This window comes from Pseudomonas sp. GP01-A4, assembly GCF_058780865.1.
Genome location: NZ_JBYSWF010000001.1, coordinates 224,166 through 279,791, shown reverse-complemented (window position 1 = coordinate 279,791; position 55,626 = coordinate 224,166). Strand labels below are relative to the sequence as shown.

At 61.8% G+C, this 55,626-nt stretch carries 54 protein-coding genes (2 of these 54 running past the window's edge); 23 read left to right on the top strand and 31 right to left on the bottom strand.

The features are described 5' to 3' along the window. Positions 1-18: the 3' portion of a pantetheine-phosphate adenylyltransferase gene (gene coaD / locus AC3WKX_RS01315; RefSeq protein WP_003176711.1), read on the top strand. 462 nt of this gene lie to the left of the window's left edge; the window shows 18 of its 480 coding nt (coding positions 463-480); the start codon falls outside the window, past its left edge; its stop codon occupies positions 16-18. A 263-nt stretch (positions 19-281) separates the two neighbouring features. Beyond that, entirely contained in the window at positions 282-533 is a 252-nt protein-coding gene (locus AC3WKX_RS01310) for a YfhL family 4Fe-4S dicluster ferredoxin (RefSeq protein ID WP_003213796.1), read from the top strand. Positions 534-666: 133 nt separating this feature from the next. Here the strand turns inward: AC3WKX_RS01310 and mutM are convergent, their stop codons facing one another. Continuing rightward, positions 667-1,479, bottom strand: coding sequence for a bifunctional DNA-formamidopyrimidine glycosylase/DNA-(apurinic or apyrimidinic site) lyase (gene mutM, locus AC3WKX_RS01305; RefSeq protein WP_003213797.1), 813 nt, complete (start codon positions 1,477-1,479; stop codon positions 667-669). Between the two features lie 21 nt (positions 1,480-1,500). Then, positions 1,501-2,313 carry an HDOD domain-containing protein gene (locus AC3WKX_RS01300; protein WP_173882995.1) on the bottom strand — a complete coding sequence of 271 codons (813 nt, stop codon included), beginning with the start codon at positions 2,311-2,313 and terminating at the stop codon, positions 1,501-1,503. 209 nt (positions 2,314-2,522) lie between these two features. On the opposite strand from AC3WKX_RS01300, the gene AC3WKX_RS01295 reads away from it, so the two are divergent. The 4 genes from AC3WKX_RS01295 to ilvD all read left to right on the top strand — a co-directional run bounded on the left by AC3WKX_RS01295 (position 2,523) and on the right by ilvD (position 7,997). Beyond that, positions 2,523-3,719: a class I SAM-dependent rRNA methyltransferase gene (locus tag AC3WKX_RS01295; RefSeq protein WP_071485033.1), complete on the top strand. Its 1,197-nt coding sequence runs from the start codon at positions 2,523-2,525 to the stop codon at positions 3,717-3,719. 232 nt (positions 3,720-3,951) lie between these two features. Then, the gene (locus tag AC3WKX_RS01290; protein ID WP_003213800.1) at positions 3,952-5,148 is read left to right on the top strand and encodes an MFS transporter; all 1,197 of its coding nucleotides are present in this window, start codon (positions 3,952-3,954) and stop codon (positions 5,146-5,148) included. Positions 5,149-5,366: 218 nt separating this feature from the next. Beyond that, positions 5,367-5,825, top strand: coding sequence for an REP-associated tyrosine transposase (locus tag AC3WKX_RS01285; RefSeq protein WP_003213801.1), 459 nt, complete (start codon positions 5,367-5,369; stop codon positions 5,823-5,825). A 330-nt stretch (positions 5,826-6,155) separates the two neighbouring features. After that, entirely contained in the window at positions 6,156-7,997 is a 1,842-nt protein-coding gene (gene ilvD, locus AC3WKX_RS01280; RefSeq protein WP_003213802.1) for a dihydroxy-acid dehydratase, read from the top strand. Positions 7,998-8,190: 193 nt separating this feature from the next. On the opposite strand, the gene AC3WKX_RS01275 is transcribed toward ilvD, so the two are convergent. Further along, positions 8,191-9,249 (bottom strand): HAD family hydrolase, encoded by a 1,059-nt coding sequence (locus AC3WKX_RS01275; protein ID WP_003213803.1) that lies wholly within the window; start codon positions 9,247-9,249, stop codon positions 8,191-8,193. A 241-nt stretch (positions 9,250-9,490) separates the two neighbouring features. Between AC3WKX_RS01275 and AC3WKX_RS01270 the strand changes: the two genes are divergently transcribed. Further along, entirely contained in the window at positions 9,491-10,882 is a 1,392-nt protein-coding gene (locus AC3WKX_RS01270; RefSeq protein ID WP_003213804.1) for an L-cystine transporter, read from the top strand. A 94-nt stretch (positions 10,883-10,976) separates the two neighbouring features. Here AC3WKX_RS01270 and AC3WKX_RS01265 read toward each other — a convergent pair whose 3' ends face one another. Further along, the gene (locus AC3WKX_RS01265) at positions 10,977-11,489 is read right to left on the bottom strand and encodes a dihydrofolate reductase (RefSeq protein ID WP_008438965.1); all 513 of its coding nucleotides are present in this window, start codon (positions 11,487-11,489) and stop codon (positions 10,977-10,979) included. Positions 11,490-11,579: 90 nt separating this feature from the next. Here AC3WKX_RS01265 and AC3WKX_RS01260 point away from each other — a divergent pair, with 90 nt between their 5' ends. Further along, complete coding sequence (locus tag AC3WKX_RS01260; RefSeq protein WP_102604115.1) at positions 11,580-12,959, top strand: DUF2868 domain-containing protein; 1,380 nt, start codon at positions 11,580-11,582, stop codon at positions 12,957-12,959. Then, a complete protein-coding gene (locus tag AC3WKX_RS01255) occupies positions 12,952-14,325 on the top strand; it encodes a DUF3482 domain-containing protein (RefSeq protein ID WP_102604114.1) in 1,374 nt (457 codons plus the stop codon). The genes AC3WKX_RS01260 and AC3WKX_RS01255 overlap by 8 nt, the downstream gene beginning before the upstream one ends. Here the strand turns inward: AC3WKX_RS01255 and AC3WKX_RS01250 are convergent. The 7 genes from AC3WKX_RS01250 to AC3WKX_RS01220 all read right to left on the bottom strand — a co-directional run bounded on the left by AC3WKX_RS01250 (position 14,322) and on the right by AC3WKX_RS01220 (position 23,348). Further along, on the bottom strand, positions 14,322-14,876 hold the full coding sequence (locus AC3WKX_RS01250; RefSeq protein ID WP_102604113.1) for a phosphonate degradation HD-domain oxygenase: 555 nt from the start codon (positions 14,874-14,876) through the stop codon (positions 14,322-14,324). The genes AC3WKX_RS01255 and AC3WKX_RS01250 overlap by 4 nt on opposite strands. Further along, positions 14,876-16,000, bottom strand: coding sequence for a TIGR03364 family FAD-dependent oxidoreductase (locus tag AC3WKX_RS01245; RefSeq protein ID WP_102604112.1), 1,125 nt, complete (start codon positions 15,998-16,000; stop codon positions 14,876-14,878). The genes AC3WKX_RS01250 and AC3WKX_RS01245 overlap by 1 nt, the downstream gene beginning before the upstream one ends. A gap of 125 nt (positions 16,001-16,125) precedes the next feature. Beyond that, positions 16,126-17,142, bottom strand: a complete 1,017-nt coding sequence (locus AC3WKX_RS01240; RefSeq protein WP_102604111.1) for a putative 2-aminoethylphosphonate ABC transporter substrate-binding protein — start codon at positions 17,140-17,142, stop codon at positions 16,126-16,128. A 23-nt stretch (positions 17,143-17,165) separates the two neighbouring features. Continuing rightward, entirely contained in the window at positions 17,166-18,890 is a 1,725-nt protein-coding gene (locus AC3WKX_RS01235; protein WP_102604110.1) for a putative 2-aminoethylphosphonate ABC transporter permease subunit, read from the bottom strand. A 1-nt stretch (position 18,891) separates the two neighbouring features. Beyond that, entirely contained in the window at positions 18,892-19,956 is a 1,065-nt protein-coding gene (locus tag AC3WKX_RS01230; RefSeq protein WP_102604109.1) for a putative 2-aminoethylphosphonate ABC transporter ATP-binding protein, read from the bottom strand. Between the two features lie 241 nt (positions 19,957-20,197). Then, positions 20,198-21,061, bottom strand: coding sequence for a LysR family transcriptional regulator (locus AC3WKX_RS01225; protein WP_102604108.1), 864 nt, complete (start codon positions 21,059-21,061; stop codon positions 20,198-20,200). Positions 21,062-21,077: 16 nt separating this feature from the next. Continuing rightward, complete coding sequence (locus tag AC3WKX_RS01220; protein ID WP_102604107.1) at positions 21,078-23,348, bottom strand: heavy metal translocating P-type ATPase; 2,271 nt, start codon at positions 23,346-23,348, stop codon at positions 21,078-21,080. A gap of 85 nt (positions 23,349-23,433) precedes the next feature. Between AC3WKX_RS01220 and cadR the strand changes: the two genes are divergently transcribed. Beyond that, on the top strand, positions 23,434-23,883 hold the full coding sequence (cadR, locus tag AC3WKX_RS01215; RefSeq protein WP_017476559.1) for a Cd(II)/Pb(II)-responsive transcriptional regulator: 450 nt from the start codon (positions 23,434-23,436) through the stop codon (positions 23,881-23,883). Between the two features lie 124 nt (positions 23,884-24,007). On the opposite strand, the gene AC3WKX_RS01210 is transcribed toward cadR, so the two are convergent. The 3 genes from AC3WKX_RS01210 to AC3WKX_RS01200 form a co-directional block, all read right to left on the bottom strand. Continuing rightward, positions 24,008-24,841, bottom strand: a complete 834-nt coding sequence (locus AC3WKX_RS01210) for a thymidylate synthase (protein ID WP_102604106.1) — start codon at positions 24,839-24,841, stop codon at positions 24,008-24,010. A gap of 51 nt (positions 24,842-24,892) precedes the next feature. Beyond that, positions 24,893-25,705 (bottom strand): prolipoprotein diacylglyceryl transferase, encoded by an 813-nt coding sequence (gene lgt, locus AC3WKX_RS01205; RefSeq protein ID WP_003213823.1) that lies wholly within the window; start codon positions 25,703-25,705, stop codon positions 24,893-24,895. A gap of 66 nt (positions 25,706-25,771) precedes the next feature. Then, entirely contained in the window at positions 25,772-26,554 is a 783-nt protein-coding gene (locus AC3WKX_RS01200; protein WP_102604105.1) for a sulfite exporter TauE/SafE family protein, read from the bottom strand. A gap of 89 nt (positions 26,555-26,643) precedes the next feature. Between AC3WKX_RS01200 and AC3WKX_RS01195 the strand changes: the two genes are divergently transcribed. Continuing rightward, entirely contained in the window at positions 26,644-27,390 is a 747-nt protein-coding gene (locus AC3WKX_RS01195; RefSeq protein ID WP_003213826.1) for an NRDE family protein, read from the top strand. 137 nt (positions 27,391-27,527) lie between these two features. On the opposite strand, the gene ptsP is transcribed toward AC3WKX_RS01195, so the two are convergent. Next, entirely contained in the window at positions 27,528-29,807 is a 2,280-nt protein-coding gene (ptsP, locus tag AC3WKX_RS01190; protein WP_003213828.1) for a phosphoenolpyruvate--protein phosphotransferase, read from the bottom strand. A 22-nt stretch (positions 29,808-29,829) separates the two neighbouring features. Beyond that, entirely contained in the window at positions 29,830-30,309 is a 480-nt protein-coding gene (locus tag AC3WKX_RS01185; protein WP_003176750.1) for an RNA pyrophosphohydrolase, read from the bottom strand. A gap of 143 nt (positions 30,310-30,452) precedes the next feature. On the opposite strand from AC3WKX_RS01185, the gene AC3WKX_RS01180 reads away from it, so the two are divergent. Then, positions 30,453-31,109 (top strand): histidinol-phosphatase, encoded by a 657-nt coding sequence (locus AC3WKX_RS01180; protein WP_102604104.1) that lies wholly within the window; start codon positions 30,453-30,455, stop codon positions 31,107-31,109. A 110-nt stretch (positions 31,110-31,219) separates the two neighbouring features. Here AC3WKX_RS01180 and AC3WKX_RS01175 read toward each other — a convergent pair whose 3' ends face one another. Next, positions 31,220-31,633 carry a DUF2269 family protein gene (locus tag AC3WKX_RS01175; RefSeq protein WP_102604103.1) on the bottom strand — a complete coding sequence of 138 codons (414 nt, stop codon included), beginning with the start codon at positions 31,631-31,633 and terminating at the stop codon, positions 31,220-31,222. Between the two features lie 40 nt (positions 31,634-31,673). Continuing rightward, the gene (ilvA, locus tag AC3WKX_RS01170; protein WP_102604102.1) at positions 31,674-33,188 is read right to left on the bottom strand and encodes a threonine ammonia-lyase, biosynthetic; all 1,515 of its coding nucleotides are present in this window, start codon (positions 33,186-33,188) and stop codon (positions 31,674-31,676) included. Between the two features lie 136 nt (positions 33,189-33,324). On the opposite strand from ilvA, the gene rpiA reads away from it, so the two are divergent. Next, positions 33,325-33,996 carry a ribose-5-phosphate isomerase RpiA gene (gene rpiA / locus AC3WKX_RS01165; RefSeq protein WP_008438935.1) on the top strand — a complete coding sequence of 224 codons (672 nt, stop codon included), beginning with the start codon at positions 33,325-33,327 and terminating at the stop codon, positions 33,994-33,996. Positions 33,997-34,114: 118 nt separating this feature from the next. Here rpiA and AC3WKX_RS01160 read toward each other — a convergent pair whose 3' ends face one another. From AC3WKX_RS01160 to AC3WKX_RS01145, 4 genes are all read right to left on the bottom strand, one after another. Continuing rightward, positions 34,115-35,029: an SdiA-regulated domain-containing protein gene (locus AC3WKX_RS01160; RefSeq protein WP_003213837.1), complete on the bottom strand. Its 915-nt coding sequence runs from the start codon at positions 35,027-35,029 to the stop codon at positions 34,115-34,117. Between the two features lie 117 nt (positions 35,030-35,146). After that, on the bottom strand, positions 35,147-36,076 hold the full coding sequence (locus tag AC3WKX_RS01155) for an SdiA-regulated domain-containing protein (protein WP_003213840.1): 930 nt from the start codon (positions 36,074-36,076) through the stop codon (positions 35,147-35,149). Between the two features lie 246 nt (positions 36,077-36,322). Further along, complete coding sequence (locus AC3WKX_RS01150; protein ID WP_003213842.1) at positions 36,323-36,988, bottom strand: fumarylacetoacetate hydrolase family protein; 666 nt, start codon at positions 36,986-36,988, stop codon at positions 36,323-36,325. A gap of 22 nt (positions 36,989-37,010) precedes the next feature. Then, complete coding sequence (locus AC3WKX_RS01145; RefSeq protein ID WP_102604101.1) at positions 37,011-38,405, bottom strand: FAD-binding oxidoreductase; 1,395 nt, start codon at positions 38,403-38,405, stop codon at positions 37,011-37,013. Positions 38,406-38,609: 204 nt separating this feature from the next. On the opposite strand from AC3WKX_RS01145, the gene serA reads away from it, so the two are divergent. Next, positions 38,610-39,839 carry a phosphoglycerate dehydrogenase gene (gene serA, locus AC3WKX_RS01140; protein ID WP_003213846.1) on the top strand — a complete coding sequence of 410 codons (1,230 nt, stop codon included), beginning with the start codon at positions 38,610-38,612 and terminating at the stop codon, positions 39,837-39,839. Between the two features lie 61 nt (positions 39,840-39,900). On the opposite strand, the gene AC3WKX_RS01135 is transcribed toward serA, so the two are convergent. Further along, positions 39,901-40,341 (bottom strand): DUF4399 domain-containing protein, encoded by a 441-nt coding sequence (locus AC3WKX_RS01135; RefSeq protein ID WP_003213848.1) that lies wholly within the window; start codon positions 40,339-40,341, stop codon positions 39,901-39,903. 134 nt (positions 40,342-40,475) lie between these two features. Between AC3WKX_RS01135 and AC3WKX_RS01130 the strand changes: the two genes are divergently transcribed. Next, positions 40,476-41,255, top strand: coding sequence for a transporter substrate-binding domain-containing protein (locus AC3WKX_RS01130; protein WP_003213851.1), 780 nt, complete (start codon positions 40,476-40,478; stop codon positions 41,253-41,255). 110 nt (positions 41,256-41,365) lie between these two features. On the opposite strand, the gene AC3WKX_RS01125 is transcribed toward AC3WKX_RS01130, so the two are convergent. Both AC3WKX_RS01125 and AC3WKX_RS01120 read right to left on the bottom strand, forming a co-directional pair. Beyond that, entirely contained in the window at positions 41,366-41,860 is a 495-nt protein-coding gene (locus AC3WKX_RS01125) for a 2-thiouracil desulfurase family protein (protein WP_063033885.1), read from the bottom strand. Positions 41,861-41,862: 2 nt separating this feature from the next. Then, a complete protein-coding gene (locus AC3WKX_RS01120) occupies positions 41,863-42,495 on the bottom strand; it encodes a 2OG-Fe(II) oxygenase (protein ID WP_003213854.1) in 633 nt (210 codons plus the stop codon). A gap of 131 nt (positions 42,496-42,626) precedes the next feature. Between AC3WKX_RS01120 and AC3WKX_RS01115 the strand changes: the two genes are divergently transcribed. After that, positions 42,627-43,379, top strand: a complete 753-nt coding sequence (locus AC3WKX_RS01115) for a DUF2059 domain-containing protein (protein ID WP_008438922.1) — start codon at positions 42,627-42,629, stop codon at positions 43,377-43,379. A gap of 104 nt (positions 43,380-43,483) precedes the next feature. Here the strand turns inward: AC3WKX_RS01115 and bipL are convergent, their stop codons facing one another. Next, a complete protein-coding gene (gene bipL / locus AC3WKX_RS01110) occupies positions 43,484-44,425 on the bottom strand; it encodes a phospholipase BipL (protein ID WP_102604100.1) in 942 nt (313 codons plus the stop codon). 111 nt (positions 44,426-44,536) lie between these two features. Here bipL and AC3WKX_RS01105 point away from each other — a divergent pair, with 111 nt between their 5' ends. The 4 genes from AC3WKX_RS01105 (at position 44,537) to AC3WKX_RS01090 (ending at position 47,221) form a co-directional block, all read left to right on the top strand. After that, on the top strand, positions 44,537-45,121 hold the full coding sequence (locus AC3WKX_RS01105) for a DUF6436 domain-containing protein (RefSeq protein ID WP_003213861.1): 585 nt from the start codon (positions 44,537-44,539) through the stop codon (positions 45,119-45,121). Positions 45,122-45,228: 107 nt separating this feature from the next. Further along, positions 45,229-45,585: an EamA family transporter gene (locus AC3WKX_RS01100; RefSeq protein ID WP_003213864.1), complete on the top strand. Its 357-nt coding sequence runs from the start codon at positions 45,229-45,231 to the stop codon at positions 45,583-45,585. Next, the gene (locus AC3WKX_RS01095; RefSeq protein ID WP_102604099.1) at positions 45,585-45,998 is read left to right on the top strand and encodes a DMT family transporter; all 414 of its coding nucleotides are present in this window, start codon (positions 45,585-45,587) and stop codon (positions 45,996-45,998) included. The genes AC3WKX_RS01100 and AC3WKX_RS01095 overlap by 1 nt, the downstream gene beginning before the upstream one ends. Next, entirely contained in the window at positions 45,995-47,221 is a 1,227-nt protein-coding gene (locus tag AC3WKX_RS01090) for a DegT/DnrJ/EryC1/StrS family aminotransferase (protein ID WP_102604098.1), read from the top strand. Before AC3WKX_RS01095 ends, AC3WKX_RS01090 begins: the two co-directional genes overlap by 4 nt. On the opposite strand, the gene AC3WKX_RS01085 is transcribed toward AC3WKX_RS01090, so the two are convergent. Next, positions 47,218-48,093, bottom strand: coding sequence for a hypothetical protein (locus AC3WKX_RS01085; RefSeq protein ID WP_102604097.1), 876 nt, complete (start codon positions 48,091-48,093; stop codon positions 47,218-47,220). The genes AC3WKX_RS01090 and AC3WKX_RS01085 overlap by 4 nt on opposite strands. Further along, a complete protein-coding gene (locus AC3WKX_RS01080; RefSeq protein WP_102604096.1) occupies positions 48,090-49,175 on the bottom strand; it encodes a GNAT family N-acetyltransferase in 1,086 nt (361 codons plus the stop codon). Before AC3WKX_RS01080 ends, AC3WKX_RS01085 begins: the two co-directional genes overlap by 4 nt. A 239-nt stretch (positions 49,176-49,414) precedes the next feature. Between AC3WKX_RS01080 and AC3WKX_RS01075 the strand changes: the two genes are divergently transcribed. Beyond that, positions 49,415-51,778 carry a penicillin acylase family protein gene (locus AC3WKX_RS01075; protein WP_102604095.1) on the top strand — a complete coding sequence of 788 codons (2,364 nt, stop codon included), beginning with the start codon at positions 49,415-49,417 and terminating at the stop codon, positions 51,776-51,778. A gap of 131 nt (positions 51,779-51,909) precedes the next feature. Here the strand turns inward: AC3WKX_RS01075 and AC3WKX_RS01070 are convergent, their stop codons facing one another. Continuing rightward, positions 51,910-52,812: an AraC family transcriptional regulator gene (locus tag AC3WKX_RS01070; RefSeq protein WP_102604093.1), complete on the bottom strand. Its 903-nt coding sequence runs from the start codon at positions 52,810-52,812 to the stop codon at positions 51,910-51,912. A gap of 99 nt (positions 52,813-52,911) precedes the next feature. Here AC3WKX_RS01070 and AC3WKX_RS01065 point away from each other — a divergent pair, with 99 nt between their 5' ends. Beyond that, positions 52,912-53,265 (top strand): carboxymuconolactone decarboxylase family protein, encoded by a 354-nt coding sequence (locus AC3WKX_RS01065; RefSeq protein ID WP_008438910.1) that lies wholly within the window; start codon positions 52,912-52,914, stop codon positions 53,263-53,265. Here the strand turns inward: AC3WKX_RS01065 and AC3WKX_RS01060 are convergent. Continuing rightward, the gene (locus AC3WKX_RS01060; protein ID WP_003213876.1) at positions 53,243-54,208 is read right to left on the bottom strand and encodes a GlxA family transcriptional regulator; all 966 of its coding nucleotides are present in this window, start codon (positions 54,206-54,208) and stop codon (positions 53,243-53,245) included. The genes AC3WKX_RS01065 and AC3WKX_RS01060 overlap by 23 nt on opposite strands. 266 nt (positions 54,209-54,474) lie before the next feature. Here AC3WKX_RS01060 and AC3WKX_RS01055 point away from each other — a divergent pair, with 266 nt between their 5' ends. After that, the gene (locus AC3WKX_RS01055) at positions 54,475-55,116 is read left to right on the top strand and encodes an HD domain-containing protein (protein WP_003213877.1); all 642 of its coding nucleotides are present in this window, start codon (positions 54,475-54,477) and stop codon (positions 55,114-55,116) included. 144 nt (positions 55,117-55,260) lie between these two features. Here the strand turns inward: AC3WKX_RS01055 and AC3WKX_RS01050 are convergent, their stop codons facing one another. Then, a protein-coding gene (locus AC3WKX_RS01050; RefSeq protein WP_008438909.1) for an ABC transporter permease subunit crosses the window boundary here: on the bottom strand, positions 55,261-55,626 show its 3' end. It continues 522 nt past the right edge of the window; the window shows 366 of its 888 coding nt (coding positions 523-888); its start codon lies beyond the right edge, outside the window; the stop codon is at positions 55,261-55,263.

Below are 55,626 nucleotides of genomic sequence, written 5' to 3'. Positions count from 1 at the left end.
CTGCGATTCAAGAAATAATCCCGGACTTTGGGCTTATTGTGGCGAGGGGCTTGTCTGTGGCGAGGGGGCTTGTCCCCCGTTGGGCTGCGAAGCAGCCCCAATAAAGACGCCGCGTAGTTTCAGGTAAAACCCGTTCGCCTGATTCGGGGCCGCTTCGCGCCCCAACGGGGGACAAGCCCCCTCACCACAGACAAGCCCCCTCGCCACAGGGGCGCCAATGCGGCACAATTGCGCGCATTAGTTTTCAGATGCCTTGGCTGACAGCCTTGGCAGGAGTTTCCATGTCCCTGATCATCACCGACGATTGCATCAACTGCGACGTCTGCGAACCCGAGTGCCCGAACGCTGCCATTTCCCAGGGTGAAGAGATCTATGTGATCGACCCCAACCTGTGCACCCAGTGTGTCGGCCACTACGACGAACCCCAGTGCCAGCAGGTTTGCCCGGTGGATTGCATTCCGCTGGACGAGGCTCATCCGGAAACGGAAGAGCAACTGATGGAGAAGTACCGGTTGATTACCGGGAAGGCCTAAGTCCCTTGGCGCTTCATTAAGCCCCTTCGCGAGCAAGCCCGCTCCCACATTCGACCGAGTTCCACCTTTGGAATGCAGTCGAATGTGGGAGCAGGCTTGCTCGCGAATAGGCCATCAGCAGCACCACAAATTGTCAGCTCTGACACTTCGGGCAAAACACACTCGCCCGCTGCCCCAGTATTACGTTGCGCAACTCAGCCCCACAGACCTTGCACGCCTCGCCACCACGGCCATAGACGAACAATTCCTGCTGGAAATACCCCGGCTGTCCGTCGCCACCGATAAAGTCCCGCAGCGTGGTGCCGCCGCGCTCGATGGCCGCCGCCAGGATGCGTTTGATCTCGATCGCCAGCTTCAGGTAACGCCCACGGGAAATGCCCTTGGCTTCCCGGCGCGGATCAATCCCGGCGGCAAACAGCGCTTCCGTCGCGTAGATATTGCCCACGCCCACCACCACCGCGTTGTCCATGATGAACGGCTTCACCGCCATCGAGCGTCCACGGGACAGCTGGAATAGCCGCTCGCCGTCGAACAGGTCGGTCAACGGCTCCGGCCCCAGGCGGATCAGCAGCTCGTGGTTCAGCGGGTCGAGGCTCCAGAGCATCGCGCCAAAGCGTCGCGGGTCGGTGTAGCGCAGGGCCAGGCCCGACTCCAGTTCTATATCCACATGCTCATGCTTGGCCGCCGGGCTGCCGGCTTCCACCAGGCGCAGGTTGCCCGACATGCCCAAGTGGCTGATCAGCGTGCCGACCTCGGCATTGATCAACAAATACTTGGCCCGCCGCTCCACCAGCACGATGCGTTGCCCGGACAGCCGCACATCCAGGTCTTCCGGGATCGGCCAGCGCAGGCGCCGCTCACGCACCACCACACGGCTGACCCGCTGGCCTTCCAGGTGCGGCGCAATTCCGCGCCGGGTGGTTTCGACTTCCGGTAACTCGGGCATGTGTACCTCTTGGAAAAAGGGTTAGTGCGCGCCCAGCTCGCGGATCGACAACTTCAAACTCTCGAAGTCGTAGTCCGACAGGCCGATATGGTCCAGCACCAGCGGGCCGATGGCGTTCCACTCATGGTCATCCACCTGGTTGCCCAGCACGCGGTACGACGCACAAATGTGCTCGGCCATCTTCAGGATCGCCAGCAGGTTTTTCAGCTGCGGCTTGTGGTTGGACTCGTCGCTGAAAATCGCCAGGGCATTGTGGTGATTGGCGATGGCATCGGTCACATGTTCCGGCAGGCGCCAGGATTTGGCGGTGTAGTAACCCACCACGGCATGGTTGGTGTTGAACGCCTGGTTCTCGGTGTCGACCACACGGCACTCCGGGCCGGCGTTGGCATAGGCCTCTTCCAGCACACTCATGTAGTTCGGGAAACGCTTGAGCATCAACGGCACGCCACAATCGTGGAACAGCCCCAATGCGTAGGCTTCATCGACCGCCTGGCTGCCGGTGCGCTTGGCCAGGGCCAGGCAGGTCATGGCCACGTCCTGGGCGGTGTCCCAGAAACGGTTGAGGGTGACGATCGTGTCGTCGCTCATCTCGCCCTTGATCGACTGCGCGTTGATCAGGTTGACGATGGAGCGGCTGCCCAGCAGGTTCACCGCGCGCTGTATCGAGACGATCTTGTTGCTCAGACCGTAATACGGCGAATTGACGATCTTCAGCAGCGAGCCGGAGAGGCCCGGGTCCTGGGCGATCAACCGGGCGATCACTTCCAGGTCCGGATCGGGCATGTACTGCTCCATCTGCAAATCCACCATGATTTGCGGTTGAGGCGGCACACTGATGCCTTGGAGGCTCTGTTGGATCTGTTCGGCGGATAGCTCTTGGGACATAGGGGGCACACTCTGGACTAGGCGGCGATTCTAACCTTTATGGCAACCAGGCTGACACCTCAAAAACCCGAACTGAACCGCTTCCACATGTCCGGCGGCGCCGCCAAGTACTGCACAACACGGTATACTCCCGCTCTTTTTTCCGGAGCGACGTCATGTCCCTGCCAAGCCTGCGTCTCAAAGCCAACGCCGATCGTCGTTTGCGCAACGGCCACCTGTGGGTCTACAGCAACGAAATCGATGTGGCCGCCACACCTCTTCACGGCTTCCAGGCAGGCGACCAGGCGATCCTGGAAGCAGCCGGCGGCAAGACCCTCGGCATCGTGGCCATGAGCCCGAACAACCTGATCTGCGCCCGCCTGCTGTCCCGCGACATCAAGTTGCCGCTGGACAAGTCGCTGCTGGTACACCGCATCAACGTCGCCCTGTCCCTGCGTGACCGCCTGTTCGACAAGCCGTTCTACCGCCTGGTGTACGGCGATTCCGACTTGTTGCCAGGCCTGGTGGTCGACCGTTTCGGCGACATCCTGGTGGTGCAGATCGCTTCGGCGACCATGGAAGCCCACAAGGAAGACGTGATTGCCGCACTGACCCAAGTGCTCAAGCCAAGCGGCATCCTGTTCAAGAACGACTCCGCCGCGCGTGATGCCGAAGGCCTCAACCGCTACGTCGAAACCGTGTTCGGCCTGGTGCCGGAGTGGGTGGCACTGGAAGAAAACGGCGTGAAGTTCGAAGCGCCGGTGATCCAGGGCCAGAAGACCGGCTGGTTCTACGACCACCGCATGAACCGCGCTCGCCTGGCTCCGTATGCCAAAGGCAAACGCGTACTCGACCTGTACAGCTACATCGGCGGCTGGGGCGTGCAAGCGGCCGCCTTCGGTGCCAGTGAAGTGTTCTGCGTCGACGCCTCCGCCTTCGCCCTCGACGGCGTGGAGCGCAACGCGGCACTGAACGGCGTTGCCGAGAAAATGACCTGCATCGAAGGCGACGTGTTCGAAGCCCTCAAAGAGCTGAAAGCCAGCGAAGAGCGTTTCGACGTGATCGTGGCCGACCCGCCTGCCTTCATCAAGCGCAAGAAAGACATGAAGAACGGCGAAGGCGCCTACCGCCGCCTGAACGAGCAAGCCATGCGCCTGCTCAGCAAGGACGGCATCCTGGTCAGCGCTTCGTGCTCGATGCACTTGCCGGAAGACGACCTGCAAAACATCCTGCTGACCAGCGCCCGTCACCTGGATCGCAATATCCAGATTCTGGAACGCGGCGGCCAGGGCCCGGACCACCCGGTGCACCCGGCGATTGCCGAGACCCGGTATATCAAGAGCATTACTTGCCGGTTGTTGCCGAACAGCTAACGCCCAATTGGAACCGGATCAACTGTAGGAGCGAGCTTGCTCGCGAAAGACGAATAGACAACACGGGCTACCTGATAGCGCTGCGTTATCGTTGACGTTCTTCGCGAGCAAGCTCGCTCCTACAGCGGCAACACACACCATCATGGGCTTGGCCTCCCACAACACTTTTGATTGAATTCCCCGTTTCGCAGACTAGTATCGGTTTCTGGTTTTACTCCGGAAAATAAAAACAATGTCTGAGTCCTCTTATTCGCCACCCCATGGCGACGTAAAACGCCAACAACGCTCGCGCTTCATCCTCATCACCTGCATCTCGCTGATCAGCTTCTTCCCGATCAATATCCTGCTGCCCTCCTTTCCAGCCCTGGCCGCGAAGTTCGATACCTCAACTGCTGAGGTCGCCTTATCCATCAGCCTGTTCACTCTGGTTTTTGCGATTTCCCAACTGATCGCCGGCCCGCTTTCAGATAAATTCGGGCGCAAGGAAGTGCTGCTGGGGTGCATCGTGGTTTCCACCCTAGGCTCGATCGGCTGCGCACTGGCGGCGAATTACCCGAGTTTCCTGCTGTTTCGCGCCGTCCAGGCCATCGGCTGTGGCTTTTTTGTACTCGGCCATGCGCTGGTTGAAGACCTTTTCGAAGAGCAGGATCGCGCCCGCATCCGCATCTACTACATGACCCTGAGCGGATCGTTCGTTGCGCTGTCGCCGCTGCTCGGCTCCTGGCTGCAAACCACATTTGATTGGCAGGGCAGCTTTTATGGATTTGCGGTGATGGCGCTGGGCATGTTTATCCATGCCTGGCTGATATTGCCGTCCAAGGCGGCCAGCCCTGAAAGAGCCCCTGTTTCGATCATCGCCACGCTGAAATCCATCGCAAGCAACCGGGACTTCATCCGTTACTGGTGGATCGCCGCGTTGGTATTCGCGTGTTACTTCGCCTTGATCAGCGTGACACCGCTGATTTTCATGGATGAGTTGAAGCTGTCCGAATACCAGTACGCGGTAGTGCTGATGGTGTATGGCGTTGCCTACCTGCTGGGCGGCGTTGCAGCAACTGCACTGCAGAAACATATCTCCCTCACGCGACAAATCAACCTCGGGCTGGGCCTGCTGGGGATCGCAGGCGTATTGCTGACGCTGGTGATCAGCTATGAGGCCATGACCACCATCACCCTGCTGATCCCGATGCTGATCAGCGCCCTGGCCGTGACCCTGGTTCGCCCCGCCGCGATTTCCGCGGCCATGTTGCTGTTCTCCAGCAGCGCCGGCACCGCCGCGTCGGCCGGCAACAGCATCATGTTCATCACCGCCGCCGTCAGCAGCGCCGCGCTCGCCCAAGCCGGAGACAACTTGCTGATGACCATCGCCATCAGCTTCATCGTGCTCAGCGTTTGGGGCGTAGTGACGAACATCAGAGTCGGACGCTAACGCTCTCCCACTCCCACTCCCACTGTAGGAGCGAGCTTGCTCGCGAAAAACATATAGGCGACACGGGCCACCTGATAGCGCTGCGTTATCGTTGACGTTCTTCGCGAGCAAGCTCGCTCCTACAGAAGGCATGACATATTCAGAACCAGTGTTTAAACGCCAATAGACACTGTTGCCTCCTACCGTCTCTCTTCTACCCACACGAAGAGGACGAAGGAATGTCCACCCAGCAAAACGCCCATCGGCTGCGTAAAGGCCGCTATTCGGAATCCGGCCGCATTTACCTGCTCACCGCCGTCACCCATCAACGACAGCTGGTCTTCCAGGACTGGCGCATTGGTCGCCTGCTTGTTCGCGAATTCAGAAAGGCTCAGGACGACGGCGAGGCGACCTCACTGGCCTGGGTCGTGATGCCGGACCATTTCCATTGGCTGGTGGAATTGCACAACGGCGATTTGCCGAGACTGATGCGGATTACCAAGTCGCGAAGTGCCCACGCCATTAACAAAGCGAGGAGTTGCCACGGGACACTTTGGCAAAAGGGCTACTTTGATCGGGCGCTACGCCGGGAAGATGACCTGAAAGCAACAGCTCGATACATCGTCGCCAATCCATTAAGAGCAGGGCTGGTTGAGCGTATCGGCGACTATCCGCTCTGGGACGCCATGTGGCTGTGAAATACGCAACCCTGTAGGAGCGAGCTTGCTCGCGAAAAACCAACAGACGACACGGACCACCTGATAGCGCTGCGTTACCGTTGACGTTTTTCGCGAGCAAGCTCGCTCCTACAGGTAGACGGCCATTCCCTCCGGCCGCCAGCGGTGTAGAATCGGACCTATTCATCGCCAGTCATCCCCCGGCGGGTTTATGAGCTCGAGGCCCAAGCAAGCGGCGATCCCGCGACGCGAGTGGCAACTTCCGGACACACGGCCATTTTTCGGGTGTTCCAGTCGTCAATTAGAAGCTCACTCCCCTTTAGTACTTGATTAGCCGCCCGGAGTGCTCCAATGCCTGATTACCGCTCGAAAACATCCACCCACGGCCGCAACATGGCCGGCGCCCGCGCACTGTGGCGCGCCACGGGGATGAAAGATGACGACTTCAAGAAGCCGATCATCGCGATTGCCAACTCGTTCACCCAGTTCGTACCCGGCCACGTCCACCTCAAGGACCTGGGCCAACTGGTCGCCCGCGAGATCGAACGCGCCGGCGGTGTAGCGAAAGAATTCAACACCATCGCCGTGGATGACGGCATCGCCATGGGCCATGACGGCATGCTGTATTCCCTGCCGAGCCGCGAGATCATCGCCGACTCCGTGGAGTACATGGTCAACGCCCACTGCGCCGACGCCATTGTGTGCATCTCCAACTGCGACAAGATCACCCCCGGCATGCTGATGGCCGCCCTGCGCCTGAACATCCCGGTGATCTTCGTCTCCGGCGGCCCGATGGAAGCCGGCAAGACCAAGCTCGCCTCCCACGGCCTCGACCTGGTGGACGCCATGGTCATCGCCGCCGATTCCAGCGCTTCTGACGAGAAGGTTGCGGAATACGAGCGCAGCGCCTGCCCTACCTGCGGTTCGTGCTCCGGCATGTTCACCGCCAACTCGATGAACTGCCTGGTGGAAGCCCTGGGCCTGGCCTTGCCGGGCAACGGCTCGACACTGGCCACCCACAGCGACCGCGAGCAACTGTTCCTGCAGGCCGGCCGCACCATCGTCGAGCTGTGCAAGCGCTACTACACCGAGAACGATGAGTCGGTGTTGCCGCGCAACATCGCCAACTTCAAGGCGTTCGAAAACGCCATGACCCTGGACATCGCCATGGGCGGTTCCACCAACACCATCCTGCACTTGCTGGCCGCCGCCCAGGAAGCCGAGATCGACTTCGACCTGCGGGACATCGACCGCCTGTCCCGCCACGTGCCGCAACTGTGCAAAGTCGCGCCGAACATCCAGAAGTACCACATGGAAGACGTGCACCGCGCCGGCGGGATCTTCTCGATCCTCGGCTCCCTGGCCCGTGGCGGCCTGTTGCACACCGACCTGCCGACCGTGCACAGCAAATCCATCGCCGAAGGCATCGCCAAGTGGGACATCACCCAGACCACTGACGAAGCCGTGCATCACTTCTTCAAGGCCGGCCCGGCCGGCATCCCGACGCAGACCGCGTTCAGCCAGTCGACCCGTTGGGAAACCCTCGACGACGACCGTGAAAACGGCTGCATCCGCAGTGTCGAGCATGCCTATTCGAAAGAGGGCGGCCTGGCCGTACTGTACGGCAACATCGCCCTCGATGGCTGCGTCGTGAAAACCGCCGGTGTCGACGAATCGATCCACGTGTTCGAAGGCCGCGCCAAGATCTACGAAAGCCAGGACAGCTCGGTACGCGGCATCCTCGCTGACGAAGTGAAGGAAGGCGACATCGTCATCATCCGTTACGAAGGCCCGAAAGGCGGCCCGGGCATGCAAGAGATGCTCTACCCGACGTCGTACCTGAAATCCAAAGGCCTGGGCAAAGCCTGCGCCTTGCTCACCGACGGCCGCTTCTCCGGTGGTACCTCGGGCCTGTCCATCGGCCACGCTTCGCCGGAAGCCGCTGCGGGCGGTGCCATCGGCCTGGTGCAGGATGGCGACAAGGTGCTGATCGACATTCCGAACCGCTCGATCAACCTGTTGATCAGCGATGAAGAACTGGCGGCACGCCGGGTCGAGCAGGACAAGAAAGGCTGGAAGCCGGTGGAGAAGCGTCCGCGCAAAGTCACCACCGCCTTGAAGGCTTATGCCCTGCTGGCCACCAGTGCCGACAAGGGTGCTGTGCGTAACAAGGCGATGCTTGACGGTCTGTAAACCTCGCCCATAAAAATGCCCCGCCATGTGCGGGGCATTTTTTTGCCTGGAGATTATTCCCCAAACAAAGGTGATCAACTGTGGGAGCGGGCTTGCTCGCGAATTGCGGTGTGCCAGTTACTGAATAAGCTGGCTGATCCACCGCCTTCGCGAGCAAGCCCGCTCCCACATTTTCGACCGAGTCCAGCCGTAATTACTGAATCTCGTCCGGCTTGACGATCACCCAGTTTTTATCCGCCGTCACCGGCAACCCTTCCTTGGCCTGGGCCGCAGCGTGCTTGGCCATCATGCCGTTGAGCTGGGTCATGTATTTGTCTTTACGGTTGATCCACAGGTGGATGCCGCCCTTGGCCACGTCCACGTCATGGAACAGCATGTAGCCGTCACTGGTCGGCGTGTCGCCACCGACGATCACCGGTTTTTTCCACTCGTCGATGTAGGTCAGGATCGCCGCGTGCTTGCCGGCCATCCAGGTGGCCGGGGTCCACAGGTACGGGGTCAGCTCCAGGCCGAGGTTGGCCTTCTCGTCATACTTGCCGGCGGCGATCTGTTTGCGGGCAGTGGTCAGCTCGCCGGTCTTGCGGTCCTTGAGCAAGGTGCTCACGCCGATGACGTTCTCGGGTTTGACGTTGTAGCCGTACTTCGGATCGGCCGCGACCATGCGCACCAACTCTTCGGACGCGGCGGTCATCACGTAGACCTCGATGCCGTTTTCCATCAGCTTGTTGAACAGCTCAGCCTGGCCGGTGAAGACCTTCGGCGGCTGCACTTCCATGTTCTTGACCACGTCACCGTCGTAATAGGTGACCGGCACCGGCTTGCCCGACGCCATCATCTCGTCGACGTAGCCCTTGAGTTCCTTGAGGGTGAAGCCGGAGAAAATCTGCGCCACCCACGGGTAGCAGACCATGTCGTCGACTTCGCAGAGGCGGTAGTAGTAGCTGAAGAGGCTTTCCTTGTGGTCGGCGGTGTCTTTGAACGGGATCAGCTTCAGGGAGGGGTCCATGGTGTCGCGGGTGATCAGGCCCTTGTTTTCCAGGTACGGCAGCAACGACTCTTCAAGGTCGTAGCGGTAACTGGTGTTGTCCATGTCGAACACCGCGAAGTTGCCCTTGTTGGCATTGGCGGCAATCATCGTGTCCAGTTGCTTGGCGGCAGCCGCAGGCCAATGTTTCAACTCGGTGGCGGCAAAGGCCTGGCTCGCGAGGCCCAGGCACAGCGCGGCGGCAAACAGTTTCGGCGCTAGCTTCATGTGCATTTTCTCCCTGAGTGAAAGACATCGACGCTAACAAATCTGTATGACAGTTATCGCCCGAGCGCGACCGCTTTCGTCGTGATCGCGCCAATGCCATACGCCTGCGCGTCATCCGCTTATTCCAAAAACGACAGTCACCATGCGATAACGTTATTAAATCAATATATTTCAAGCTGTTAGGCTTGCCGGTTCGCAATCGCAGGCTCCTGCGATTGGCTGCCTTCTCAACGGAGCTTCAATGAATCTGCCCCTGATTCTCAACTTACTGGTGTTCGTGGCCTTGCTGCTGGGCCTGGCACAAACCCGCCGAACCAACTGGAGCCTCGCCAAGAAGGTGTTGTTTGCGTTGGTACTCGGCGTGATCTTCGGTGTGGTGCTGCACGCGATCTACGGTGCCGGCAACCCGGTGCTCAAGGCCTCGATCGGCTGGTTCGACCTGGTCGGCAACGGTTACGTGCAGTTGCTGCAAATGATCGTGATCCCGCTGGTGTTCGCCTCGATCCTCAGCGCCGTGGCCCGTCTGCATAACGCCTCGTCCCTGGGCAAGATCAGCTTCCTGACCATCGGCACGCTGCTGTTCACCACGGCGATTGCGGCGCTGATCGGTATCGGCCTGACCAACCTGTTCGGCCTCACCGCCGAAGGCCTGGTGGCCGGTACCCAGGAAATGGCGCGCCTGCAAGTGATCCAGAGTGATTACGCGGGCAAGGTTGCCGACCTGAATATCCCGCAGCTGCTGCTGTCGTTCATCCCGCAGAACCCGTTCGCCGACCTGGCCCGGGCCAAGCCGACGTCGATCATCAGTGTGGTGATCTTCGCTGCATTCCTTGGGGTTGCCGCGCTGCAACTGCTCAAGGATGACGTGGAAAAAGGCCAGAAAGTCCTCAACGCCATCGACACCCTGCAAGCCTGGGTGATGCGCCTGGTGCGCCTGGTGATGAAGCTGACCCCGTACGGCGTATTGGCGCTGATGACCAAAGTGGTCGCCAGTTCCAATCTGCAAGACATCATCAAGCTCGGCAGTTTTGTGGTGGTGTCGTACCTGGCCCTGGGCCTGATGTTTGTGGTGCACGGCCTGCTGCTGTCGCTGGCCGGGATCAACCCGCTGCGGTTCTTCCGCAAGGTCTGGCCGGTGCTGACGTTCGCCTTCACCAGCCGCTCCAGCGCCGCGAGCATTCCGCTGAGCATTGAAGCGCAGACCCGTCGTTTGGGGATTCCGCAGTCCATCGCCGGTTTTGCCGCCTCGTTTGGCGCGACGATTGGCCAGAACGGTTGCGCGGGTCTTTACCCAGCGATGCTGGCGGTGATGGTTGCGCCGACCGTGGGTATCAACCCGCTGGACCCGCTGTGGATCGCAACACTGGTGGCGATTGTGACCTTGAGTTCGGCCGGTGTGGCGGGCGTGGGCGGCGGTGCGACGTTTGCCGCGCTGATCGTGCTGCCGGCGATGGGCTTGCCGGTGTCACTGGTGGCGCTGCTGATTTCGGTTGAGCCGCTGATCGACATGGGCCGTACGGCATTGAACGTGAACGGTTCGATGACGGCCGGGGCGATTACCAGCCAGATCATGCAGCAGACGGATAAAGAACTGCTCAATGCCGATGAGCATGCGGAATTGGCGCAGGCCTGACAGACCGCTATCGCAGGCAAGCCAGCTCCCACATTGAACCGGTTTTTTCAGTAATACTCGGTCAACTGTGGGAGCTGGCTTGCCTGCGATGCTCTTAGGCTTTTTCCCAGACTTCGAAGTTGTACGCCGGCTTGTCACCCTCAGCCGCATTCTCGACATTCGACACCAGCTTCCACTGGTTCAAATCAAACTCGGGAAACCACGCATCCCCGTCCGGGCTCAACGCCACCCGCGTCAAATACAGGCGATCCGCCTGCTCCAGCCCCTGGGCATACAACTGCGCGCCGCCGATCAGCATCAGCTCATCCACGCCCTGCGCCTTGGCCCATTCCTCAGCCCGCTCCACGGCCGCGTCCAGTGACGGAAAAACTTCCGCACCTTCCAGCGCCAGATCGGTCTGACGGCTGACCACAATGTTCAACCGGCCCGGCAACGGTCGCCCCAGGGAATCCCAGGTCTTGCGCCCCATGATGATCGGCTTGCCCAGGGTGGTGGCCTTGAAATATTTGAAATCCCCCGGCAAATGCCAGGGCATGCTGTTGTCGACGCCGATCACACGGTTTTCACCGAGGGCTGCGATCAGGCTTAAAGGGAGAGTTTTTTTCATGGCGACGAGAATACCAGAGCCGCGCGCGGCATACCCCAACCGGCGTTCCAGCGGTTATGCTCCAGACTCACTGGCTCAACAGGACGGCGCGTGACAGCTCTGACCCCCCTGCAAACACTCTGGCTGACCGAGACCGTGCGCCTGCGCGAGGAACACGCGGGCGCCCTGGAAGACCAGGAAGCCAATCGCCTGGCCCGCAACACCGGCGGCGATTTGCCCACGCGCATTCAAAACCGTGCGCTGTGGCTGGCCGAACGCGATGGCCTGACCGCCGCCCTGACCCGCTGGCTGCAAGGCGCGCGCCTGGCGCTGATCCTGCTGGCGGTAGTCGCCATTATCAGCGGCGCCGGCCTGGCGTTTGCCGCGCTGGGCAACGGGTTGGCGCCGGTCAATGTGTTCTGGGCCCTGGGCAGCCTGCTGGGTTTGAACCTGATCCTGTTGTTGAGCTGGGCCCTGGGCCTGCTGTTTGCCGGTGAACACGGCGCCAGTCTTGGCCGCCTGTGGTTATGGCTCAGCGAAAAACTCGCCCGCGACGCCAAGGCCGCGCAACTGGCGCCCGCCCTGCTGCTGTTGCTGCAACGGCGCAAGCTCAATCGCTGGGCCGTCGGTGTGCTGGTCAACAGCCTGTGGCTGCTGGCCCTGCTCAGCGCCCTGGTGATCCTGCTGACGCTGTTGGCCACCCGGCGCTACGGTTTTGTGTGGGAAACCACCATCCTGCGGGCGGACACCTTTGTCGCCGTGACCCAAACCCTCGGCGCCCTGCCCGCCTTGCTCGGCTTCAATGTGCCCACTGTCGAGATGATCCGCGCCAGCGGCGATGCCGCCCTGAATATCGAAAGCGCCCGCCAGGCCTGGGCCGCCTGGCTGGTGGGCGTGCTGCTGGTGTACGGCATCCTGCCGCGGCTGATCCTTGCGTTGCTGTGCCTGTGGCGTTGGAAACGTGGGCGCGCCGCCTTGAGCCTCGACCTTAACCTGCCCGGCTACAGCCAACTGCGTGAACGGCTGATGCCCAGCAGCGAACGGCTTGGGGTCAATGATGCGGCGCCCGAACAATTGCACCACGTGACCGGCGGCGTCAGTGAACTGGAAAGCAACGGCGCCCTGCTGGTGGCCATCGAGCTGGACGACCAGCGCCCATGGCCGCCGAAGCTCCCGGCCAGTGTCAAGGACGCCGGCATCCTCGACAGCCGTGAATCCCGCAACAAGCTGCTGGAGCAACTCACCCGCTTCCCGCCCGCGCGCCTGGCCATCGCCTGCGACCCACGCCGCTCGCCGGATCGCGGCAGCCTTGCGCTGATTGCCGAACTGGCCCGCAGCGCCACCGCCACTCGGGTCTGGCTGCTGCAAGCGCCCGCCGGCCAAGCCCTGGATGCTGAGCGCCTGGGTGATTGGCACACGGCCTTGCAACAACTGGAGATACCGTTCGCCGATTGCGCGCCGCTCACCTGGCTGGAGACCGGTCATGACTAAGCCCCTGAAACTTGCGGTGGTCGGCCACACCAACGTCGGCAAGACCTCGTTGCTGCGCACGCTCACGCGAGACGTCGGCTTTGGTGAAGTCTCCCATCGTCCCAGCACCACCCGGCATGTCGAAGGTGCGCGCTTGTCGGTGGACGGCGAAGCCTTGCTGGAGCTGTACGACACGCCGGGCCTGGAAGATGCCATCGCCCTGCTCGATTACCTCGAACGCCTGGACCGCCCCGGCGAACGCCTCGACGGCCCGGCACGGCTGGCGCGTTTTCTGGAAGGCAGCGAGGCCCGGCAACGCTTCGAACAGGAAGCCAAGGTGCTGCGCCAACTGCTCGCCTCCGACGCCGGGCTGTATGTGATAGACGCCCGGGAGCCGGTGCTGGCCAAGTACCGCGATGAGCTGCAAGTGCTGGCCAGCTGTGGCAAGCCGTTGCTGCCGGTGCTCAATTTTGTCAGCAGCGCCGACCACCGCGAGCCGGACTGGCGCGAAGCCCTCGCCCGCCTCGGCCTGCACGCGCTGGTGCGTTTCGACAGCGTCGCGCCGCCGGAAGACGGCGAGCGCCGGCTCTATGAAAGCCTCGCCCTGCTGCTGGAAAACTCCCGTGGGCAACTGGAACGGCTGATCCTTGATCAGGAAGCCCAGCGCCAGGCCCGCCAGCAAAGTGCGGCGCGGCTGATCGCCGAACTGCTGATCGACTGCGCCGCCTGCCGCCGCAGCGTGGTCAGCGAAGCCGAGGTAGAACAGCAAGCCATCAGCGAACTGCGCAAAGCCGTGCGCCAGCGCGAACAGCGTTGCGTGGAAGCCTTGCTCAAGCTGTTCGGCTTCCGCCCGCAGGACGCCGCCGCCAGCGATTTACCGCTGCTGGACGGGCGCTGGGGCGATGACCTGTTCAACCCCGAGACCCTCAAGCAACTGGGCGTGCGGGTCGGTGGCGGTATCGCAGCCGGCGCGGCGGCCGGTGCAGGTGTGGATCTACTCGTAGGCGGCCTGACCCTCGGCGCCGCCGCCCTCGCCGGAGCCATCGCGGGAGGCGCGCTGCAAACTGCCCGCAGTTATGGCAGCCGCCTGCTGGGCAAGATCAAGGGCCAGCGCGAGCTGACCGTCGACGACAGCGTGCTGCGCCTGTTGGCCCTGCGCCAGCGGCAACTGCTCAAGGCCCTGAACCTGCGGGGCCATGCGGCGATCCACAGCATCAAGGTCGACACGCCACAGGACAAGACCTGGCGCGAAGGCAAATTGCCCGAAGCCCTGAACAAGGCCCGGGCTCATCCGCAATGGTCGTCCCTCAACCCGCACCCCAAATTGAGCCAGGCCGAACGCCAGGAACAGGTCGAAGCCCTGGCCCAGCGCCTGGACGAGACCTAAGCCGCCAACAACTGCCGGGCCTTGGATTTCAACACTTCAAGGTCCAGCACCGGCACGTGCATTTCCTTGGCTTGTTCATCCCAGTGACGCATGCGCAGGCTGACGGCGCACAACGGGTCCTGCTCAAACGCCCGGGCTTCCTCGGCGGTCATCACGCCGCCCTGGTAACCCAGGGTGCGGCGGCTGGCCTCGCTCAACCGCGCATAGTAGTCCGGCTGGCTGAAGGTCAGGTAACGCTTGGCCTGCACGTGGTATTCCACCAGTTTTGCCAGGCGCTCGCTGAAGCCCGCCCGGCGCAGATAATCGGCGCCCAGCCGTTCATGGCTGACCACGCCATAACCGCCCATGTTCTCGCCACCTTGGCCGCAGATATGCCCGATATCGTGGAAGAACGCCGCCAGCACCACTTCATCATCGAAGCCTTCAGCCATGGCCAACTGCGCGGCCTGGGACATGTGTTCGATCTGCGAGACCGGCTCGCCAATGTAATCGGCGGTGCCGTGTTGTTCGTACAGGCCGAAGACCTCGGCGATTGCCTGCTCTGCTTTCATCACGCACTCCCCCACAGCTCAGTGATATTGCGCTCGGCCATCGCCGGCCCGACGCTCATGCCCACGCCGGTGTGCATCAACGCCGCGCTCACCCCCGGCGCCGCCCGCGTGAACGAGAACGGCCCCGGCCCACGGGAACCATAGACGCCCTGCCAGCGCTCCACGACCTGGATCTTGCAGCCCAGGGTATGTTCGGCCAGTTCGATCATCCAGTTGTCCACCTGTTCGGCGTTGAACGGTGAAGGATCGCTGCCGTAATGGTGAGAATCCCCGATGATCAGTTCGCCATAGGGTGTCGGGCTGATCAGCAGGTGAATACCGTTTTCATGCAGGTGCGGTACATCCCGCAGAATTTCGGCCTGTACCGGCGCGGCTTCCGGCAAATCGGCGAAGGCGCCGTAGTGCACGCAGCTGAGGCCGGTCAGCAGCGCGTGTTGCAGGTTCAACTCCACCACTGGCCGGGCGCGCAGCATTTGCAGGCGGCAGATTTGCGGGTTGAGTTCGGCAATCTGCTCGGCCAGCAGCGTCTGGTAGTCGTGACCGGAGCAGACAATGATCTGCTCGCCGCGAAAGGAGCCGGCAGTGGTGTGCACCTGGCCGGGTTCGATGTCGCGCACCAGGGTGGAGAAATGAAACTCCACGCCCAGTTCGCGGCTGAGGTAGTTGATCAGCGCCGGGATAGCCTCGCGCGAATACAGTTGTTGATCATCCAGGCCGTGAAGCGCAGCGCGGTGATGGGCGAACCGGCCACCGTACAGCTCGTGCAGGGCGGCGCCTTGCAGCAACTTGACGCGATAACCGTGTTCTTGCGCGCGACCGGCGCAGAAGGCTTCAAGCAAGTGTTCTTCGGCTTCGGTGCGGGCGAACAAATAAGAGCCGTTGCGCTTGAGCTGGATGCCGGCGAGTTGCGCCCACTGGCCCCAGATTTCGCGGCTTTCCCGCGCCAGGTCGAGCATCGGCCCGGGCGGCTGGCCGGTGACCAGTGCCTGGCCGAAGTTGCGCACGGAAGCACCCAGCGGTGTGGCGCTACGCTCGAAGACCTTGACCTTGAGGCCGCGTTTGGCAGCGACAAAGGCATGGGACAGGCCGAGGATGCCGGCGCCGATGATCAGCAGTTGTGTCATGAAGACCTCTCGTTCCCACGCTCCGCGTGGGAATGCATCCTGTGACGCTCCGCGTCACGACTACAAAAGCGGACGCAGAGCGTCCAGAGCAGCGTTCCCACGCAGAGCGTGGGAACGATCGGTGGTTATTGTTTTTCCGACTTGCCGTCATAGCGCTTGCGCCATTCGGTCAGGATGCTGTCGCGGTTTTTCGACGCCCAGGCAAAGTCATTCTTGATCAACCGCTGCTCGTAGTCCGCCGGCAACTCGGTCTGCGGCTTGGCGATGCCCGGCTGGGCCAGTACCGCGAAGTTTTCCTTGTACAGCTCCATCGCCGCGGGGCTGGCGGAGAAGTCGGCGAGTTTCTGTGCCGCGTCTGCGTGGGCAGTGCCCTTGATCACGGCAGTGGCTTCGATATCCCAGCCCAGGCCTTCTTTCGGCAGGATGATGTCCAGCGGTGCGCCCTGGCGCTTCAGCTGAACGGCCGGGTATTCGAAGGAAATGCCGATCGGGAATTCACCCGAGGCCGCCAGCTTGCAGGGTTTGGAACCGGAGTGAACGTACTGGCCGATGTTCTGGTGCAGGTCGTCCATGTACTGCCAGCCCTGCTTCTCGCCGAAGGTCTGCAACCAGGCGCTCACATCCAGGAAACCGGTGCCGGACGAGGCCGGGTTGGGCATCACGATCTTGCCCTTGTACTCAGGCTTGGTCAGGTCCTGCCAGCTCACCGGCTTGCTCAGGCCCTGCTTTTCGGCTTCGACGGTGTTGAAGCAAATGGTCGCAGCCCACACGTCCATGCCGACCCAGGCCGGCGGGTTGGCGGCGTCGCGGTAGTTCGCACCGATCCTGCTCAAATCTGCCGGTGCGTAGTTTTGCAGCATGCCCTGCTGATCGAGAATCGCCAGGCTGGAAGCTGCCAGGCCCCAGACCACATCAGCCTGCGGGCGGGCTTTTTCGGCAAGCAGCTTGGCGGTGATGATGCCGGTGGAATCGCGCACCCATTTGATCTCGATGTCCGGGTTAACCTTTTCAAAGGCCTGTTTGTAGGTCTTCAATTGCTCGGCTTCGAGGGCCGTGTACACGGTCAACTCGGTCTTGGCGGCAAAGGCATTCAGGCTGAACGCAGTGAGCACAGCAGCGGCTAACGCCAGGGGCTTGAACATGGTGCAGTTCCTTTATGGTTGAATTATTGGCCGGGCGCGGTTTGGCGCCAGGCCTGGGAGCGGCGCAACAAGCCGCGTGAGGCCCACGCCAGCAGCAAGGACACGCCCGCCGAGGTGAACAGGATCAGGGTCGACATGGCCGCCGCACCGCCGACGTTGCCGGCGTCGTCCATGTTCAGTACGGCGACGGCGGCGAGGATGGAGTCGGGGCTGTAGAGGAAGATCGCGGCGGAGACGGTGGTCATCGCCGAAACGAACAGGTAGCGCACGATGTCCAGCAGCGCCGGCAGGCAGATCGGCACGGTGACCCGCAGGTAATGGCGGTACAGCGGCGCCTTCAGCGACAGCGCGGCGGCTTCGAATTCCGCGTCCAGTTGGCGCAGGGCCGTGGTGGCGGTCATTTGGGCGGTGGTCAAATAGTGAGCAATGGTGCACACCACCAGCAACGTCATGGTGCCGTAGAGCACATGCAGCGGGTTGCCGTTGAGGTTGAAAAAGAACACGTAGCCCAGGCCCAGCACCAACCCCGGCACCGCCATCGGCACGAAGCTGAGCATGCGCAGCGCCAGGTTCAGGCCCTTCTGGCCCCTGGTCTTTTCCATCAGGTAGGCGCCGGTGAAGATCAGCACGCTGCCGATCAACGCGGTGCACAGGGCCATGGTGATGCTGTTGCGGTAGGCCAGCCAGCCGCCGCCGGCCGTGTCTTCGAACTGGTAGTGGGCCAGGGACAGCGACAGGTTGTAGGGCCAGAATTTCACCAGGGATGAGTAGACCGCCATGCCGAACACCAGCAGCAGGATCGCGCAGATCAGCAGGACGATGGCCAGGTAGCAGCCATCCCGCAGTTTCGACGGCGCCGGCTGGAACACCTGGGCGCGGCCGCTCATGGAGTCGCCATGGCGGCGGCGCAACCAGGCGTCGACACCGAAGCTGAACAGCGCCGGCAGCAGCAGGACCATGCCGATCAAGGCGCCGCGGCCGAATTGCTGCTGGCCGACCACAGCTTTGTAGGCTTCCAGCGCCAGTACTTGATAGTCGCCACCGACTACCACGGGCACGCCAAAGTCAGTGATGGTCAGAGTGAACACCAGGCAAAACGCGGCAAACACGGCCTGGCGCGTCGCCGGCCAGGTGATGCTGCGAAACGCCCGGGCGGGACTCGCGCCCATGCTCGATGCGGCATCGAACAAACGTGCATCCGCCAGGGAAAGCGCCGACAACAGGATCATCAAGGCATGGGGAAAGGTGTAGATCACTTCGCCGAGGACGATGCCCCAGAAGCCATAGATGTTGTCCGACAGCAGCCCGCGCAACATGCCCTGGTTGCCGAACAGGTAGACCAGCGCAATCCCGGGCAACATCGACGGCGCCATCAACGGCAGCAGCGACATGCCGCGCCAGATCGCCTTGCCCGGAATAAGCGTGCGTTGCAAAGCGTAGGCAAACAGATAAGCCAGTGGTACGACGATGGCGGCAACGCTGCCGGAAACCTTCAGGCTGTTACCGAGCAGCCAGTGGAAATTGTCGCTGGTGACCAACTCCCGCGCCGCCACCAGGCCACCGCCCTGCCCGGCTTCACTGCTGAAGCCGCGCCAGAAGATCGCCAGCAGCGGCATCAGCACCGCGACGCCCAGCAGGCACAGCCAGAGCAGCTTGCCGCCGACTACAAAAATACGGTCGCCGAGTTCGGCACGGGAAACCTGACGAGCCACGTTATCGGGTATCGGCAGAGTCATATCGCGGGCCATCTCAGGCAAACACCTGCAGGCTGCGCGGGGGCAGCGCGACCCAGATGTCCTGGGCGCCAAGGCGCGGCATGGCTTCCGGGGCCAATTCGGCCAGCAGCGGATGGCCGGGCAGTTGGTCCAGCTCGAAGCTCATGCGGCAGCGGTTGCCGAGGAAAGTGATCTCGCGGACCTTGGCCGGGAACAGGTTTTCTTCATGCACCGGCGGGTTGACGCTGATGGCTTCCGGGCGGCAGAACAGACGGCCCGATTTCGCGACGCCTGCGTTGTCCGCCAGGCGCATATTCATGCCGCCAACCTGAGCGTGGCTGGCGCTGTTGCGACTGAACGGCAGCCAGTTGCCCTGGCCGACAAACTCGGCCACGAACGGTGTGGCCGGGCGGTCGTAGATTTCCTGGGGCGTGGCGTACTGCTCGACCTTGCCGTTGTTCATCACGGCAATGCGGTCGGCCATCAGCATGGCCTCGTCCTGGTTGTGGGTGACCATCAGGGTGGTGATGCCCAGGCGGCGCTGCAGTTGGCGCAGCTCGGTGCACAGATGCTCGCGCACCCGGGCGTCGAGGGCCGACATGGGTTCGTCCAGCAGCAGCAAGGACGGCGCCGGCGCCAGGGCGCGAGCCATTGCCACACGCTGTTGTTGGCCGCCGGAAAGTTGGCCGGGGTATTTCTTTTCGCTGCCCACCAAACCCACCAGTTCAAGCATCTGCCCGACACGCTTGCGCACTTCATCACGGCCACTGCCGGTGAGGCCGTAGCCGATGTTCGCTTCGACGGTGAGATTGGGAAACAGCGCGTAGGACTGGAACAGAATGCCGTAGTCCCGAGCCTGGGGTGCCAGTAGGGAAACATCGCGGTCGCCGAGATACAACTCGCCGCTGTCCTGGCGCTCCAGGCCGGCGATGCAGCGTAGCAAGGTGGTCTTGCCGCAGCCCGACGGGCCCAGCAGGCACACCAGTTCGCCAGCGGCGACGTCCAGGGACACGTTATCCAGCGCGGTGAAGGCGCCGAAGCGTTTCTGTACACCGCGCACCTTCATTGGCGCGCCGGGATTAGTCATGGCTGTGTTCATGGAGGCACCTCATCAAACTGATGAAGGTCATCCTAGGCAGGCAATGCGTCCCTCTTGTGGCAGAAAGGCAAAACGTGGCGATAGTGGTATTGGTGGATTTGGGTAGGGCTGGAAAGGGACGGTGACAGGGCTACCGCTTTCGCGAGCAAGCCCGCTCCCACATTGGATCGCATTCCAAACGTCAAACTCGGTCGAAGGTGGGAGCGGGCTTGCTCGCGAATGGCAAAGCCAGCGTAACACTTTAGATCGGCGACATTTCCTGCGCCAACCCCAGGAACGCCGCCGGCAACCGGGCGCCCTTTCGCTCTTTGAGGCAGTACAAATACTCGGGAATCTGCGGCGCATTCTCGATGGTCAGCACCCGCAATTGCGGGTCGTGGGGCACTTCCTGGCGGGCAATGATGCTGATGCCGATATTGCGCAGCACTGCCTCACGGATCGATTCCCGGCTGCCGATCTCCAGCAACGGCCCGTAACTCACGCCGGCGCCCTGCAACATCTCTTCGGTCAATCGACGGGTGGTCGACCCCGGCTCGCGCATCAGCAAGGTATGCCCGGCCAGCGCGGTCAGCGGTACATGTTCAAGTACCGCCAGCGGATGATTGCGATGCACCGCCAGCACCAGCGGGTCCATGCCCAGTACCCGCCGGATCAGGCGCGGGTCTTCAAGCAATTGGGACGAGGCGGCGACGTCGACGCGGTAGTCATCCAGCGCTTCCAGCACCTGCTGGGAGTTGCCGATCTCCACCGAAACCTCGACCTGCGGCAGCCGCTCGCGGAAGGTCTTGACCAGGTCGAGGATGTAATAAGGTGCCGTCGCGGCAATCCTCAAGGCTCCTTGTACCTGGCCACTGTTGCGCAGGAAAAACTCGATGTCCGCTTCCTGCTGCAACAGCGCCTTGACCATCGGCAACAGCCGCGCGCCTTCGTCGCTGACGGTCAGGCGGCGCCCGCCACGGTAGAACAACTCCACCGAGTACTGGCTTTCCAGGTGACGAATCTGGGTGGTCACCGTGGGCTGGCTGAGCCCGAGCTTTTTCGCCGCCTGGGTAATGCTGCCCAGGCGGGCGACCATGTAAAACGCCTTCAGCTCGGCACTCAGCACACCACCCTCTCATCGACTATTTGCGCAGCAGGCGCAGACCATTGAATACCACCAGCAGGCTCACGCCCATGTCGGCGAACACCGCCATCCACATGGTGGCCATCCCAAGGAAGGTCACCGCGAGGAAGATCGCCTTGATCACCAGGGCCAGGGCGATGTTCTGCTTGAGGATACTCGACGTTTGCCGCGACAGCCGAATGAATGCTGGAATCTTGCGCAGGTCGTCGTCCATCAGGGCCACGTCGGCGGTCTCGATGGCGGTATCGGTACCCGCAGCAGCCATGGCAAACCCGATCTCGGAACGGGCCAGCGCCGGGGCGTCGTTGATGCCGTCGCCGACCATGCCGACCCGGTGGCCCTTGGCGTAGAGCGCTTCGATGGCTTGCAGTTTGTCGGTGGGCAACAGGTCGCCCTGGGCTTGGTCGATGCCCACCTGATCGGCGATCGCCTTGGCCGTGTGGGTGTTGTCGCCGGTCAGCATCAGGGTCTTGATGCCCAGGTCATGCAACTGCTGGATGGCTTCGCGGCTGGTATCCTTCACGGTGTCGGCCACGGCGAACAGCGCCAGCGGGCCGGACTTGTCCAGCAGCAGGACCACGGACTTGCCTTGTTTTTCCAGGGCGAAGAGCTTCTTCTCCAGGGCCGGCGAGCACAGGTTCAGCTCTTCCACCAGACGGTGGTTGCCCAGGTAGTAGACCTCGCCATTGATTTCACCCTTCACACCGCGACCGGTCAGGGCCTCGAAGTTATCCACCGTGTGAACGGCGAGATTCTTATCCACAGCCGCGTTGGCGATGGCCAGGGACACCGGGTGATCGGAGCGCCCGGCCAGGCTCGCGGCCAGGGCCGGTGCGCTGTCTTCCATGTTCGGGAACAGCGCCAGGTAATCGGTTTGCACCGGCTTGCCGTGGGTGATGGTGCCCGTCTTGTCGAGGGCCAGGTAGTCGAGTTTGTAGCCACCCTCCAGGTACACACCGCCCTTGATCAGGATGCCTTTGCGCGCCGCGGCGGCCAGGCCGCTGACGATGGTCACCGGGGTGGAAATCACCAGTGCACATGGGCACGCGACCACCAGCAATACCAGTGCGCGGTAGACCCATTCAAACCACACACCGCCCATGAACAGCGGCGGAATCAACGCCACACCCAGGGCAAAGATGAACACCGCCGGGGTGTAGACCTTGGCGAAGGTGTCGACAAAACGCTGGGTTGGCGCGCGGGCGCCCTGGGCCTGTTCCACGGCGTGGATGATCCGCGCCAGGGTGGAGTTGTTGGCGGCTGCAGTGACTTTGTATTCCAGGGAGCCGGCCTGGTTGATGGTGCCGGCGAAGACTTTGTCGCCCACGGTCTTTTCGATCGGCAGGCTTTCACCGGTAATCGGCGCCTGGTCGATGGTGGACTGGCCGGAGGTGACTTCACCATCCAGGCCAATGCGCTCGCCGGGACGAACCCGCACGATGGCGCCCAGTTCGATGACTTTAACCTCCTGTTCAACCCAACTGCCATCGGCCTGACGGACCGTGGCCTGCTCCGGCGTCATCTGCATCAAGCCGCTGATGGCGTTACGTGCGCGGTCCAGGGACTTGGCCTCGATCAACTCGGCCACGGTGAACAGGAACATCACCATCGCCGCTTCCGGCCACTGACCGATCAGGATCGCGCCGGTGACGGCGATGCTCATCAGGGCGTTGATGTTCAGGTTGAGGTTTTTCAGGGCGATCCAGCCCTTTTTGTAGGTGGTGAGGCCGCCGCTGAAGATCGAGATCAGCGCGACCAGGGCAATCACCCACGTCGGGGCTGCGTTGGTGAAGTGCAGCACTTCAGCACCCAGCGCGCCCACGCCGGACACAGCCAGCGGCCACCAGTGCTTCTTCGCCGGCGGCTCAGCCGGGGCGACGCCTGCTTCGATGGGGTCCGCCTGCATGCCCAGGGACTTGATGGCGTCGATGATCGGCGCGGTCGTTGGCAGGTCGTGGGTGACGCCGAGAATGCGGTTGATCAGGTTGAATTCCAGCTGCTGCACACCCGCAAGCTTGCCCAGTTTGTTCTGGATCAGCGTCTGCTCGGTGGGGCAGTCCATGGCTTCGATGCGGAAGGTGCTCAGCCGCGAGCCCGCTGTCGGGGCTTCGGTCAGCTTCACCAGCGCCGGCGCGGCCTTGCTGGAACAGCAGGAATCGCCATGGCTGCCATGGTCGTGCTTCTGCACAGGTTTGAGCTTGGGGCCGTGATCGTGCGCGTGGTCATGATCATGGTCGTGCTTGTGCGGGGTGTGGATGGAATCGCTCATTCTGTCGCGTCCGTTAAGGTGCCTGTTGCCAAGTAAAGACCCTGTAGCCACTATAGGGTCAAGCATCCTTTTGGAGATTGCTGCGATGAAGATCGGCGAATTGGCAAAATTGACGGATTGCCAGGTGGAAACCATCCGTTATTACGAGAAGGAAGGCCTGCTGCCGCCGCCTGCGCGCAGTGACGGTAATTACCGGCTGTACACCCAGGCGCACACCGAACGGCTGGTGTTTATCCGCAACTGCCGCAGCCTGGACATGACCCTTGAGGAAATTCGCAGCCTGCTGGGCCTGCGTGACAGTCCTCAGGACCAGTGCGAAAGCGTGAATGCATTGATTGACGAGCATATCCACCACGTGAAGGCGCGGATCGACGGGCTGCTGGCGTTGCAGGAACAGTTGCTCGACCTGCGCCAACGCTGCGGCGGCGGGCCGGATCTGGATCAGTGCGGGATTTTGCAGCGACTGGAAGTCAGCGGGAGTGTCGCGGCCAGCGAGGCTGAGCCCTCACATGTGGGCAGAAGCCACGGGCATTGAATGTGTACACAAAAAAATGTGGGAGCGGGCTTGCTCGCGAATACGGTGTGTCAGCCACTGAATGTGTTTCTGATACACCGTATTCGCGAGCAAGCCCGCTCCCACATTTGGACCGAGATCGCTTTTAGATCGCTACATCGGCCTTGATGCTCGGATCAGCGTCATAGCCCACGATTTCAAAATCTTCGAATTTGTAATCGTAGATCGACGCGGGTTTGCGCTTGATCACCAGTTCCGGCAGCTTCTTCGGCGTGCGCGCCAGCTGGGTCTGGATCTGTTCCATATGGTTGCTGTAGGCATGGGTGTCGCCCGTGGTGACGATGATCTCGTGAGGGATCAGGTCGCACTGCTGGGCCAGCATATGGGTCAGTAGCGCCAGGGCCGCGGTGTTGTACGGCAGGCCGAGGAATACATCTGAGCTGCGGATGTACAACTGCATCGACAGATGACCGTCATGCACAAACGCCTGGTACAGCAGGTGGCAAGGTGGCAGCGCTTGCTTGCCGTCCCGGGCGTTCTGCTGCGGGCTTTTGGTCTCGTCCGGCAGGTACTCGACGTTCCAGCCGTGAAACAGGATGCGGCGGCTGTTGGGGTTGGTCTTCAGCGTCTCGACCATGTAGTCGATCTGGTTGATCTTGCCGCCGTCCTTGGTGGGCCAGGCGGTCCACTGCTCGCCGTACACCGGGCCCAGGTCGCCGTCTTCGGTGGCCCATTCGTTCCAGATACGCACGCCATTTTCGTTCAGCCACTTGATGTTGGTGTTGCCACTCAACATCCAGATCAATTCATTGGCGATGCTTTTGAAGTGAAGCTTCTTGGTGGTCAGCAGCGGGAAGCCGTCGGCCAAGCTATGCCGAAACTGACGGGCAAACACGGCCTTGGTGCCGGTGCCGGTGCGGTCGCCCTTGGTCAGGCCATTGGTCACGACATCGTTCAGTAGTTCGAGATATTGCTTCATGTGTATACCTGTATCGTTGAAGCCGGGACCCTCGGGCCCCGGCGTTCGAATTTAAAGCGCGGTGTTCTTGATGCCTTGCGGGCGATTGTAAGCCCACCACAGCAGGCCCAGGCCGGCGATGATCATCGGCAGGCTGAGAATCTGCCCCATGGTCACCCAGCCCCACGCCAGGTAGCCCAACTGCGCATCCGGCACCCGTACGAACTCGACGATAAAGCGGAAGATCCCGTAGAACAACGCGAACATCCCCGAAACGGCCATGGTCGGGCGTGGCTTGCGCGAGAAGATATAGAGGATCAGGAACAGCGCCACGCCTTCCAGGGCGAACTGGTACAACTGCGAGGGGTGGCGCGGCAATTGCGCCGGGTCGCTGAACGGCGGGAACACCATGGCCCACGGCACGTCAGTCGGCTTGCCCCACAGTTCGGCGTTGATGAAGTTACCGATGCGCCCGGCACCCAGGCCAATCGGCACGAACGGTGCGACGAAGTCCATCAACTGGAAGAACGACTTGCCGTTACGCCGGCCAAACCACCAGGCGGCGATCATCACCCCCACAAACCCGCCGTGGAACGCCATGCCGCCCTTCCACACCTCGAAGATCAGCGTCGGGTTGGCGATGTAGGCTGGCAGGTCGTAGAACAGCACATAACCCAGGCGTCCGCCGACGATGACCCCCATCGACATCCAGAACACCATGTCGGAGAGCTTCTCCTTGGTCCAGGTCGGGTCGAAACGGTTCAGGCGCCGGGAAGCCAGCAGCCAGGCACCGCCGATGCCGATCAGGTACATCAACCCGTACCAGTGGATTTGCAGCGGACCGATGGCCACGGCCACCGGGTTGATCTGCGGGTAAGGCAGCATTGCGACTCCTCGTTAAATCAATAGTCATGGCGCATCGGACCATGCCGGTGCGCGATTAAGCCTGCGTTACAGCAAAAAATTCAGCCCTACGCAAAACAGCAGCCCGGCGAACAGCCGCTTGAGCAAGCGCGGCGACAACCGGTGCGCCAGGCGCGCGCCGAAACGGGCCGCCACCATGCTGGTCAGGGCGATGCCCAGCAGCGCCGGCAAGTACACAAAACCGAGACTATGCTCGGGCAGCAGCGGATCATGCCAGCCCAGAATCATGAAACTTAACGCACTGGCCACGGCGATCGGCAAGCCGCAGGCCGACGAAGTGGCCACTGCCTGCTGCATCGGCACGCTGCGCCAGGTCAGGAACGGCACGGTCAACGAACCGCCGCCGGTGCCGAAAATCGCCGACGACCAGCCGATCACGCCGCCCGCCAGGGTCAGGCCGAGCTTGCCCGGCACCTGGCGGCTGGCCTTGGGCTTGAGCTCCAGGGTCATCTGCACGGCGATCACCAGGGCGAACACACCGATGATCTTCTGTAGATGCGGCCCGGAGATCGCCTCGGCGGTCAGCGCGCCAACGCCCGCGCCCAGCAGGATACCCACGGCCATCCATACGAAGATCGGCCAGCGCACGGCGCCGCGCCGATGATGCTCACGCACCGCATTCACCGACGTGAAGATAATAGACGCCAGGGACGTGCCGACAGCGAGGTGGGTCAGCACCGCGGGATCGAAGCCCTGCAAGGTGAAGCTGAACACCAGCACCGGCACAATAATGATGCCGCCGCCCACGCCGAACAGCCCGGCGAGCATGCCCGCGCAGGATCCCAGCAGCAAATACAGCAGAAATTCCATGGGAGCCCCCGAAAACAGACCGGCATGTTAACGGATGCAAAGCACAGGGTTCTATGGGTAGAGTGGGCAAAACACAAAGGGATTGCCTTATGTGCCTGATTGTTTTCGCCTGGCGGCCGGGCCACGCCCAGCCGCTGATCGTCGCGGCCAACCGTGATGAATTTTATGCCCGGCCCAGTTTGCCGTTGGCCCAGTGGCTGGATGCGCCCCATGTTTACGCGGGCAGGGACCAGGAAGCGGGCGGGACCTGGCTGGGAGTTGGCGCAGACGGGCGCTTTGCGGCGCTGACCAATATCCGTGACCCGCACCAGCCGCCGGCGCGCAAGTCGCGGGGTGAGTTGGTGGCGCGCTTTCTCAGCGGTTCGCTGTCGATTGACGACTATTTGGCCGACGTTAATGGCAGATCGATTGAATATGCCGGGTTTAACCTGCTGGTCGGGACGCGGGACGAGCTTTGGCATTACAACGCCAAGGAATCTGCGCCGACACCATTGGTGGCGGGGGTTTATGGGTTATCCAATGCAGGGCTGGATACGCCGTGGCCGAAGTTGTTGAAGGCCAAGGCGGCGCTGACAGAAGTGCTGGACGATCCGCAGCCTGAAGCCTTGCTGGGGATTTTGAGCGACCCGCAGACCGCGCCGTTTGCTGACTTGCCGGATACCGGCGTGGGCTTGGCGACGGAGAGTTTGCTGTCGAGCGTGTTTATTGCCAGCCCCAGCTACGGGACGCGGGCGAGCACGGCGCTGATTGTGAATGCCGACGGGACACGGCATATCGTGGAGCGCAGTTTTGGGCCGTATGGCGGACAGTTGGGTGAAGTTGAACTCAAAATCTGAACCTCACGCAAATCAAATGTGGGAGCGGGCTTGCTCGCGAAGGCGGCGTGTCAGCCAATACATAAGCTGACTGATGCACCGCTTTCGCGAGCAAGCCCGCTCCCACATTTCGATTGGGGACAGGCTCTGAAATCCGGTTAGAGGCTCTTTGCAGACGCCGGGTTGATCATCCGCGCCAACCCAAGGTTCTTCAGCGCCAATTGCAGCGAGCTGTGGATAACTTGCGGGTTGTCGATAGTCATCAACTCCGCCAGCAGCTCCTTGGCCCGGCTCAGGTTGATCTGGCGCAGCATCCATTTCACCTTCGGCAAGTTGGTGGCGTTCATCGACAGGCTGTCAAAGCCCATCGCCATCAACAGCACAGCCGCCGCCGGGTCACCGGCCATCTCGCCGCAGATACTCACCTGCTTGCCTTCGGCATGGGCATCGCGCACCACGTTCTGCAAGGCTTGCAGCACCGCCGGGTGCAGGTAGTCGTAGAGGTCGGCCACCCGCGGGTTGTTGCGGTCCACGGCCAGCAGGTACTGGGTCAGGTCGTTGGAGCCCACCGACAGGAAGTCCACCTGCCGCGCCAGCTCCTTGGCCTGGTACACCGCCGCCGGAATCTCGATCATCACGCCAATCGGCGGCATCGGCACGTCGGCGCCTTCGTCGCGCACTTCGCCCCAGGCCCGGTGGATCAGGTGCAGGGCTTCTTCCAACTCGTGGGTGCCGGAGATCATCGGGAGCAGGATGCGCAGGTTGTTCAGGCCTTCGCTGGCCTTGAGCATCGCGCGGGTCTGGACGAGGAAGATTTCAGGATGGTCGAGGGTAACGCGAATACCGCGCCAGCCGAGGAAGGGGTTGTCTTCCTTGATGGGGAAATACGACAGTGACTTGTCGCCGCCAATGTCAAGGCTGCGCATGGTCACCGGTAACGGATGGAAGGCGGACAGTTGCTCGCGATAAATCGCCAGCTGCTCCTTCTCACTCGGAAAACGCTGGTTGATCATGAACGGCACTTCGGTGCGGTACAGGCCCACCCCTTCGGCGCCGCGCTGTTGTGCACGTGCCACGTCCGCCAGCAGGCCGGTGTTGACCAGCAGCGGTACGCGGTGGCCGTCGAGGGTCACGCACGGCAGTTCCCGCAGGGCGTCGAGGCCCTGGGACAGCTGGCGTTCTTCTTCCACCACTTCGGCGTATTGCTTGCGCAGCACTTCGCTGGGGTTGGTGTAGACCTCGCCGTGGTAGCCGTCGACGATCATTTCGATGCCGTCGACCTTGGAATACGGCAGGTCCACCAGACCCATCACCGTCGGAATGCCCATGGCCCGAGCCAGGATCGCGACGTGGGAGTTGCCCGAACCCAGTACCGAGACCAGGCCCACCAGTTTGCCTTCCGGCACTTCGCCGAGCATGGTGGCGGTCAGTTCTTCACTGATCAGGATGGTGTTGTCGGGGTACACCAACGTGGTCGAGCGCTCTTCCTGCAGGTAGGCCAGCAGACGGCGACCGAGGTCCTTCACGTCCGAGGCGCGCTCGCGCAGGTAGGCGTCGTCCATCAATTCAAAACGGTTGACGTGATCGGTGACCACCTGGCGCAGCGCGCCCTGGGCCCACTGGCCGGTCTTGATCACGTCCTTGACTTCGCTGCCCAGGGACGCGTCGTCGAGCATCATCAGGTACACGTCGAACAACGCCCGCTCTTCAGGCCGCAGCTGGGTGGCCAGCTTGGTCGAGAGGGTGCGCATGTCATTGCGTACGCCTTCGAGGGCGGTCTTGAACAGGATGATTTCAGCGTCGATGTCGGTGACGGTCTTGTCCGGCACCACGTCCAGGTCGGCGGGCGGCAGCATGACCACGGCGGTACCGACAGCAGCACCCGGCGAACCCGGCACGCCGACGAACTTGGCTTCCTGGATGCCCTTGCCCTGGCGCCCCAGGCCGCGAATCGAACCGGTGGCCTCGGCGTGGGCGATAACCCCGGCGAGCTGCGCGCTCATGGTCACAAGGAAGGCTTCTTCACCTTCGTCGAACTGGCGGCGTTCTTTCTGCTGGATGACCAACACGCCGACAACGCGGCGGTGGTGAATGATCGGCGCACCGAGGAACGAGGCGTAGCGCTCTTCACCGGTTTCGGCAAAGTAGCGATAACGCGGGTGATCGGCCGCGTTTTCGAGGTTCAGGGGTTCTTCACGCGTCCCCACCAGGCCCACCAGACCTTCATTGGGCGCCATGCTGACCTTGCCGATGGAGCGCTTGTTCAAGCCCTCGGTGGCCATCAGGACAAAACGGTTGGTCTCGGGGTCCAGCAGGTAAACCGAGCAGACCTGGCTGCCCATGGCTTCCTTGACGCGCAACACAATAATCCCCAACGCCGCCTTGAGATCCTTGGCGGAGTTAACTTCCTGGACGATCTTGCGCAGCGTATTGAGCATGGCTCGGGGTCGAACTCCGTCGTCAGTCGCGCGCTAAAAGGCGCGGGGCAAGCTCTTTAAGAGCGCGACGATAAACCTCGCGCTTGAATGTCACCACCTGGCCCAACGGATACCAATAACTGACCCAGCGCCAGCCATCGAACTCCGGTTTACCGGTCAAATCCATCCGCACCCGCTGCTCGTTGGAGATCAGGCGCAGGAGAAACCATTTCTGTTTCTGGCCGATGCACAGCGGTTGGCTGTGGGTACGCACCAGACGTTGCGGCAAACGATAGCGCAACCAGCCTCGGGTGCAGGCCAGAATTTGCACATCTTCACGTTCAAGGCCTACTTCTTCGTTCAACTCACGGTACAAGGCGTCTTCAGGGGTTTCGTCGGGGTTGATTCCACCTTGAGGAAACTGCCAGGCATCTTGGTTGATACGGCGAGCCCATAGCACCTGTCCGGCATCATTCGTAAGAATAATCCCGACATTAGGACGGAAACCATCGGGGTCGATCACGGCAACAACCTCGCAAACGCATGTCACCGCATTGTTCCACAAAGATTGATACAGCGGCAACGAGGCTGCTTACCTTATGTGCACTCTTGTGAAAAGACCGTATTCTGGACGCCTTTTTACAGACTTTTCAGCGAGTAACTGCAATGCGCCTGGCTTTATTCGACTTGGACAACACGCTTTTGGGGGGTGACAGCGATCACGCCTGGGGCGATTACCTCTGTGAACGCGGGATTCTCGACGCGGTGGCCTACAAGGCCCGCAACGACGAGTTCTACCAGGACTACCTGGCCGGCAAGCTGGATAACGCCGAGTACCTGAACTTCTGCCTGGAAATCCTCGGCCGCACCGAGATGGCCCAGCTGGATGAATGGCATCGCGACTACATGCGCGACTGCATCGAGCCGATCATGCTGCCCAAGGCAGTTGAGTTGCTGGCCAAGCACCGGGCGGCGGGCGACAAGCTGGTGATCATCACCGCGACCAACCGTTTTGTGACCGCGCCGATTGCCGAGCGACTGGGGGTTGAAACCTTGATTGCGACGGAATGCGAGATGCAGGATGGCCGTTACACCGGGCGCAGTACGGATATCCCGTGCTTTCGCGAGGGCAAGGTGACGCGCTTGAATCGCTGGCTGGAAGAGACCAGGTTTAGCCTGGAGGACAGTTACTTCTATAGCGATTCGATGAATGACCTGCCGCTGCTGGAGCAGGTGACGCATGCAGTGGCAGTGGATCCGGATCCGAATCTGCGGGCTGAGGCTGAGAAGCGTGGTTGGCCGGTGATTAGCCTGCGCGGCTAAAGATCGTTCCCACGCTCCGCGTGGGAATGCATCACTGGACGCTCTGCGTCCGCTCTTGGGACGCGGAGCGTCCCGGGCGGCGTTACCACGCGGAGCGTGGGAACGATCATCTAGACGGGCTTGGACCCCATCAACCCGGCAATCGCCACAAACCCCACCAGGCTCACCACCGCCAGCGCCACGGTAAAGTTCAAACTCCCCGCCCCGCCCAGCCGCAGCCGATTAAGCCGCACCACCAGCCAGAACCAGCTCAGCGCCGCCACGGTGTAGATCACGCTGGAACCCAGGATCCAGGTTTGCCCCAGCGGCCAGCCGATCAGGTGCGCCAGCCACCAGCCGGTGAACGGCATGCTCACCACGCAAATGCCCATCAACAACCACACAAACACCCACGGCCGCTGCACGGTATAGGCCGGCCCCGCGCTGCGTTTGCGCCAGGCCAGCACTGCCAGGGCGAGGCCGCTGAGCAGCAGCAACACCGTGGCCGCGATGTGGATAACTTTAAGGGTGGTCAGCGTTTCCATGTTCTCGATTCCTTGAAGGCCGCCCAGTCAGCGTAGTCGCTCAACCGAGGAACAGCTGGTAGGCCGGGTTATCACTTTCATCCCAGTACGGGTAGCCAATGGCCTCCAGCGCCGCCGGCACCAGGTGACGCTCGTCCGCCGGTACTTGCAGGCCCGCCACCACGCGCCCATCGGCGGCGCCGTGGTTGCGATAGTGGAACATCGAGATGTTCCAGCGCCCGCCCAATTTGTTAAGGAAGTTGAACAGTGCCCCCGGACGTTCCGGGAATTCGAAGCGGAACACCACCTCGTCGCTGACGTGCGCCGCATGGCCGCCGACCATATGGCGGATGTGCAGCTTGGCCAGTTCGTTTTCCGTCAGGTCCAGCACCGGGAAACCCTGGCTGGTGAGGCTGGCGATCAGCGCGCTGCGCGGGTCGTTTTCCGGGTGGGTCTGCACGCCGACAAAGATGTGCGCCTCGCGGCATGAGTGGTAGCGGTAGTTGAATTCGGTGATCTGGCGCTTGCCCACGGCTTCGCAAAAGGCCTTGAAGCTGCCCGGTTTCTCGGGGATGGTCACGGCGATGATGGCTTCGCGGCCTTCCCCCAGCTCGGCGCGCTCGGCCACATGGCGCAGGCGGTCGAAGTTGACGTTGGCCCCGGAATCGATGGCCACCAGGGTTTGCCCGGTGATGCCACGGGTCTCGACGTATTTCTTGATACCCGCCACGCCCAGGGCGCCGGCGGGTTCAGTGATCGAGCGGGTGTCGTCGTAGATGTCCTTGATCGCCGCGCAGATTTCATCGGTGCTGACGGTGATCACTTCATCCACGTAGTCCTTGCAGATGTCGAAGGTGTGCTGGCCGATCTGCGCCACCGCCACGCCGTCGGCGAAGATGCCCACGGTAGGCAGTACCACGCGCTCGCCCGCCGCCATGGCGGCTTGCAGGCAGTTGGAGTCGTCTGGCTCGACGCCGATGATCTTGATCTCGGGCCGCAGGTATTTCACGTAGGCCGCGATACCGGCAATCAGGCCGCCGCCGCCCACCGGGACGAAAATCGCGTCCAACGGCCCCGGGTGCTGGCGCAGGATCTCCATCGCCACGGTGCCCTGCCCGGCAATGGTGTGCGGATCATCGTAGGGGTGAATGTAGACGTAGCCTTTTTCGTCGACCAGCTTCAGCGAATACGCCAGGGCTTCCGGGAAAGAATCCCCATGCAGCACCACTTTGCCGCCACGGGAACGCACGCCTTCGACCTTGATCTCGGGGGTGGTCTTGGGCATCACGATGGTGGCCTTGACCCCCAGCACCTTGGCCGCCAGGGCCAGGCCCTGGGCATGGTTGCCAGCCGAAGCGGTGACTACGCCGCGCGCACGTTCTTCGGCGCTCAGTTGGGTCAGCTTGTTATAGGCACCGCGAATCTTGAACGAGAACACCGGCTGCAAGTCTTCGCGCTTGAGCCAGACCTTGTTGCCCAGCCGCTCGGAGAGCTGGCGGGCGGTCTGCAGCGGGGTTTCTACGGCAACGTCGTAAACGCGCGAGGTGAGGATCTTTTTGACGTACTGTTCAAGCATCGGAAAGCATCACTGGGCGGGTTGGGCAGGGCCAAGGAGTCTAACCCAGCGTTTGGCCGGGCGACCACACGAAAACCTAGGTTTTGTTGGGTTATACTCGCGCCCCTCTTTACTCCCCGCCCGTTCCGGAGCCCGCATGACCCAGGATCAACTCAAACAGGCAGTGGCCCAGGCCGCCGTCGATTTAATCCTTCCTAAACTCGACGATAAAAGCATCGTCGGTGTCGGCACCGGTTCCACCGCCAATTGCTTTATCGATGCGCTGGCCCTGCACAAGGGCGCGTTCGACGGCGCGGTTGCCAGCTCCGAAGCCACCGCTGCGCGGCTCAAGGGCCACGGTATTCCGGTGTACGAGCTGAACACCGTCAGCGACCTGGAGTTCTACGTCGACGGCGCCGATGAAAGCGACGCACATCTGAACCTGATCAAGGGTGGCGGCGCAGCCCTGACCCGCGAGAAGATCGTCGCGGCCGTGGCCAAGACCTTCATCTGCATCGCCGACGCCAGCAAACTGGTGCCGGTACTCGGCGCGTTCCCGCTGCCGGTGGAAGTGATCCCGATGGCCCGCAGCCACGTGGCCCGCGAACTGGTGAAACTGGGCGGCGACCCGGTGTACCGCGAAGGTGTGCTGACCGACAACGGCAACATCATCATCGACGTGTTCAACATGCAGATCACCAACCCGGTGGAACTGGAGCGCCAGATCAACGCGATCGTCGGCGTCGTCACCAACGGTTTGTTTGCGGCCCGTCCGGCTGACGTACTGCTGCTGGGCACCCCGGAAGGCGTAAAAACGCTTAAGGCGTAATGCAAAACCCGTGTGGGAGCGGGCTTGCTCGCGAATGCGCAGTGTCAGTCACTGAATATGGCGCCTGATACACCGCATTCGCGAGCAAGCCCGCTCCCACATTTGTTCTGCACATGACTCAAGACTTGGTTTTTTTGAATACATAGAAAAGATTGGGCTCACTGACCATGTACAACGTGCCGTCGTTGTCCATGGCGATCCCCTCGGCCTGAGGCACGCGCTGCTTCAGGCCATGGCGCCCCTTGAGCAGCGACAGGCTGCTCAGGGGGCGACCGTCGATATCCAGTTCCAGCACCAAAAATGACTCATCCGACAGCGCCAGCAGATGACCGCTGCGCTCGTCGTATTGCAGGCTCGACAGGTCGCGCACAAACAACCCTGCATCGCGCTTGGGGTTGTTGATCACGTGCACCGAGTAGGTTTTTTCCGGTTTGAAATGCGGAAAGCCGTGGACCTCGTAGATCAGCATCGGGTCGCGTTCCTTGGCCACAAACAGGCGCTTGCCCACCGAGTCATAGGCCAGGCCTTCGAAGCCCTTGTTGCCGCCCAGGTGCACGCCGAGGGTCATTTGCTCGGCGTCGGCGGCATCGAGGAATTGGGTGTCGTCATCCACATGGACCTTGATCAGCCGCTGCTGGCGTTCGTCGCTGATCACGTAGGTGTTGTCGCTGATGTACTCCACGGCCTCGGCATCGCCAAACCCCACCAGCGCAATGCGCCGCAGGATTTTGCCGTCCAGGGACAGTTCGACCAGCTCAGCGTTCTTGTTGGTCACGGTAAACAGGCTGTTGCGCACCGGATCAAAGGTCAGTGCCGAGACATCATCGTTGAGGCCGTCGATCACCTGCGCCTCCAGGGCCACCCGGTAATCCCCAAGGCCAATGGAGTGCTCCCCGGCGGGATTGCGCCAGGATTGCCAGTTGAACCAGGCACGCTCGAACAGGCGCAATTGCTGGGCAACCACACCGCACGCCACCAGGGCGATCAGGATCAGGATAAAAAAAGCAGGTTTGGGGCGGGCAAGTCGACGCATCGGGCGGGGCTCAGAGTAAAAACTGGCGAATGAATATCACGGTCGCCTGAATTTAAACTTAAACGCCCCGGGTGTCTGGCGGATGCCGCAGATAGAGAGAAATCTGACGTAATCGAACTACTGCGCCTGCTTCTCGAAGCGATAGAACAGGTTCGGCTCGCTGACCATGTACAGCGTGCCGTTCTCGTCCATGGTCACGCCTTCGGCACGGGGAATGGTGTTCTTCAAGCCATTGAAGCCGCCGAGCAAGGTCATGAAGCTGACCTGCTCGCCCTTCTCGTCCAGTTCCAGCAACAGATGGGAGTCCGCCGACAGCGCCAGCAGGTGGCCGGTACGTGGGTCGACGGTCAGCGCCGACAGGTTGCGCATGTCCAGTTCAGTGCTGGCGAGCTTTTGCTTGGCGCCGGAGAGGGTCTGGCTGCCGTCGCTTTTCCAGGTGAACAGGGCCGGTGGGCGCTCTTCGCCGAGGATCAGCTGTTGGTTGCGCTTGTCCCAGGTCACCGCCTCAAAGGCTTTGTTCTGGTCCTTGGACGGGCCCAGGTCATAGGACGGGAAGTCGGCTTTGTTCAACTGCTGGGTCTGCGGGTCGACCTTGACGATGGTCAGGCTGTGCTGGCGCTCATCGACCACGGCCATCAGGCCGTTTTCCATCATGGTCACGCCTTCCGGGTTGTTCCAGCCGTTGAGCGGCATCTTGCGCAGCACGTCGCCTTGCAGGGTCAGTTCAACCAGGAACGGGTTCTTGCCCATCACCGAGAACAGGGTCTTGGTCAGCGGGTTGTAGGTGAGGTCCGAGGCTTCGTCCTTCTCCATGCCAGGCAGCAGCTTGGCGTCGATCACCGCGTGGTAGTCCGGGAGCCAGACGCTTTCCAGGCGCTCGGCCGGGGTTTCGAAGCCCTCCGCCACCCACAGCACGCCGCGGTCGTCCCAGTGCATCGCCCAGGCCACGCCGTAAATGATCGCGCCGGCGAGGAACAGCCAGGAATACCAGCGCATGGCAAGGCGTGAACGAAACGTGGGTTTTACGGATGGGAGAGGCACGGCCATTACGCTTTCCAGAAAGTCAGCTTTAGGGGATAGCACAGGATCACAAGGTCCGCGCGCAGGAGGCTGAGGATTATCCGGATGGGGTGTGAAAAAAATGCAAAAACCCGATTGGGTGGCAGTACACAGATCAAATGTGGGAGCGGGCTTGCTCGCGAATGCGGAGTATCAGTCACTGAATCTGTCACTGATACACCGCTTTCGCGAGCAAGCCCGCTCCCACATTTTTGACCGCGTTTCGCCAGGTATTCAGCGAACGCTGCTTTCGAAGCGGCTCACACCCGGCAATTCCAGCACCAGCTCGTCACCCACATTCAGCGGGCCCACGCCTGCCGGCGTACCGGTGAGGATCACATCCCCGGCCTGCAACGAGAAGCAGCCGGCCATGTACTGGATCATCGGGATGATCGGGTTGAGCATGATCGCGCTGTTGCCGTCCTGGCGCACTTCGCCGTTGATGGTCAGGCGGATGCCGATATCCGTCACATCCGGGAAAGTGCTGCCGACCACGAACGGGGCAATCACCGCAGCACCGTCAAACGACTTGGCGATTTCCCACGGCAGGCCCTTGGCTTTCAGCTCGGCCTGTTTGTCCCGCAGGGTCAGGTCCAGGGCCGGGGCGAAGCCGGAGATGGCGTCCAGCACTTCCTCGCGGCTCGGCTTGGCCGACAACGGCTTGCCGATCAACACCGCGATTTCCGCTTCGTAATGCACCGAACCGCGCTCGGTAGGGATGGCAAAACCGCCTTCCAGTGCCACTACGCAACTGCCAGGCTTGATAAACAGCAGCGGCTCGGTCGGTACCGGGTTATCCAGTTCCTTGGCGTGTTCGGCGTAGTTACGCCCGATGCACACCACCTTCCCCAGGGGAAAGTGAATATTGGTGCCGTCGACATACTTGTGCTGGTAGCTCATGGACCGACTCCTTCAGGGACTGTTAAACAGCGAAAATCTTGCCCGGGTTCATGATCCCGTTCGGGTCGAACACCGCTTTCACTGCCTTCATGTATTCGATTTCAACCGGCGAACGGCTGTAGGTCAGGTAATCGCGCTTGGTCATGCCCACGCCGTGTTCGGCGGAGATCGAGCCGTTGTACTTCTGCACGGTCTCGAACACCCACTTGTTGACGGTGGCGCACTTGGCGAAGAACTCGTCCTTGCTCAGGTTTTCCGGCTTGAGGATGTTCAGGTGCAGGTTGCCGTCGCCGATGTGGCCGAACCAGACGATTTCGAAATCCGGGTAGTGTTCGCCGACGATCGCGTCGATTTCCTGCAGAAAGGCTGGCACTTTCGACACAGTCACCGAAATGTCGTTCTTGTACGGCGTCCAGTGGGAGATGGTCTCGGAGATGTACTCGCGCAGCTTCCACAGGTTGTGCAGTTGGGTTTCGCTCTGGCTCATCACGCCGTCCAGCACCCAGCCCTGCTCGACGCAGTGTTCGAACGTGGCCAGGGCATCGTTGGCCACTTCTTCGGTGGTCGCTTCAAATTCCAGCAGCGCGTAGAACGGGCAGTCGGATTCGAACGGCGCCGGCACGTCGCCACGACCGAGGACTTTGGCCAGGGCCTTGTCGGAAAAGAATTCGAAGGCGGTCAGGTCCAGCTTGCTCTGGAAGGCGTGCAACACCGGCATGATCGAGTCGAAATCGGTGGTGCCGAGCACCATCGCGGTGAGGTTTTTCGGCGCCCGGTCCAGGCGCATGGTCGCTTCGACCACAAAGCCCAGGGTGCCTTCAGCGCCGATGAACAGCTGGCGCATGTCGTAGCCGGTGGCGTTCTTGATCAGGTCTTTGTTCAACTCCAGCAGGTCGCCCTTGCCGGTGACGACTTTCATACCGGCGACCCAGTTACGGGTCATGCCGTAGCGAATGACCTTGATCCCGCCGGCATTGGTGCCGATATTGCCGCCAATCTGGCTGGAACCCGACGAGGCGAAATCCACCGGGTAGTACAGGCCTTTTTCTTCGGCGACGTTCTGCAATTGCTTGGTGACCACGCCCGGCTGGCACACGGCGGTGCGGTCGGTGAGGTTCACGTCGAGGATCTGGTTCATATAGTCGAACGACACAACCACTTCGCCATTCGCAGCGACGGCAGCGGCCGACAGGCCGGTACGGCCACCGGACGGCACCAGCGCGACCTTGTGCTCATTGGCCCAACGGACGATGGCCTGCACCTGCTCGGTGGTCTTCGGGAAGACGATGGCCACCGGGGCCGGCGCGAAATGCTTGGTCCAGTCCTTGCCATAAGCCTCAAGGGAGTCAGCATCGGTCAGGACCTTGCCAGGCTCAACCAGGGTCTTCAGCTCATCAATCAGGGCAGGATGGGTCATCGACAGAACTCTCGAACAATTCATGGTCATCCTGAGAACGCTTCACGTCGCAGGAATGGGTGTTTAGCGGGGCACGTATGCTAGCATACCGCCCCCGCAGGATAGTGCCCAAGGGCGTTCTGCGGTGACGGCTTTCCTGCCGTCCGGGTCAGCTTGCGCTGCTCGATTCCCTGCCATTTTTCTCCGGGATACAGGTTTACGCAGATGAGCAAGACTTCTCTCGATAAGAGCAAGATCAAGTTCCTTCTTCTGGAAGGCGTCCACCCATCGGCCGTCGAAGTCCTGAAGGCCGCCGGGTACACCAGCATTGAGTACATCACCAGTTCTCTGCCGGAAGCCCAGCTCAAGGAAAAGATCGCCGACGCGCACTTTATCGGCATTCGCTCCCGCACTCAGCTGACCGAAGAGATCTTCGATCACGCCAAGAAGTTGGTAGCTGTCGGCTGTTTCTGCATCGGCACCAACCAGGTCGACCTCAACGCAGCGCGCGAGCGCGGCATCGCGGTGTTCAACGCACCGTACTCCAACACCCGCTCCGTTGCTGAGCTGGTATTGGCAGAGGCGATCCTGTTGCTGCGCGGTATTCCCGAGAAGAACGCTTCCTGCCACCGTGGCGGCTGGATCAAGAGCGCAGCCAACTCCTTCGAAATCCGCGGCAAGAAGCTGGGTATCGTCGGTTACGGCTCGATCGGCACGCAGTTGTCGGTACTGGCCGAAGGCCTGGGCATGCAGGTGTTCTTCTACGACACCCTGACCAAGCTGCCATTGGGTAACGCCACTCAGGTGTCGAGCCTGACCGAGCTGCTGGGCATGTCCGACATCGTGACCCTGCACGTACCGGAAACCGCTGAGACCCAGTGGATGATCGGCGAGAAGGAAATCCGCGCCATCAAGAAGGGCGGGATCCTGATCAACGCTGCACGCGGCACCGTGGTCGAGCTGGACGCCCTGGCCGACGCGATCAAGGACAAGCACCTGATCGGCGCCGCCATCGACGTGTTCCCGGTAGAGCCGCGCTCTAACGACGACATCTTCGAAAGCCCGCTGCGTGGCCTGGACAACGTGATCCTGACCCCGCACATCGGCGGCTCCACCGCTGAAGCCCAAGCCAACATCGGCCTGGAAGTGTCGGAGAAACTGGTCAAGTACAGCGACAACGGTACGTCGGTGTCCTCGGTCAACTTCCCGGAAGTGGCTCTGCCGGCGCACCCTGGCAAGCACCGTCTGCTGCACATCCACCAGAACATCCCTGGTGTGATGATGGAGATCAACAAGGTCTTCGCGGAAAACGGCATCAACATTTCCGGTCAGTTCCTGCAGACCAACGAGAAAGTCGGCTACGTGGTTATCGACGTAGACGCCGAGTATTCGGACCTGGCGCAAGAGAAGCTGCAACACATCAACGGCACTATCCGTAGCCGCGTGTTGTTCTAATCGTTAAACGCGCATAAAAAAGGGAGACCCTCGGGTCTCCCTTTTTTTGTCTGAACAAATCTTACTTGACGTTAACCGTGATGACTTTCGAGGCTACAGTCGGGTTGAACTGCATGTGCAGTTTGTCGCCGGCTACCAGTTGCAGCGTGTGCTTGCCTGGGGTGAGGGTCAGCTCGGTTTCGGTCTGGGCCTTGCCGTAGTGGATCACGGTGTCGGTGGCCGGGATCGGCACGCTGGCATCCGGCAACTCTTTCTGGTCGATCAGCAGGTGGTGGTGGCCGGTGCCCGGGTCCTGACTGGTGGCCGGGGCCAGTTTCAGACCTTCCATGCCGAATTTCACGGTGAAGGTTTTATCGACGGTGGCGCCATCTTTGGGCGACACGATGAACACTTTGGCACCTTCTGGTGGAGCGCTGCGCGGGATGCCATCAGCAGCGGTCGCCAGCATCGAAGCGCCCAGCAATAGGCTGGCCAGGGTTGCACGGGTCAAAAAGGCTTTCATTCACTTCTCCAGTTTTTCCGGGAAATCTGTAGGGTTATGACAACTTCGCGACAAATTGCTGTCCAAGGCATTCAACACCATAGCAAAGCGAGCCTGAACAACGCTTCGCTCATTCGAATTCTTTAGGAGCGACCATGCGTTTCCTGCCTGGCCTGTTACTTTTACTGCCCCTTGCAAGTCCCTTGGCCCATGCCGAACTGATCGACGATGTATTTGACCGCGGGGAACTGCGCATCGCAATGGAAGCCAACACCCCGCCCTTCAACTTCAAGGAAGGCGACAAACTCACCGGTTTTGAAGTGGAGCTGGGTGAGTTGCTGGCCAAGGAAATGGACGTACGTCCCTCCTTTATCACCGTCGATGCCGCCGAGTTGCTGCCCGGCGTGGAAAGCGCCAAGTACGACGTGGCCATCAACCATATCGCTATGACTCCTGAACTGGCGGATCGTTTCGACTTCAGCGAGCCCTACAGCTACTCCAGCGCACAGCTGATCGTGCGCAAGCAGGAACAGCGCCCGCTGGGCAGCTTTGCGGCGCTCAAGGGCAAGGCGTTGGGCGTGGCCCAGGGCAGCCAGTTTGTGGAGCAGGCGCGCACCGCCGAGGGCGTTGATTTGCGCAGCTATGCCGATGCCAGGCAGCCGATCAAGGACGTTGCCGATCAACAGATCGATGCCGCCATCAGTGATCGGCTGCTGATTCCCTACGCGATTCGCGACAGCCAGCTGCCGGTGAAGGAAGGCGCAGACGTCGGCCCGACGCTGAGCCTGGCGATTCCGTTCCAGAAGGGTAACCCGGCGTTCAAGGCCAGCCTGGACAAGGCCCTGCAACGAGTGAAGGCCGATGGCCGGCTGGCGGCGCTGTCGGAGAAGTGGTTCGGGATGGATGCGAGCAAGCCGGTGAAAAAGGCCGAATAAACGACTCGGTCAATGTGGGAGCGGGCTTGCTCGCGAATGCGGTGGCTCGGCTTGAGCATCGGGTGACTGACACTGCGCTTTCGCGAGCAAGCCCGCTCCCACATGTTGATCTATGTCGGGCTTGAGCATTTTGCCAGGGCCGCTGCCGCTTCGGGCAATTCCAGCTCACTGAACACCAGCACCCCATGGCGCTTGAGCAACGCCGCCGTCACGCCTTCGCCCGTGACCTTCACGCCGGTGAAGGTACCGTCATAGGTCAGCAGATTGCCGCACGACGGGCTGTTGGCCTTGAGTACGGCGACGCGGATATTGTGACGCTGTACCAGCGCCAATGCCTGGCGGGCGCCATCGAGGAAGGCTTCGCTGAAGTCTTCCCCCTGGGCCGTCAGCACCTGGGCGCGGCCTTCCCACACGTCAATCCCCTGCCCGCCCGGGATTTCGGCAGACGGCCGTGGCGTCGGCAAGCCACCCGCCACTTCCGGGCACACGGCAACCACCCGGCCTTCGGCCTGCCACGCGGCCAGTTGGTCGAAAGGCCCGCTGGCCCCTCCGTCGTAGCGTACCCGGTGCCCCAGCAGGCAGCGGCTGACCAGAATCTTTTGCATCATCAAAACGGCTCGTTGCCCCGCCGGCGAAACCAGCCAGTGAGGGACAGGCGTTCGCGGGTGGCGGGCATGACTTCATGGGGGATTTCCCCCGACAGGAATACCACCAGGCAACCGCCGGTGGGCACCACATCGTATTCGACGTCGCCCTTGAGGTACATGCGCAACTGGCCGCCATGTTCCGGCAGCCAGGCGTTGTTCAAGTAGATCACCGCCGACACCATGCGCCGGTCGTCATCGCGAAAACGGTCCACATGCTTGAGGTAAAACGCCCCCGGCGGGTACATCGCGAAGTGGCTTTCGAAGTCTTCCAGGCCCAGGAACAGGCCACGGTTCATCGCCACCCGCAGGCTGTCCATCAGCTCCAGGTAGTTATCGCAGGCCACCACCTCGCCCGGCTCCAGCCACTGGATATGGTCACCCCGGATGCCCTCGCGAATCTCCTGGGAAGGCCCCCGTCCGACCGCCGCGGGCGCCAATTCACCTTCGGCGGCGCGTTTTTGGCACTCAGCCGCCAGTTCGAGGGTCAGTGCCTCGGGCAGGAAGATATTCTGCTGCGACCAGCCTTGTGCGGCCAGGTCATCGACAATGCGTAACAGCAGCGGGTGATCGGAGGGTATGGGCATGGCGCGCATAGTATCCATACGCCTGTGAATCCGACAGAGCCGCCGAGCGTCTGAATACACTTTAGTCAGGTGACCGATAGGATTTCTCGACAAATCCTACGCCCGACACGGACAATAGTGGCCGACTGACAGGAGTCCATATGCGTCGTTTGTTTTTTTCCTTGCTGATGTTCTGCGTTTTGCCCGCCTGGGCAGACAGCCATGACCAGTTGTACAAGGTCGCCGGCTGGGCAGACCAGCGCGCGCATTTTAATGACGCCCTCAGTGCCGCCCAGCAACGCTACCGCAACAGCCTGCCGCCGGCGGTGTATCAGGCGCTGGTGGACAACAGCAATAAACGCTTCGCGCCCCAGTCGGTAGACCAGCGCGCCGAAGCGCAACTGCGCAAGAATTTGGCGGACCCTAAGCCGGCACTGGCCTTCTTCCAGTCGCCGCTGGGCCGCAAGATTGTCGCCGCCGAGTTGCTGGCCACCCGCCGCGATCAACTGGCGAAGAACGCCCAGGGCTTGCCGCACATGGAAGCCGATGCCACCCGCAGCCTGATCATCGGCCACCTGGCCCAGGCCTTGCCTGCGCGGGAAGCCGGGGCTGAAGTCAGCCTGGCGATTGCCGGCGTGGCGGCCGACAGCTTGAGCCAGATGATCCCCGGGCTGTTGGGCGGCGGCCAGGCGCAGGGCATGTTGAACGGCCAGCGTGAGCGCCTGATGCAGCAGATTGGCAATGATCTGAACAACACGCTGTTGTACGTCTACCGGGATTTGTCCGACCCGGAGCTGGAAGAGTTCGCGACGTTCGCGGAGTCGCCGGAGGGCAAGGCGTACTACAAGGCGGCACTGGCGGCGATTCGCGCCGGGCTGGCGGTCGGCCAAAGCACCTCAAGCCTGGCGCAGTAACCCTGTGGGAGCGGGCTTGCTCGCGAAGACGGTGTGCCAGTCACTGGTTATGCTAACTGATCGACCGCCTTCGCGAGCAAGCCCGCTCCCACATTTGGATTGCGTTATTTCAGGTGGTCGGTGAGAAACCCGAAGTATTGCTGCCGAATCTCCGGAATCTCATTCGCCAAGTGATGCCTGCCACGCGGCAGCATCAACACCTCCGGTTGGTCGAACTTGCTGCGCAGCACCTTCAGGTTGTGCTGCCAGTCCACCGTCATGTCTTCCTCACCCTGCACGATCAACGGCCGCCGCGTGCTGCGTGGCGCCGCTTCAACACGTTTGATCCAGCGCGCCAGGGCGCCCACCCAGGCAGTCGGCAACTGCCGTGGCTGCAATGGGTCGGCCTCCAGGAACGGCTTGAACTGCGGGTCGTTGGTGTTATCGCTGAAGCGCCGGGCAATGCCTTTGACGAACGGCCGGAGCAGGTAATAACTGAGCTGCGACCAGCCCCAGGCGCGGGGCCGCACCAGCGGTGACAACAGGAACGTCTTGCCCTGGGCCGGGCTGTCGACGCCATGGCTAAGCAGGTGATCCACCACAATCGCGCCGCCGGTGCTTTGCCCGAACAAGTGCCACGGCTGCGGCAACTGCAGCGCCTTGGCCTGTTCAAACAACGCCTGCACCACGTCCTGGTACACCGCAAAGTCATCAATGCTGGCCCGCTCGCCGCTGGACAGGCCGTGGCCCGGCAAGTCGCAGGCGATCACCACAAAACCCTGGTCCAGCGCCCAGTCCACGGCATGCCGGTACAGGCCCATATGGTCGTAGAAGCCATGGAACAGGAACATCGTCGCCACCGGCACCGGTGGCCACCACACCTGGCAGACCACGTCGAACCCATCCACCGCAAACCGCCCCAGGCGGCTTGTCGCGGGCACCTTGCGGGCAGCGAGGTCCAGGCCGTAGAAGCGCTGGTAGACCCGGGCCTCGGCTGAAAGCGGCTGCGCGTCCACCAGTGGGCGCAAGCTTTCGCGTAGATGATCAGGGTCAAACGTAACGGGCATAAGAACTTCCAGACTGTGGCTTCAACGCATTGAACAGATGAATATCGAGCCGCGATATTCATCTGTCAGGGCAAGCATGGCAAGCTACGCGTCCTCCGAGGATTGATCCAAATGCGACAGCCCTACCGCACCACCCTCTTCGCCAGCCTGATCGTGATCATTTGCGCCGGGGTGTTGTGGGCGGCGTATGACTGGTTCCAGGGACGCTACCTGCGGGCATTCAGTGAGCATACGGCGGTGTTTTCCGGTGACAGCCTGAGCCTGCCGGCCGAGCTTGCCGGCCCGGGCCCGATCCGCCTGGTGCACTTCTGGGACCCCGCCTGCCCGTGCAATGTCGGCAACCAGCAGCACCTTGGCGAGTTGATCGAGCAGTACGCCCCCCAGGGCGTGGAGTTCTATTCCCTGCAGAAAGCCGGCAGCCACGGGCAGTTGCCCGCCACCCTGGGCTCGATGAAGGCCCTCAAGGCCGTGCCCGGTGCCCAGCATCTGCCGGCCAGCCCTGCCGTGGGCATCTGGGACCGCAGCGGCAAGCTGGCGTATTTCGGGCCCTACAGCGAAGGGTTGACGTGTAACTCCAGCAACAGCTTTATCGAGCCGATCCTGCAAGCCCTCGAAGGCGGACGCGAGGTCAATGCGACCCACACCCTGGCGGTGGGCTGTTATTGCGAGTGGAACGGGGAAACGTCTCCACCCTGACTCGGCAAGCTGAACAGATGCTGTTCGTTCGACAAACTCGAACAACTGTATCGGCACGCTCCTGTATCGTAAGCAACTAGCCGTACAAGCAGACGACACGGGAACACATGAGCCAATTAACCATCATCCTCTGGATACTCAACGTCATCGTTGATACGTCCGGCCAGTTGGCGTTCAAAGCCGCAGCCTCAGCCAGCGCCGAGCATGACGGCATGGCCCACTGGCGCCATATGCTCAAGCGTCCGTGGATCTGGCTGGGCATCATCTGCTATGTGTTCGAATTCGTGCTGTGGCTGGCCTTCCTGACACTGGTGCCGTTGTCGGTCGGGGTGATGCTGGGCTCCATCAATATTGTCGTGATCATGATTGCCGGGCGTTTCCTGTTCAAGGAAAGCCTGAGCAAATGGCGGTTGATCGGCATCATGCTGATCGCCTGTGGCGTGACCGTCGTGGGGTTCGAGTAATGAAACGGTTTTATATCCTCGGTTTTCTGTCGCTGATCATTTTCGATACCTTGGCGCAGGTCAGTTTCAAGTTCGCCTCGATTCATGCCGAACCGCTGACGATGGACGCCGCCTGGTTGATCCGCGTGTTCGGTGCGCCATGGATCTACGGCGCATTCGTGGGCTACATCGGCGCGTTTTTCACCTGGATGACGCTGTTGAAATACGCCCCGGTGGGCCCGGCGTTTGCGGCCTCCCACCTGGAGCTGATCAGCGTGACGCTGATCTCCGTGTGGCTATTCAATGACACCTTGACCCTGCCCAAGGTCGTCGGCGGCGCGCTGATCATTGCGGGCATCCTGTGCCTGGCGCGCAGCGAAGACAAAGAATGCAAGACCGTCGAGGCCGAACCCTCGCAGACGCTGGCGTCATGACGCCCGTTGTCAGCCAGCGGGAGATTCCGCCAACGGCGGGGCTTCCCCTGCGCTGGCAGGACTTGTTCAACCGCTCGGGCGACCTGGCCCGCGACCTGGCCCGACAGCTCGACATCCCGCTGCCGGCCCTGCCCTGCTCCGGCACCGCCGCGCTGATCATGGCGCTGCGGGTGTTGCAGCAGCGCACGCCGGGGCGCACCGAGCTTATCGTGCCGGCCTATACCTGCCCGCTGGTGGCCCTGGCGGCCCATCACTGCCCGCCTTTGCGCGTGGTAGCGTGCGATCTGCAGCCCGGCAGCATCGACCTGGACGAACACCAGCTGGCGCAGCTGTGCAACCAAAACACCTTGGCGATCGTCGTCACTCACCTGGCCGGGCGTGTGGCGGATGTGGAGGCTGCCAAGCGCATTGCCGAGCCACTCGGCATTGCGGTGATCGAAGACGCCGCCCAAGCCATGGGCGCACTGGATGATGGAAAAAGCGTCGGACTGAAAGGCGACATCGGCTTTTTCAGCATGGCGCTGGGCAAAGGCCTGACGACGGCTGAAGGCGGTGTGTTATTCAGCCGGGATCCGGTGCTGCATCAGGCGTTGCACCAGCAATGCCGGCAGGACTTGCCCTTCAGCCTGCGCTGGGAAGTGCAACGCAGCGCCGAGCTGTGGGGCTATGCCGCGGCGTATCAGCCCCGCGGGCTGAAGTACGTGTACGGCAAACCGCTGCGGGCGGCGCTGGCGCGGGGCGATGAAGTGGCGGCGGTGGGCGATGATTTTTCCGTCAACGATATTCCGTTGCACCGGTTGGGCGGCTATCGCCAGAAGGTCGGCGCCGCAGCCCTGGCACGCTTGCCCGAGCATTTGCAGCAAGGCCGCCTGCGGGCCTTGCGTCGCGTGGCGCAGCTGAGCAGCTTGCCCGGCGTGTCGGTGTTGACCGACAGCCCGGGCCAGCAAGGCACCTGGCCGTTCCTGATGGTGGTGATGCCCAGCGCACAAACCCGCGATACCGCGATGGCGCAGCTGTGGACGGCAGGCCTGGGCGTGACCCGCCTGTTCATCCACGTATTGCCGGGCTACCCGGCACTCACCCCGCTGTTACAGCAAGGCGCCGATGTCCCCCGCGCGCAAAGCTTCGCCGCCCAGACACTGTCGATCAGCAATAGCCACTGGCTGACGGACGAGCTGTTCGAGCACGTGCTGGATCATCTGCGGCGGATTCTTAAACGCTAGGCCCAGCTTTGATCGATACGGGTCAACAAGCGCGCATTCAGCTCATTCTGCTGCTGTTGCCAGATCACCACCTGGTTCTCCGGCAGCTCTTCCTGGCCATCCGACGCACTCAGCCAGCGCTTGAACTTGCTCTGGTAGTGGTAGGCGGACACGTCGCCGGTAATGTCCGCGCCAATAATGCTGCCGTGGCAGGCGTCGATCAGCGCATTCAAATGCCTCTCCAGAAACTCGCCCTGGTCCCAATTGGTATTCACCACCTGCGGGCTCAGCACGTCTTTGTCGATGGAGAGATACACCGGCAGCGAAGGGTCGAGCTGCGCCAGGAACGCGCTCATCAACTCGTCCGCGCTGGTGAATGCACGATTGCTGCGGCCTGCGCCGATCCAGTTCAACCAACGGGTATCGACGTTGGTGTTCCAGTAGGTCAGCTTGCGTTTCACCAGCGGCGACCAGTGATTCTCCCAGGCGTGCTTGAGGGAAATGTCCGGCGAGCCAATGCCCAGCACGTGAACGTGCTCGACCTGCGGCAGGCGGCTGGCCCAGTAGACCCAGGACCCACAATGGATACCAAACGGATAACGCATGTTGTCCGGGTGGTTATCGCAAATGATCAACTGGATCTTTTGCTGGGTGGGAAGACGGTTCAACAACAGCTGGCTGAGGTGGTGATAATCACCGCTGCCGGTAAACACACAGCCGTAGTCGCTGGGCATCTGCGCGTGCAGGGAGCTCTCCAGCTCCTTGAACTGCGCCCAGCGGCAGCCGAAACGGATTTTCTCCTGCCAGGCTTGCAACGGCAGGGTAAGGGCGCCGGGAATGTTATTCACGGCCCCGTCAAAATCGAGGATCAATGCGGGACGGGCCTGGCTCATGCGGTTTGCTCCTGCTGCCACTGGGTATCGCTTTCAAAATGGTGCCGGAAACGGTTCATCACTTTGCGCAGCAGCGGGTTCCTCACCCACACCAGATGGCGGGTAAACGTGAACTTGGCGCCGAGGCTGGACTTGACCTGTGGGTCGGTCCACCCCGCGACATAAAACTGCAGGCCCTTTTCCAGGGCGAACTCCAGGTTCACAAACCAGCTGACGAAGTACAGGTTGTGCTCCAGCGCCAGCGGGTAGTTCAGGCCGATGTACTTGTCGAGCAACTTGCCGTCTTGCTGGTAGCACAGGTTATAGCCAACCAGTTCGTCTTCGTCCCAGTAGCAGAACACATGCCCGCCGCTGTCGGCATCTGTGAGCAACTGGATGAAGAATTCGGGCGTGAGCAAGTCGAAGTGGATTTCGCTCTGTGCGTACACCGCCTTGTACAGCCGATACAGTTCCTGCTGCCATTGCTCATCGCTGAAGCGGGCATCGCCGGTGTCCAGGATCTCGATGCGCAGCTCATCACGGCTGCGCAGCTTGCGGCGGATATTGCGGCGACGGCTGTGGGACAACCGCGACAGATACTCATCCGTCGAGCTGAAGTCGATCGGTACATAGGCCAGCGCCTGGCCCTCTACATTGATGAATCCGCGCTGGGTGCAGGCCTCGATCAACGCGTGTGCGTAGCGATTGTCCTCAACGCTGAGCAGCGGAGAATCCAGCGGCACATCCTTGACGATGGTGAGCTTGCGTTGCGGTGCACACTCCTGTTGCAGCCATTGCGCCATGTCCTGTGGCGGTACGTTCAGCGGGAACGGGGAATATTCGCTGACCGTGGTGCCGATAAAACAGGTGTCGATATGCAGCCATGACTGCCACAAACGGTACCCCGGCCAACTGCGCAGGCGGCTACGCAGCTCATCGTCGGCGGTGGTCTGCAGGTCGAACCGGGTGAAAAAGTACGGCAGTCCCTGTACTGACAGCTGGGCAGTGAAACCCACCGGCGGGTATCGCAAAAAATTGCTGATCAGCGATGGCGTTTCCATGCAGCAGGCATAAGGCACCTGTGCACGGCTGGGATCTGTCATAAATTGCATTCCGAAAGTGATAGCAAAGGCGCGCCCGGATGACGGGGTGAATCATCGCGCCGCTGGTTTCATGTAACAGAGTAAACATAATACTCCGCCCACCCGCGGCCCACTTCAGAACCCCCACTTCATGCAGCTCAGGTTCAGGGAGCACGAACCCGAGAGCATTTTCCGCAGCGCTCGCCAAACCCACTAAACTGCCCGAATCTTCACGGTGACCGACTAATAAGGGACAACCCATGAAACGCATCCTGACCGCGCTGGCCATCCTGCTCGCAGCCCTTATGGTTGGCGCCGGCTGGTACGTGTACAGCAAGCAGCCGACTCGCCAGGGCACGGTGGAGCTGGCCCACCTGCAAGGCTCGGTCACCGTGCGCTACGACGACCGAGGCGTGCCGCATATCCGCGCCGAGAATGAGACCGACCTGTACCGCGCCCTCGGCTACGTGCATGCCCAGGACCGGTTGTTCCAGATGGAGATCATGCGGCGCCTGTCCCGTGGCGAGCTGGCCGAGGTGCTGGGGCCCAAATTGCTGGAAACCGACAAACTGTTCCGCAGCCTGCGCATTCGCGAGCGCGCCTTGAGCTACGTCGAACACATGGACCATGAGTCTGCGTCCTGGAAGGCCCTGCAAGCCTACCTGGACGGGGTCAACCAGTATCAGGACAGCCACGCCAAACCCATGGAGTTCGACGTACTGGGCATCCCCAAGCGTCCGTTTACCGCCGAAGACACCATCAGCGTCGCCGGCTACCTGGCCTACAGCTTTGCCGCCGCCTTTCGTACCGAACCGTTGCTGACCTACGTCCGCGATCAACTGGGCAACGATTACCTGAAGGTCTTCGACCTCGATTGGCAACCCAAGGGCGCACTGAACCTGGCAGCCGGTGACTGGAAAGACCTCGGCGCCATCGCCCAGTTGAGCGAACAGGCCATGGCCGACAACGGCCTGCCGCAGTTCGAAGGCAGCAACGCCTGGGCCATCAGCGGCAGCCGCACCAAGAGCGGCAAGCCGTTGCTGGCGGGTGACCCGCATATCCGCTTCTCGGTGCCATCGGTGTGGTACGAGGCGCAGCTGTCAGCGCCGGGCTTCGAGCTTTACGGTTATCACAACGCGCTGGTGCCGGTGGCGTTCCTGGGCCACAACAAGGATTTCGGCTGGAGCCTGACCATGTTCCAGAACGATGACCTCGACCTGATCGCCGAGAAGGTCAACCCGGACAACCCCAACCAGGTCTGGTACCACGACAAGTGGGTGGATATGACCAGCAGCGAGCAACAGATCGCGGTCAAGGGCCAGGACCCGGTGACCATGACCCTGCGCACCTCGCCCCACGGCCCGATCATCAATGACGTGCTCGGCGAAAACGCCGGCAAGACGCCGATTGCCATGTGGTGGGCATTCCTGGATACCGAAAATCCGATCCTCGACGGTTTCTATCAGCTCAACCGTGCCGATACCCTCGCCAAAGCGCGTGCGGCGGCGGCCAAGGTCCAGGCGCCTGGCTTGAACATCGTATGGGCCAATGCCAAGGGCGATATCGGCTGGTGGGCGGCGGCGCAATTGCCGATCCGCCCGGCCGGGGTCAACCCGGGCTTTATCCTCGACGGCAGTACCGCCCAGGCGGACAAGCTCGGTTTCTACCCATTCAGCGCCAACCCCCAGGAAGAAAACCCGGCCCGCGGTTATGTGGTGTCCGCCAATGCCCAGCCCGCGTCACCCACCGGCATGCCGATCCCCGGGTATTACAACCTGGCAGACCGTGGCCAGCAGTTGAACGCGCAACTGAGCGACAACAGCGTGAAATGGGACGTGGACAACAGCCAGGCCTTGCAGCTCGGCACCACCACCGCCTACGGCCCACGGCTGCTGGCACCGCTGCTGCCGGTGCTGCGTGACGTGGTCAAGGACCCGGCGCAGTTGAAGCTGGTGGAGCAACTGGCAGCCTGGAAAGGCGATTACCCGCTGGACTCCACCAGTGCCACGCTGTTCAACCAGTTCCTGTTCAACCTCACTGACGCGGCGTTCCACCCGAAACTGGGCGATGGGATGTTCAAGACCTTGCTCACCACTCGGGTAGTGGACGCAGCCTTGCCGCGCCTGGCCGCTTCAGCGGATTCGCCGTGGTGGGATGGCCACCGCGCCGAGACCGTCAAGCTTGCCTGGGACAACAGCCTGCAACACCTCAAGGCGACCTTTGGTGAGGATCCATCGCAGTGGCAATGGGGCAAGGCCCACACCCTGACCCACGGCCATCCACTGGGCTCGCAGAAGCCGTTGGACAAGATCGTCAACGTAGGCCCGTTTGCCGCTCCCGGCACCCATGAAGTGCCCAACAACCAATCCGCACAGATCGGCCCGGCGCCGTGGCCGGTGACGTACGGGCCGTCGACCCGACGCCTGATTGATTTCGCCGATGCCGCACATGGGCTGACCATCAACCCGGTCGGGCAGAGTGGTGTGCCGTTCGACAAGCACTATTCCGATCAGGCGGAGACGTACATCGAAGGCGGGTATGAGCAGGCGCATTTTAATGATGAGGAAGTGACGGCGAATACTCGTAGTACGCTCAAGCTGTTGCCGGCCCGGACACCGCAATAACTGAAGAAACAAAAAACCAATGTGGGAGCGGGCTTGCTCGCGAATGCGGTGGATCAGTCAATACATCTGGTGACTGACACTCCGCATTCGCGAGCAAGCCCGCTCCCACATTTTGATTTGCGTTGTTGCTTCTAGCGGGTACGCAGCCGCCCCGGCGCCTCACCGTAGGTTTCCTTGAATTTCTTGCTGAACGCCGCCTGGGATTGATACCCCGCCCGAGCGGCAATATCCGTCAGGCTCAGCCGCGACTGATGCAGCAGGTTGAACGCCAGCTCCATGCGCAACTGCGTCAGCAACACCCACGGCGACACGCCCGCCACTTTGACAAACCCACGCATGAAGGTCGCCCGGGACATCGACGCGGCGCTGGCCAGGCTGTCGATGGTCCACTCATGCCCAGGATCCGCCAGCATCGCCTGCCAGGCCTTGCCCAGGCGTTTGTCGGTCAACAAGGCAAAGGTGCCCGCCACCGGCGCTTGCTGCGTCAGCCATGCCCGCAGGATCAGGGTGAACAACGCCGACGACAGCGCATCAATGAAAAACCGCGCCCCCAGCCGCTGCCCGTCCGCCTCGCTGCGCAGCAGTGCGATCAATGCCGCCAGCTGCCCATCGGCCTGCCATTGCCGGCTGGACACCACCAGGTAGTCCGGCAACGCACTGAACAGCAACGACTGGCGGTTGTAGCGAAAGCTGCCGCAGAGCATGTCCACGTCCGGCTGCTCACCGCCCAGGCGATGGATCGGCAGCAAGCCGCCTTCGATCACGGTCTGCGCCACCGGCTTTACCCGCGCGCCCTGGCTGCGCACCAGGTGCGTCGCGCCACCGGGCATCAACAGGATGTCGCCCTCCTCCAGCGTCACCTGCTGCCCGCCGGACAATTCGGCGCGGCACGTGCCCGCCAGCACAATGTGATACGGCGCCACGCCCACCGGCTCGGGCTCGTGGTCCATGGCCCAGGCGCCCTGGAACTGGCAACGCAAGTCCAGGCTGCCCCGCAGGTTGGCCAACGCGATGAGGGTGTCGATGGAGTTCATTTGCGAGCATCGGTCAAAAAGGTGAGTGGATCGAACAAAAGCGCCAAACCTGAACCGCGCACACTGGCTTCACACCCAACCCGTTCAGGAGTTAACACGATGTTCAATAACTGGTCCGACTTGCTGCCTACCGTGAAGAAAGCCTTTGGCGCGCTGGGCAAGAGCAACCCGAAGATGGTCAAAGCCTACATGGCGCTGGGGGAAGCAGCCGAGGAAAATGACGTCCTCGATGCCAAGACCCGCGAGCTGATTTCCATCGCCGTGGCCATCACCACCCGCTGTGACGGCTGCATCGGCGTGCATGCCGACGCGGCGATCAAGGCCGGCGCCACCCGCGAAGAAGTGGCCGCGACCCTGGCCACCGCGATCTCGCTGAATGCCGGCGCGGCGTATATCTACTCGCTGCGCGCCCTGGAAGCCTATGACACGCTCAAACCGGCGCCGCAAAATTAAGCCGGAATTGTTGCGGCGTCACGCCCAGCCGGCGATTGAACACACTGCGCATGTGCTGGGCATCGCGAAAGCCGCATTGATACGCCACGGTCTTGAGCGGTGCGTGGGTGCTTTCGAGCATCACCCGCGCCGCATCCACCCGCGCCCGCTCGACGAACTCCGCCGGAGTGATCTGCGCTTCCCGGGCAAATACCCGCGAGAAGTTGCGCGCGCTCATGTTGGCGGCTTTGGCCAGGTCGGCGATGGTCAGGTCGCCCGTCAGGTTGGCCAATACATACAGCTGCACCAGCGCCACCGCCGAGGTGGCTTGCGCGTGGGGTGTCAGGAACGGGCTGAACTGCGACTGCCCGCCGGAACGCTGGGTGAACACCACCAGGCGCTTGGCCACGCTGAGGGCGACTTCCGGGCCGTGGTCCTGGGCCAGCAGGTACAGCGACAGGTCTATGCCCGCCGTCACCCCGGCCGAGGTGTAGAGGTTGCCGTCCTGCACATAGAGGCGGTCGGCTTCGACCTGGGCCGATGGGCATAAGGCGGCCAGATCGGCAGCGTCGCCCCAGTGGGTGGTGACGGTGCGCCCGTCCAGCAACCCGGCGCGGGCGAGCATGAAGGCACCGTTGCAGATGGAGCCGAAGCGCCGGGCTCGCGCACTGGCGTCACGCAGCCATTGATTGAACACCGGGCCGAAATCCTCGAAGGGCAGCTGCGGCCCGCCGGCCATCAACAGCAAGTCGTAAGGCTCAAGGGCCTCGCTGAAATGCCGGTGTGCCTGCAAGGACAAGCCGTTGGAACAGGCCATGTTGCCGTGCCCCAGGCCAATCACCTCCAGCTGGTAATGCGCCTCGGGCGGCAGAAAACGGTTGGCCTCGCAGAACACATCCAGGGGCCCGGTCACGTCCAGTGACTGGACGCCGGGGAAGATCAGGATGGCGACGGTTTTGCCCATGAGCAGAAACACCTTTTTCTAACTGAATAAACACAACCCTTGTAGGAGCTGGCTTGCCGGCGATGCAGACACCTCGGTGTAGCAGGTATACCGAGGTGATGCTATCGCAGGCAAGCCAGCTCCTACATTTGATCGCGCATAGCCTTGGCGCGATATCGCGGCACATTGGCCGGGATCGCATCCTCGCCGCGATGGCCCCTTCGCGGGCGCGCGACCAGACTGGACTCATCGGCGCCAACCCCGGCGCTTTCTTGAGGAGAACGACCATGAGCACCACCATCGCCGGCATCAAGATCCCGGACAGCGCCCTGGCCAAGGCCACCACCGAATACATCCGCGACATCGAATCCGACCTGCTCTACCACCACTCCCGCCGGGTGTTCCTGTTCGGCGCATTGAGCGGCGAGCGCCAGCAGTTGGCCTATAACCCGGAGTTGCTGTACGTCGGCGCGATGTTCCACGACCTGGGCCTGGTGGAAGGTCACCGCAGTGACGACGAACGCTTTGAAGTGGACGGCGCCAACGCGGCGGCGGACTTTCTCAAGCCTTACGGGTTGAGCGATGACGACATCGAACAGGTGTGGTTGTCCATCGCCCTGCACACCACACCGGGGGTGCCCAAGCACTTGCGTCCAACCGTGGCGTTGGTGACGGCGGGCGTGGAAATGGATGTGCTGGGAATGGAGTACGCGGCGTTTACCAGCGTGCAGCGCGAAGCGGTGGTGCATGCGCATCCACGGGGTGAAGGGTTCAAGGAGTGCATCATCTGCGCGTTTGCCGACGGCCTGCGCCATCGTCCGCAGACTACGTTTGGCAACGTGAAGACCGATGTGCTGGTGGATCAGGAGCCGGGGTTCAAGCCGATGAACTTCGTCGAGGTGATTCGCAAGTCGCCTTGGACTGCTTAACCCGAATTGGAATGCAATCAAAATGTGGGAGCGGGCTTGCTCGCGAAGGCAGTGGATCAGTCAATACATCCGGTGACTGACACTGCGCTTTCGCGAGCAAGCCCGCTCCCACATTTTTGATCCGGTTTCTTCAGGGCTACCTGATTAGACCGGTGCTGGAGCCCGACGCGAATCCGCCGGCTTCTCCCAACCATCCGCAGCCGCTTCTTCAATCGCCTGCTGGATCGCTTTCTTGCGGTGCTCTTCCGCACGACGGCTGAAGAACCACACCAGGAAGGTCACGATCGACACCGCCAACAGAATCAGGCTGGCCACGGCGTTGATCTCGGGTTTAACCCCCAGGCGAACCGCCGAGAATACTTCCATCGGCAACGTGGTCGAACCCGGCCCCGACACGAAGCTGGCCAACACCAGGTCATCCAGCGACAGCGCGAACGACATCATGCCGCCCGCCGCCAGCGACGGCGCGATCATCGGGATGGTGATCAGGAAGAACACCTTCCACGGCCG

Coding starts and splice junctions, on each gene's coding strand:
- AC3WKX_RS01310 (WP_003213796.1), top strand. CDS start 282: ATGTCCCTGATCATCACCGACGATTGCATCAACTGCGACGTCTGCGAA.
- mutM (WP_003213797.1), bottom strand. CDS start 1,479: ATGCCCGAGTTACCGGAAGTCGAAACCACCCGGCGCGGAATTGCGCCG.
- AC3WKX_RS01295 (WP_071485033.1), top strand. CDS start 2,523: ATGTCCCTGCCAAGCCTGCGTCTCAAAGCCAACGCCGATCGTCGTTTG.
- AC3WKX_RS01290 (WP_003213800.1), top strand. CDS start 3,952: ATGTCTGAGTCCTCTTATTCGCCACCCCATGGCGACGTAAAACGCCAA.
- AC3WKX_RS01285 (WP_003213801.1), top strand. CDS start 5,367: ATGTCCACCCAGCAAAACGCCCATCGGCTGCGTAAAGGCCGCTATTCG.
- ilvD (WP_003213802.1), top strand. CDS start 6,156: ATGCCTGATTACCGCTCGAAAACATCCACCCACGGCCGCAACATGGCC.
- AC3WKX_RS01275 (WP_003213803.1), bottom strand. CDS start 9,249: ATGAAGCTAGCGCCGAAACTGTTTGCCGCCGCGCTGTGCCTGGGCCTC.
- AC3WKX_RS01270 (WP_003213804.1), top strand. CDS start 9,491: ATGAATCTGCCCCTGATTCTCAACTTACTGGTGTTCGTGGCCTTGCTG.
- AC3WKX_RS01265 (WP_008438965.1), bottom strand. CDS start 11,489: ATGAAAAAAACTCTCCCTTTAAGCCTGATCGCAGCCCTCGGTGAAAAC.
- AC3WKX_RS01255 (WP_102604114.1), top strand. CDS start 12,952: ATGACTAAGCCCCTGAAACTTGCGGTGGTCGGCCACACCAACGTCGGC.
- AC3WKX_RS01250 (WP_102604113.1), bottom strand. CDS start 14,876: ATGAAAGCAGAGCAGGCAATCGCCGAGGTCTTCGGCCTGTACGAACAA.
- AC3WKX_RS01245 (WP_102604112.1), bottom strand. CDS start 16,000: ATGACACAACTGCTGATCATCGGCGCCGGCATCCTCGGCCTGTCCCAT.
- AC3WKX_RS01240 (WP_102604111.1), bottom strand. CDS start 17,142: ATGTTCAAGCCCCTGGCGTTAGCCGCTGCTGTGCTCACTGCGTTCAGC.
- AC3WKX_RS01235 (WP_102604110.1), bottom strand. CDS start 18,890: ATGGCCCGCGATATGACTCTGCCGATACCCGATAACGTGGCTCGTCAG.
- AC3WKX_RS01230 (WP_102604109.1), bottom strand. CDS start 19,956: ATGAACACAGCCATGACTAATCCCGGCGCGCCAATGAAGGTGCGCGGT.
- AC3WKX_RS01220 (WP_102604107.1), bottom strand. CDS start 23,348: ATGAGCGATTCCATCCACACCCCGCACAAGCACGACCATGATCATGAC.
- cadR (WP_017476559.1), top strand. CDS start 23,434: ATGAAGATCGGCGAATTGGCAAAATTGACGGATTGCCAGGTGGAAACC.
- AC3WKX_RS01210 (WP_102604106.1), bottom strand. CDS start 24,841: ATGAAGCAATATCTCGAACTACTGAACGATGTCGTGACCAATGGCCTG.
- lgt (WP_003213823.1), bottom strand. CDS start 25,705: ATGCTGCCTTACCCGCAGATCAACCCGGTGGCCGTGGCCATCGGTCCG.
- AC3WKX_RS01200 (WP_102604105.1), bottom strand. CDS start 26,554: ATGGAATTTCTGCTGTATTTGCTGCTGGGATCCTGCGCGGGCATGCTC.
- AC3WKX_RS01195 (WP_003213826.1), top strand. CDS start 26,644: ATGTGCCTGATTGTTTTCGCCTGGCGGCCGGGCCACGCCCAGCCGCTG.
- ptsP (WP_003213828.1), bottom strand. CDS start 29,807: ATGCTCAATACGCTGCGCAAGATCGTCCAGGAAGTTAACTCCGCCAAG.
- AC3WKX_RS01180 (WP_102604104.1), top strand. CDS start 30,453: ATGCGCCTGGCTTTATTCGACTTGGACAACACGCTTTTGGGGGGTGAC.
- AC3WKX_RS01175 (WP_102604103.1), bottom strand. CDS start 31,633: ATGGAAACGCTGACCACCCTTAAAGTTATCCACATCGCGGCCACGGTG.
- ilvA (WP_102604102.1), bottom strand. CDS start 33,188: ATGCTTGAACAGTACGTCAAAAAGATCCTCACCTCGCGCGTTTACGAC.
- rpiA (WP_008438935.1), top strand. CDS start 33,325: ATGACCCAGGATCAACTCAAACAGGCAGTGGCCCAGGCCGCCGTCGAT.
- AC3WKX_RS01160 (WP_003213837.1), bottom strand. CDS start 35,029: ATGCGTCGACTTGCCCGCCCCAAACCTGCTTTTTTTATCCTGATCCTG.
- AC3WKX_RS01155 (WP_003213840.1), bottom strand. CDS start 36,076: ATGGCCGTGCCTCTCCCATCCGTAAAACCCACGTTTCGTTCACGCCTT.
- AC3WKX_RS01150 (WP_003213842.1), bottom strand. CDS start 36,988: ATGAGCTACCAGCACAAGTATGTCGACGGCACCAATATTCACTTTCCC.
- AC3WKX_RS01145 (WP_102604101.1), bottom strand. CDS start 38,405: ATGACCCATCCTGCCCTGATTGATGAGCTGAAGACCCTGGTTGAGCCT.
- serA (WP_003213846.1), top strand. CDS start 38,610: ATGAGCAAGACTTCTCTCGATAAGAGCAAGATCAAGTTCCTTCTTCTG.
- AC3WKX_RS01135 (WP_003213848.1), bottom strand. CDS start 40,341: ATGAAAGCCTTTTTGACCCGTGCAACCCTGGCCAGCCTATTGCTGGGC.
- AC3WKX_RS01130 (WP_003213851.1), top strand. CDS start 40,476: ATGCGTTTCCTGCCTGGCCTGTTACTTTTACTGCCCCTTGCAAGTCCC.
- AC3WKX_RS01125 (WP_063033885.1), bottom strand. CDS start 41,860: ATGCAAAAGATTCTGGTCAGCCGCTGCCTGCTGGGGCACCGGGTACGC.
- AC3WKX_RS01120 (WP_003213854.1), bottom strand. CDS start 42,495: ATGCGCGCCATGCCCATACCCTCCGATCACCCGCTGCTGTTACGCATT.
- AC3WKX_RS01115 (WP_008438922.1), top strand. CDS start 42,627: ATGCGTCGTTTGTTTTTTTCCTTGCTGATGTTCTGCGTTTTGCCCGCC.
- bipL (WP_102604100.1), bottom strand. CDS start 44,425: ATGCCCGTTACGTTTGACCCTGATCATCTACGCGAAAGCTTGCGCCCA.
- AC3WKX_RS01105 (WP_003213861.1), top strand. CDS start 44,537: ATGCGACAGCCCTACCGCACCACCCTCTTCGCCAGCCTGATCGTGATC.
- AC3WKX_RS01100 (WP_003213864.1), top strand. CDS start 45,229: ATGAGCCAATTAACCATCATCCTCTGGATACTCAACGTCATCGTTGAT.
- AC3WKX_RS01095 (WP_102604099.1), top strand. CDS start 45,585: ATGAAACGGTTTTATATCCTCGGTTTTCTGTCGCTGATCATTTTCGAT.
- AC3WKX_RS01090 (WP_102604098.1), top strand. CDS start 45,995: ATGACGCCCGTTGTCAGCCAGCGGGAGATTCCGCCAACGGCGGGGCTT.
- AC3WKX_RS01085 (WP_102604097.1), bottom strand. CDS start 48,093: ATGAGCCAGGCCCGTCCCGCATTGATCCTCGATTTTGACGGGGCCGTG.
- AC3WKX_RS01080 (WP_102604096.1), bottom strand. CDS start 49,175: ATGACAGATCCCAGCCGTGCACAGGTGCCTTATGCCTGCTGCATGGAA.
- AC3WKX_RS01075 (WP_102604095.1), top strand. CDS start 49,415: ATGAAACGCATCCTGACCGCGCTGGCCATCCTGCTCGCAGCCCTTATG.
- AC3WKX_RS01070 (WP_102604093.1), bottom strand. CDS start 52,812: ATGAACTCCATCGACACCCTCATCGCGTTGGCCAACCTGCGGGGCAGC.
- AC3WKX_RS01065 (WP_008438910.1), top strand. CDS start 52,912: ATGTTCAATAACTGGTCCGACTTGCTGCCTACCGTGAAGAAAGCCTTT.
- AC3WKX_RS01060 (WP_003213876.1), bottom strand. CDS start 54,208: ATGGGCAAAACCGTCGCCATCCTGATCTTCCCCGGCGTCCAGTCACTG.
- AC3WKX_RS01055 (WP_003213877.1), top strand. CDS start 54,475: ATGAGCACCACCATCGCCGGCATCAAGATCCCGGACAGCGCCCTGGCC.